At 60.3% G+C, this 57,671-nt stretch carries 49 protein-coding genes, 2 tRNA genes and 1 pseudogene (2 of these 52 cut by a window edge); 31 read left to right on the forward strand and 21 right to left on the reverse strand.

Features of this window, described 5'->3' with window-relative positions; all coding sequences use genetic code 11:
* The 5 genes from ccoP to ccoS all read left to right on the forward strand — a co-directional run.
* Positions 1-155: the final stretch of a cytochrome-c oxidase, cbb3-type subunit III gene (ccoP, locus tag AC1DZU_RS26480; RefSeq protein ID WP_477289622.1), read on the forward strand. It extends 709 nt beyond the left edge of the window; 155 of the gene's 864 nt are visible here — the last part of the coding sequence; the start codon falls outside the window, past its left edge; its stop codon occupies positions 153-155.
* 203 nt (positions 156-358) lie between these two features.
* On the forward strand, positions 359-1,924 hold the full coding sequence (gene ccoG, locus AC1DZU_RS26485; RefSeq protein WP_477289623.1) for a cytochrome c oxidase accessory protein CcoG: 1,566 nt from the start codon (positions 359-361) through the stop codon (positions 1,922-1,924).
* Complete coding sequence (locus tag AC1DZU_RS26490) at positions 1,921-2,418, forward strand: FixH family protein (protein WP_027033465.1); 498 nt, start codon at positions 1,921-1,923, stop codon at positions 2,416-2,418. Before ccoG ends, AC1DZU_RS26490 begins: the two co-directional genes overlap by 4 nt.
* Positions 2,415-4,697 carry a cation-translocating P-type ATPase gene (locus tag AC1DZU_RS26495; protein WP_477289624.1) on the forward strand — a complete coding sequence of 761 codons (2,283 nt, stop codon included), beginning with the start codon at positions 2,415-2,417 and terminating at the stop codon, positions 4,695-4,697. The genes AC1DZU_RS26490 and AC1DZU_RS26495 overlap by 4 nt, the downstream gene beginning before the upstream one ends.
* Entirely contained in the window at positions 4,694-4,843 is a 150-nt protein-coding gene (ccoS, locus tag AC1DZU_RS26500) for a cbb3-type cytochrome oxidase assembly protein CcoS (RefSeq protein ID WP_006329249.1), read from the forward strand. The genes AC1DZU_RS26495 and ccoS overlap by 4 nt, the downstream gene beginning before the upstream one ends.
* A gap of 329 nt (positions 4,844-5,172) precedes the next feature.
* Here the strand turns inward: ccoS and AC1DZU_RS26505 are convergent, their stop codons facing one another.
* Positions 5,173-5,469: a Fic family protein gene (locus tag AC1DZU_RS26505; protein WP_224713086.1), complete on the reverse strand. Its 297-nt coding sequence runs from the start codon at positions 5,467-5,469 to the stop codon at positions 5,173-5,175.
* A gap of 623 nt (positions 5,470-6,092) precedes the next feature.
* Here AC1DZU_RS26505 and AC1DZU_RS26510 point away from each other — a divergent pair.
* Together AC1DZU_RS26510 and AC1DZU_RS26515 are read left to right on the forward strand one after the other, a co-directional pair.
* Positions 6,093-8,024, forward strand: a complete 1,932-nt coding sequence (locus AC1DZU_RS26510) for a hypothetical protein (protein WP_477289625.1) — start codon at positions 6,093-6,095, stop codon at positions 8,022-8,024.
* A 52-nt stretch (positions 8,025-8,076) separates the two neighbouring features.
* Positions 8,077-8,985: a carbohydrate kinase family protein gene (locus tag AC1DZU_RS26515; protein ID WP_080680529.1), complete on the forward strand. Its 909-nt coding sequence runs from the start codon at positions 8,077-8,079 to the stop codon at positions 8,983-8,985.
* A gap of 38 nt (positions 8,986-9,023) precedes the next feature.
* On the opposite strand, the gene AC1DZU_RS26520 is transcribed toward AC1DZU_RS26515, so the two are convergent.
* A complete protein-coding gene (locus tag AC1DZU_RS26520) occupies positions 9,024-9,509 on the reverse strand; it encodes an NADAR family protein (protein ID WP_477289626.1) in 486 nt (161 codons plus the stop codon).
* A 47-nt stretch (positions 9,510-9,556) separates the two neighbouring features.
* Here AC1DZU_RS26520 and AC1DZU_RS26525 point away from each other — a divergent pair, with 47 nt between their 5' ends.
* The 4 genes from AC1DZU_RS26525 to AC1DZU_RS26540 all read left to right on the forward strand — a co-directional run bounded on the left by AC1DZU_RS26525 (position 9,557) and on the right by AC1DZU_RS26540 (position 14,220).
* Entirely contained in the window at positions 9,557-9,916 is a 360-nt protein-coding gene (locus tag AC1DZU_RS26525) for a helix-turn-helix domain-containing protein (RefSeq protein WP_157279971.1), read from the forward strand.
* Positions 9,917-10,019: 103 nt separating this feature from the next.
* Complete coding sequence (locus tag AC1DZU_RS26530; protein WP_477289627.1) at positions 10,020-11,138, forward strand: phosphoribosyltransferase-like protein; 1,119 nt, start codon at positions 10,020-10,022, stop codon at positions 11,136-11,138.
* An 18-nt stretch (positions 11,139-11,156) separates the two neighbouring features.
* Positions 11,157-13,049, forward strand: coding sequence for an ORC-CDC6 family AAA ATPase (locus tag AC1DZU_RS26535; protein ID WP_477289628.1), 1,893 nt, complete (start codon positions 11,157-11,159; stop codon positions 13,047-13,049).
* Positions 13,050-13,125: 76 nt separating this feature from the next.
* The gene (locus AC1DZU_RS26540) at positions 13,126-14,220 is read left to right on the forward strand and encodes a hypothetical protein (protein ID WP_477289629.1); all 1,095 of its coding nucleotides are present in this window, start codon (positions 13,126-13,128) and stop codon (positions 14,218-14,220) included.
* A 387-nt stretch (positions 14,221-14,607) separates the two neighbouring features.
* Here the strand turns inward: AC1DZU_RS26540 and AC1DZU_RS26545 are convergent, their stop codons facing one another.
* The 3 genes from AC1DZU_RS26545 to AC1DZU_RS26555 all read right to left on the reverse strand — a co-directional run bounded on the left by AC1DZU_RS26545 (position 14,608) and on the right by AC1DZU_RS26555 (position 17,361).
* The gene (locus tag AC1DZU_RS26545) at positions 14,608-15,852 is read right to left on the reverse strand and encodes a tyrosine-type recombinase/integrase (protein WP_051371565.1); all 1,245 of its coding nucleotides are present in this window, start codon (positions 15,850-15,852) and stop codon (positions 14,608-14,610) included.
* 212 nt (positions 15,853-16,064) lie between these two features.
* A tRNA-Phe gene (locus AC1DZU_RS26550) sits at positions 16,065-16,140 on the reverse strand.
* A gap of 327 nt (positions 16,141-16,467) precedes the next feature.
* The gene (locus AC1DZU_RS26555) at positions 16,468-17,361 is read right to left on the reverse strand and encodes a helix-turn-helix domain-containing protein (RefSeq protein WP_477289630.1); all 894 of its coding nucleotides are present in this window, start codon (positions 17,359-17,361) and stop codon (positions 16,468-16,470) included.
* Between the two features lie 85 nt (positions 17,362-17,446).
* On the opposite strand from AC1DZU_RS26555, the gene AC1DZU_RS26560 reads away from it, so the two are divergent.
* From AC1DZU_RS26560 to AC1DZU_RS26580, 5 genes are all read left to right on the forward strand, one after another.
* Positions 17,447-18,718, forward strand: coding sequence for an extracellular solute-binding protein (locus tag AC1DZU_RS26560; protein ID WP_095088666.1), 1,272 nt, complete (start codon positions 17,447-17,449; stop codon positions 18,716-18,718).
* Positions 18,719-18,824: 106 nt separating this feature from the next.
* A complete protein-coding gene (locus AC1DZU_RS26565; RefSeq protein ID WP_184872124.1) occupies positions 18,825-19,685 on the forward strand; it encodes a carbohydrate ABC transporter permease in 861 nt (286 codons plus the stop codon).
* Positions 19,682-20,518 carry a carbohydrate ABC transporter permease gene (locus AC1DZU_RS26570; RefSeq protein WP_477289631.1) on the forward strand — a complete coding sequence of 279 codons (837 nt, stop codon included), beginning with the start codon at positions 19,682-19,684 and terminating at the stop codon, positions 20,516-20,518. Before AC1DZU_RS26565 ends, AC1DZU_RS26570 begins: the two co-directional genes overlap by 4 nt.
* An 8-nt stretch (positions 20,519-20,526) precedes the next feature.
* A complete protein-coding gene (locus tag AC1DZU_RS26575) occupies positions 20,527-21,606 on the forward strand; it encodes an ABC transporter ATP-binding protein (RefSeq protein ID WP_477289632.1) in 1,080 nt (359 codons plus the stop codon).
* A gap of 43 nt (positions 21,607-21,649) precedes the next feature.
* Positions 21,650-23,677 carry an aldo/keto reductase gene (locus AC1DZU_RS26580; RefSeq protein WP_477289633.1) on the forward strand — a complete coding sequence of 676 codons (2,028 nt, stop codon included), beginning with the start codon at positions 21,650-21,652 and terminating at the stop codon, positions 23,675-23,677.
* A 26-nt stretch (positions 23,678-23,703) separates the two neighbouring features.
* Here AC1DZU_RS26580 and AC1DZU_RS26585 read toward each other — a convergent pair whose 3' ends face one another.
* Complete coding sequence (locus AC1DZU_RS26585) at positions 23,704-24,609, reverse strand: AraC family ligand binding domain-containing protein (RefSeq protein ID WP_477289634.1); 906 nt, start codon at positions 24,607-24,609, stop codon at positions 23,704-23,706.
* A 211-nt stretch (positions 24,610-24,820) separates the two neighbouring features.
* On the opposite strand from AC1DZU_RS26585, the gene melA (AC1DZU_RS26590) reads away from it, so the two are divergent.
* From melA (AC1DZU_RS26590) to melA (AC1DZU_RS26615), 6 genes are all read left to right on the forward strand, one after another.
* Complete coding sequence (gene melA / locus AC1DZU_RS26590) at positions 24,821-26,287, forward strand: alpha-galactosidase (protein ID WP_477289635.1); 1,467 nt, start codon at positions 24,821-24,823, stop codon at positions 26,285-26,287.
* A gap of 119 nt (positions 26,288-26,406) precedes the next feature.
* Entirely contained in the window at positions 26,407-28,488 is a 2,082-nt protein-coding gene (locus AC1DZU_RS26595; RefSeq protein ID WP_477289636.1) for an ABC transporter substrate-binding protein, read from the forward strand.
* A gap of 11 nt (positions 28,489-28,499) precedes the next feature.
* The gene (locus AC1DZU_RS26600) at positions 28,500-29,507 is read left to right on the forward strand and encodes an ABC transporter permease (protein WP_477289738.1); all 1,008 of its coding nucleotides are present in this window, start codon (positions 28,500-28,502) and stop codon (positions 29,505-29,507) included.
* A complete protein-coding gene (locus AC1DZU_RS26605) occupies positions 29,508-30,647 on the forward strand; it encodes an ABC transporter permease (protein ID WP_477289637.1) in 1,140 nt (379 codons plus the stop codon).
* A gap of 10 nt (positions 30,648-30,657) precedes the next feature.
* Positions 30,658-32,325, forward strand: coding sequence for an ABC transporter ATP-binding protein (locus tag AC1DZU_RS26610; protein ID WP_095088877.1), 1,668 nt, complete (start codon positions 30,658-30,660; stop codon positions 32,323-32,325).
* A 19-nt stretch (positions 32,326-32,344) separates the two neighbouring features.
* Positions 32,345-33,715 carry an alpha-galactosidase gene (gene melA, locus AC1DZU_RS26615; protein WP_477289638.1) on the forward strand — a complete coding sequence of 457 codons (1,371 nt, stop codon included), beginning with the start codon at positions 32,345-32,347 and terminating at the stop codon, positions 33,713-33,715.
* A gap of 24 nt (positions 33,716-33,739) precedes the next feature.
* Here the strand turns inward: melA (AC1DZU_RS26615) and yacG are convergent, their stop codons facing one another.
* The 9 genes from yacG to AC1DZU_RS26660 all read right to left on the reverse strand — a co-directional run bounded on the left by yacG (position 33,740) and on the right by AC1DZU_RS26660 (position 39,472).
* On the reverse strand, positions 33,740-33,937 hold the full coding sequence (gene yacG, locus AC1DZU_RS26620) for a DNA gyrase inhibitor YacG (protein WP_095088647.1): 198 nt from the start codon (positions 33,935-33,937) through the stop codon (positions 33,740-33,742).
* On the reverse strand, positions 33,934-34,563 hold the full coding sequence (locus AC1DZU_RS26625; protein ID WP_457151822.1) for a Maf-like protein: 630 nt from the start codon (positions 34,561-34,563) through the stop codon (positions 33,934-33,936). Before AC1DZU_RS26625 ends, yacG begins: the two co-directional genes overlap by 4 nt.
* Positions 34,564-34,584: 21 nt before the next feature.
* The gene (infA, locus tag AC1DZU_RS26630) at positions 34,585-34,803 is read right to left on the reverse strand and encodes a translation initiation factor IF-1 (RefSeq protein WP_006200926.1); all 219 of its coding nucleotides are present in this window, start codon (positions 34,801-34,803) and stop codon (positions 34,585-34,587) included.
* Positions 34,804-34,890: 87 nt separating this feature from the next.
* Positions 34,891-35,355: an arsenate-mycothiol transferase ArsC gene (locus AC1DZU_RS26635; protein WP_477289739.1), complete on the reverse strand. Its 465-nt coding sequence runs from the start codon at positions 35,353-35,355 to the stop codon at positions 34,891-34,893.
* Positions 35,343-35,828: a UPF0262 family protein gene (locus AC1DZU_RS26640; protein WP_095088641.1), complete on the reverse strand. Its 486-nt coding sequence runs from the start codon at positions 35,826-35,828 to the stop codon at positions 35,343-35,345. The genes AC1DZU_RS26635 and AC1DZU_RS26640 overlap by 13 nt, the downstream gene beginning before the upstream one ends.
* A gap of 6 nt (positions 35,829-35,834) precedes the next feature.
* Complete coding sequence (gene hisD, locus AC1DZU_RS26645; RefSeq protein ID WP_477289639.1) at positions 35,835-37,127, reverse strand: histidinol dehydrogenase; 1,293 nt, start codon at positions 37,125-37,127, stop codon at positions 35,835-35,837.
* A gap of 7 nt (positions 37,128-37,134) precedes the next feature.
* Positions 37,135-37,569, reverse strand: coding sequence for a DUF2948 family protein (locus AC1DZU_RS26650; RefSeq protein ID WP_477289640.1), 435 nt, complete (start codon positions 37,567-37,569; stop codon positions 37,135-37,137).
* Positions 37,570-37,763: 194 nt separating this feature from the next.
* The gene (murA, locus tag AC1DZU_RS26655) at positions 37,764-39,056 is read right to left on the reverse strand and encodes a UDP-N-acetylglucosamine 1-carboxyvinyltransferase (protein ID WP_184872108.1); all 1,293 of its coding nucleotides are present in this window, start codon (positions 39,054-39,056) and stop codon (positions 37,764-37,766) included.
* Between the two features lie 128 nt (positions 39,057-39,184).
* Positions 39,185-39,472: a hypothetical protein gene (locus tag AC1DZU_RS26660; RefSeq protein WP_477289641.1), complete on the reverse strand. Its 288-nt coding sequence runs from the start codon at positions 39,470-39,472 to the stop codon at positions 39,185-39,187.
* Positions 39,473-39,521: 49 nt separating this feature from the next.
* Here AC1DZU_RS26660 and AC1DZU_RS26665 point away from each other — a divergent pair.
* The 3 genes from AC1DZU_RS26665 (at position 39,522) to AC1DZU_RS26675 (ending at position 42,774) form a co-directional block, all read left to right on the forward strand.
* Positions 39,522-39,596: transfer RNA gene (locus AC1DZU_RS26665), tRNA-Thr, on the forward strand.
* A 177-nt stretch (positions 39,597-39,773) separates the two neighbouring features.
* Positions 39,774-41,261, forward strand: coding sequence for a tyrosine-type recombinase/integrase (locus tag AC1DZU_RS26670; RefSeq protein ID WP_477289642.1), 1,488 nt, complete (start codon positions 39,774-39,776; stop codon positions 41,259-41,261).
* Between the two features lie 1,081 nt (positions 41,262-42,342).
* The gene (locus tag AC1DZU_RS26675; RefSeq protein ID WP_477289643.1) at positions 42,343-42,774 is read left to right on the forward strand and encodes an XRE family transcriptional regulator; all 432 of its coding nucleotides are present in this window, start codon (positions 42,343-42,345) and stop codon (positions 42,772-42,774) included.
* A 519-nt stretch (positions 42,775-43,293) separates the two neighbouring features.
* Here AC1DZU_RS26675 and AC1DZU_RS26680 read toward each other — a convergent pair.
* Entirely contained in the window at positions 43,294-43,629 is a 336-nt protein-coding gene (locus AC1DZU_RS26680) for a hypothetical protein (protein WP_477289644.1), read from the reverse strand.
* Positions 43,630-45,073: 1,444 nt separating this feature from the next.
* Between AC1DZU_RS26680 and AC1DZU_RS26685 the strand changes: the two genes are divergently transcribed.
* The 4 genes and pseudogenes from AC1DZU_RS26685 to AC1DZU_RS26700 form a co-directional block, all read left to right on the forward strand.
* The gene (locus AC1DZU_RS26685; protein ID WP_477289645.1) at positions 45,074-45,601 is read left to right on the forward strand and encodes a hypothetical protein; all 528 of its coding nucleotides are present in this window, start codon (positions 45,074-45,076) and stop codon (positions 45,599-45,601) included.
* A gap of 99 nt (positions 45,602-45,700) precedes the next feature.
* On the forward strand, positions 45,701-46,288 hold the full coding sequence (locus tag AC1DZU_RS26690) for a hypothetical protein (RefSeq protein WP_477289646.1): 588 nt from the start codon (positions 45,701-45,703) through the stop codon (positions 46,286-46,288).
* A gap of 329 nt (positions 46,289-46,617) precedes the next feature.
* Entirely contained in the window at positions 46,618-47,892 is a 1,275-nt protein-coding gene (locus AC1DZU_RS26695) for an FAD-dependent oxidoreductase (protein WP_477289647.1), read from the forward strand.
* Between the two features lie 800 nt (positions 47,893-48,692).
* Positions 48,693-48,970 (forward strand): annotated as a pseudogene (locus tag AC1DZU_RS26700) (methyltransferase family protein); the annotation flags it as partial.
* A 26-nt stretch (positions 48,971-48,996) separates the two neighbouring features.
* Here the strand turns inward: AC1DZU_RS26700 and AC1DZU_RS26705 are convergent.
* The gene (locus AC1DZU_RS26705; protein WP_477289648.1) at positions 48,997-49,437 is read right to left on the reverse strand and encodes a hypothetical protein; all 441 of its coding nucleotides are present in this window, start codon (positions 49,435-49,437) and stop codon (positions 48,997-48,999) included.
* Between the two features lie 466 nt (positions 49,438-49,903).
* Between AC1DZU_RS26705 and AC1DZU_RS26710 the strand changes: the two genes are divergently transcribed.
* Positions 49,904-50,335 (forward strand): hypothetical protein, encoded by a 432-nt coding sequence (locus tag AC1DZU_RS26710; RefSeq protein ID WP_477289649.1) that lies wholly within the window; start codon positions 49,904-49,906, stop codon positions 50,333-50,335.
* The gene (locus AC1DZU_RS26715; RefSeq protein ID WP_477289650.1) at positions 50,304-50,693 is read left to right on the forward strand and encodes a DUF2293 domain-containing protein; all 390 of its coding nucleotides are present in this window, start codon (positions 50,304-50,306) and stop codon (positions 50,691-50,693) included. Before AC1DZU_RS26710 ends, AC1DZU_RS26715 begins: the two co-directional genes overlap by 32 nt.
* A 131-nt stretch (positions 50,694-50,824) precedes the next feature.
* Here AC1DZU_RS26715 and drmB read toward each other — a convergent pair whose 3' ends face one another.
* The 4 genes in view from drmB to AC1DZU_RS26735 are tightly spaced (at most 40 nt apart) and all read right to left on the reverse strand, a layout consistent with a single transcriptional unit that may run on beyond the window.
* Positions 50,825-52,675, reverse strand: coding sequence for a DrmB family protein (gene drmB / locus AC1DZU_RS26720; RefSeq protein WP_477289651.1), 1,851 nt, complete (start codon positions 52,673-52,675; stop codon positions 50,825-50,827).
* Positions 52,676-52,687: 12 nt separating this feature from the next.
* Positions 52,688-56,179 carry a DISARM system helicase DrmA gene (gene drmA / locus AC1DZU_RS26725; protein ID WP_477289652.1) on the reverse strand — a complete coding sequence of 1,164 codons (3,492 nt, stop codon included), beginning with the start codon at positions 56,177-56,179 and terminating at the stop codon, positions 52,688-52,690.
* Positions 56,180-56,219: 40 nt separating this feature from the next.
* Positions 56,220-56,729, reverse strand: coding sequence for a hypothetical protein (locus tag AC1DZU_RS26730; RefSeq protein ID WP_477289653.1), 510 nt, complete (start codon positions 56,727-56,729; stop codon positions 56,220-56,222).
* Between the two features lie 7 nt (positions 56,730-56,736).
* On the reverse strand, positions 56,737-57,671 hold the 3' portion of the coding sequence (locus AC1DZU_RS26735; protein WP_477289654.1) for a helix-turn-helix domain-containing protein. It continues 172 nt past the right edge of the window; only the last 935 of its 1,107 coding nucleotides appear in the window; its start codon lies off the right edge, out of view — the gene reads right to left on this strand; its stop codon occupies positions 56,737-56,739.

Here is a 57,671-nt window from a genome sequence, read left to right on the forward strand (position 1 = left end):
ATGCGATCTGGCTCTACGCACCCGGCGAGACAGCCATCGCCGTCCAAGTCCGCGCGCCGAAGCACGGTGTCATGCCGGCCTGGATCGGGCGTCTCGGCGAGACGAAGGTTAAGGAACTTGCGGTTTATGTCCATTCGCTTGGCGGCGGAGAATAGGAACGGAAGCCTATTCTCGGCCCTCCCCGCCAAGCGACGGGGCCCGGCACGAGTCGGGCCCCGACACCATTCCGGCATGCGGCGATTGACCTGCAGCAAGGCGGCGCGGCCCACACGGCGAAGCGGGCTCACTGCAGACCGGACGTCTGTCGAAGCAGACAAGTCCGTCGCACAACGATGTCATAGGCCGCGCGCGAGTGGAGATGCACGTGCTGGATAAAACGCAGATGGAGCGGCTCGAGGCAAAAGCGGTCAACTCCGCCAAGACACGACAGCCGCTCTATGCTCCGCGCAAGAAAATCTTCCCTAAACGCGCCTCGGGCAGCTTTCGCCGCTTCAAATGGCTGGTGATGGCGATCACGCTGGGCATCTATTATCTGATGCCCTGGTTGCGCTGGGATCGAGGTCCGTTTGCTCCTGATCAGGCCGTGCTGATCGATCTTGCCAACCGCCGTTTCTACGTCTTCTTCATCGAGATATGGCCGCAGGAATTCTACTATGTCGCCGGCCTTCTGATGATGGCCGGCATCGGCCTCTTCCTGATCACGTCCACCGTCGCCCGCGCCTGGTGCGGCTATACCTGCCCGCAGACGGTATGGGTCGATCTTTTCCTAGTTGTCGAGCGGGCGATCGAAGGCGATCGCAACGCTCGTATGAAGCTCGACGCCGGCCGCTGGACCGCGCGCAAACTGGTGCTGCGTGTGTCGAAACACGCCATCTGGCTGGTCATAGCGGCAGCTACCGGCGGCGCCTGGATCCTCTATTTCGCCGATGCGCCGACGCTGATCGGCGACGTATTCAACGGCACCGCCGCTTCGGTCGCCTACGTCACCATCGCGGTGCTGACGGCGACCACCTACACGTTCGGCGGGCTGATGCGCGAGCAAGTCTGCACCTACATGTGCCCGTGGCCGCGCATCCAGGCTGCCATGCTCGACGAGAATTCGCTCACTGTGACCTACAATGACTGGCGTGGCGAACCTCGTTCGCGGCACGCCAAGAAGGTCCAGGCTGCCGGGCAGCCGGTCGGTGACTGCGTCGACTGCAATGCCTGTGTCGCAGTCTGCCCGATGGGGATCGACATTCGCGACGGCCAGCAACTCGAATGCATCACTTGCGCGCTGTGCCTTGATGCCTGCGACGGCGTCATGAACAAGCTCGGCAGGGAGCGCGGGTTGATCTCCTACGCGACGCTCTCCGACTACAACGCCAACATGGCGGTGGCGACCGCAGGCGGCTCCGGTCCCGTGAACCCTTCACTCGTCAGAACGGCCGACAGCACATTCTCCGCCAGGTTGGCGCATTTCCATAGTCGCAAGATCTTCCGGCCGAGGACCTTCTTCTACATGGGCGCGTGGACGGCGGTCGGGCTTGCCTTGATCTATTCGCTGCTGACGCGCGACCGACTCGAGATCAACGTCCTGCACGACCGCAATCCGCAATTCGTGACCCTGTCCGACGGCTCGATCCGCAACGGTTACACCGTCAAGCTGCTTAACATGATCCCCGAGCCAAGGACGATCGTCGTCACGCTGCAGGGCTTGCAGGGAGCCGAAATGAGCGTCGTCGGCAGTGATCTGCCGGCAGCTCGCTTCTTCGCCATCGCGGTCGAACCCGACCGGCTGAACATGCTGAAGGTCTTCGTGCGCCAGCCGGTCGATCAGATCCGCGGCATAGCGCAGACCTTCAAGTTCCGCGTCGAGGACAGAGCGAGCTTCGAATCGGACGAATACACCGCCACCTTCAACGCACCGGAGATCGCCAGATGAGCACCAATACGCAAAAGACGCGTGAGTTCACCGGCAGGCACATGCTGCTCACCATTCTCGGCTTTTTCGGCGTGATCATCGCGGTCAATCTCACGATGGCGACACTCGCCAGCACGAGCTGGACCGGCCTTGTCGTCGAGAACACCTATGTGGCCAGCCAGCAATTCAACCGAAAGGCCGAGGAAGGGCGCGCGCAGGCGGCACTCGGCTGGACCGGCAAACTGACGATCGCTCGGGGTGAGGTCCGCTACAGCTTGAGCGATACCACCGGCAAGCCGGTCCCGTTGCATGGCGTCAAGATACTGTTTCGTCATCCCGCTTATGAGGCCGAGGACAAGTCCGTCACTCTTACCCTTGCTTCGGCTCAGGAGTTTGCAGCACGGGACGTGCCCAAGGATGGCGTCTGGATCGTCGAAGTCGATGCCGACGTCGGTCTCGCGGAGCCCTATCGCGACGTTCGCCGGATCATAATTTCGCAAGGAGCGCTGCAATGAGCTGTTGTGCACCCAGCGCGGAACTGGCGCTGGATCTGACCGGTACCACATCGGTCCTGCCGTCTAGCCAGGAGATCAGGTTGGCGAGCCGGTCGCTTGGCGACAATCTTTGGCAGACCGACCTTTCAGTGCCGACGGTTCACTGCGCGGCCTGCATCCAGACGATCGAGACGGCGCTGGCAAAGCTCGACAATGTCGAAGGCGCGCGTGTCAACCTGTCGACGAAACGGGTCGCGATCCGGTGGCGTGGCGACGAGGTGCCACCCTTCGTCGCCGCGCTGGGACGGCTGGGTTACGAGGCGCATCTGTTCGACCCTGAAGTCGATAACAAGGACAAGACGCTTTCGGAACTGATCCGCGCCGTTGCTGTCGCCGGCTTTGCGGCGGGCAATATCATGCTGCTTTCAGTCTCGGTCTGGTCCGGCGCCGAAGGCGCAACGCGGGACCTGTTTCATTGGGTCTCGGCGCTGATCGCGATCCCGGCACTGGCCTTCGCCGGCGGCATCTTCTTCCGCTCGGCCTGGAATGCGCTGCGTCACGGCCGCATGAACATGGATGTGCCGATCGCGGTCGGGGTGTCCCTCGCCTACGCCATGAGTCTCTATGAGACGATCAACCACGGCGATCACGCCTATTTCGACGCGTCGGTATCGCTGCTGTTTTTCCTGTTGATCGGTCGCACGTTGGATCACGTGATGCGCGAACGTGCCCGGACCGCCGTGAAAGGCCTGTCCCAGTTGGCCGCACGTGGCGCCATGGTGCTGCGCAACGACGGCGCACGCGACTATCTGCCGGTTGGCGAGATCGAACCCGGCATGCTGCTGTTGATCGCGGCGGGCGAAAGGATCCCCGTCGACGGCAAGATCATTCAAGGGGCCTCGGATCTGGACTGCTCGTTGGTTTCCGGCGAGAGCACGCCTCGAAACGTGGCGGCAGGCGAAGCCGTGCAGGCCGGTGTCCTCAATCTTACCGGCCCGCTGACGATTGAGGCAGCAGCGGCCGCGAAAGATTCGTTTCTGGCGGAAATGGTTCGGCTCATGGAAGCCGCAGAGGGCGGCCGCGCGCATTATCACCGGATCGCCGATCGCGTTTCGGCGCTCTATGCCCCGGTGGTTCATCTCACAGCCTTCGCGACGTTCCTTGGCTGGATGGCGGCGACTGGCGACTGGCACCGGGCGATAACCATCGCCATTGCCGTTCTCATCATCACATGCCCGTGCGCGCTCGGCCTCGCCGTGCCGATCGTGCAGGTGGTCGCGGCGCGGCGCCTGTTCGAGAACGGCATCATGGTCAAGGACGGTTCGGCCATGGAGCGCCTGGCGACGATTGATACAGCGGTGTTCGACAAGACCGGAACGCTCACGCTTGGACAGCCCCGGCTCATCAATGCGTCAGCGATCGATCCGACCATGCTGGCAATCGCGGCCGACATGGCTGCGCACTCGCGTCACCCGTTTTCAAAGGCCATAGCCGGTTTTGCCCGCCTTGGCGGGCAGCACAAATTCGATGCCGTCACCGAGCATCCAGGGTTTGGAATCGAAGCTACCGACGCCGGAAGCACCTGGCGGCTCGGTCGACGCGGATGGGCTGGATGGAAGGCTCGAACCGGCGGCGAAGGCAAACATGGCTACGGCACGGTTCTGACGAAGAACAGGATGATTGTCGCTTCCTTCGCTTTCGAGGATGCGTTGCAGGCCGATGCCGGGAGCGTCATGGCGCAATTGAACGATGCAGGGGTCGCGGTCGAAATGCTGTCGGGCGATACCGCGGACGCCTGTGGCGATGTCGCAAGAATATTGGGCATCGACCGTTTTGTTCCGGCGCTGCTGCCGTCCGGGAAGGTTGAGCGGATCGAAGTGCTGACCAAAGCCGGCCACAAGGTCCTGATGGTGGGCGACGGGCTCAACGACACGCCAGCGCTGGGCGCTGCGCACGTCTCGATCGCTCCAGCCACCGCCGCCGATATTGGTCGCAACGCGGCTGATTTCGTGTTCCTGCGTGAAAGCCTTTCGGCAGTAACCCTTGCGCTGGACGTCTCGCGGAAGGCAGGGCGGCTTATCCGCCAGAACATAGCCATCGCGATCATCTACAACGCCGTTGCCGTGCCGATCGCCATCTTCGGCAACGTCACGCCGTTGGTCGCGGCGGTCGCGATGTCCGCCTCATCGCTGCTGGTGATCGGAAACGGGCTGCGGCTGCAGGGCTTTATGCTCGCCGAGCTGACGAGGGCTTCTTCGGCAACACATTCCGGCATTCACCCATCAGCGCGGTCATCATGACGATACTCGTCTACCTCATGCCAGTCGCCCTATTTCTTGGCGCACTGGGGCTGACTGGCTTTCTGTGGGCGTTGAAGAGTGGCCAATATGAGGATCTTGACGGAGCCGCTGAGCGCATCCTCCGGGACGACAAGCCGGAACGCTGAGCCAGAGCGCTATTCCCGACGCTGTGCTGACGCCGGCCCTCAGCCGACTCGGAATAACGATCGTGCCGGGTCGATGCCAACCGATAGGTGAGGCGGCATAGGCGGGATCCGGAGGACTGCATCCAAAACTGGAGCCCGCCACCGTCAGAGGCCCAATCCGGTCCAAGAAGATTCTTTGTTTCCAAATAGTTGTGATTTGCGCAGCGGCAGCGCTACCAACATAGATACCAAAATATTTCTGCGGATTGTTTCGGTTCCCAATCTATCCGCGGCTGGACTCGTGGGAGTGACAAGGGCATCGGCAACACTATAGGCGCAGTTATGCGACGCTAAGTTTCCGGAAATAGCTTAGGAAACAGTTCGTCCAACGTGTCGACCGGGAAGCGTAGCGATACCGGTCCTTTCGGGGTATCGGACGCAAGCAGGCCAAGCTCGAGCACCTCGGTAAACACGCGGCGGGCCCTACGTTCCGGCAAGCCAGCGATACGTGAGGCCTCACCGCGATCGAACTCGCCGCGCAGAAGCGCCTCCTCGAGCAGCCGGAAAGCTTCCGGCTTCAGGTCGTAGCGTTGAACAAACCGCTGCAGGCGCCGGGCAAGTTGGTTAAAATCGAAAAGGCTGGACATGAAACTGACCTGGTCGATGCATACGCGTGCGCGGATGCAGCTTGGCGCCGAGAACCGCCGAGCTTGCTGACAGCTCAGCCAGCGCGTCGGAGATAGGCTCCGCAACGTCTGCCAGGCGCGCCGGCTCGATGCGCTGTACGGTCTCTTCCATGATTGGCCGATGTTAGATTGCGCTAAGTACATATGTGTCAACAGAAATTTTAGCTGAGCGCCCATAACTGGCCGATCATTTGGCCGATGTTAGGCGCTACCTCAGCTTCACCGAGACGGTTGATCGATGACGCCAATGTCGATGCCGATGATGGCCGATATTCGCCATGCTCAGCGCATTGATAGCATGTACAAATTTGCGATCGGTAGGCTTGAGAATCATCGCTGAACCGAACATAACAGGAACAAACTGGTGCAGTGGTGTGAGGAAGCTGGTGTTTTTATGCTCTTTATCTGGAAGATGGGTGCCATCATACGTTGGCAGAAAATAGCGTGCGGCCCGGCTCTGGATATGCGATGTTTCTTAGGCACGGGCCGGTGAGATTGCTTGCCCCGCCGCGTTCGCGAACGATCCGTTCTCGTGAACTACAGCGTCCGCTTGCTCCGAGTCCGTTTGAAGTTAGGCGAGCAGAATGACTGTCTTCTCCGAAAAATTGCGCCGGTTGCCTGAGACAATCGAGTTGGCGAGCGCGCACGGAGCTGGCGACATTGCTTTCGCTCTTTCACAAGGGAAAGGACGGCTCGCCGTCGCTATTGCCTCGGGGGGATCCGTAGTTACAGCAGAATTCTTCTCGCGGTGCCGGACAACATTGCAATTGGGTCCGACGATGGTGATGACACCCATGCAGTTCGTCCTATCGATGGAAAATTGGGATGGATGCGATATCTGGCTGTTCAGCGCCGGAGCGAACAATCCTGACATCGCGGCAGCCTTCCGTGTCGCAAATGCATCCAGCTGCAAATCGCTCCAGTTGATGACAGTTCAATCGGAAGGCGCGACAACCATTGTGGCCTCAAATAGTCCTCGCGCCAAAGTGATTGTTACGCCAGTTGCCGATCCCAAGGATGGGTTTCTAGCGACGCATTCAATGATTTCGATGGTGACCGCCTTGTTGATGGCGTCAGATCTCACCACTGAGCAGCCGCAACGCGGGAGATTGGCCGAAGAACTCCGAAAGCGCGCGGAAGAGGTGCTAAGTGCACCTCAAAGCCCAGACTTCGATTTCCAGGTTGGGGATACTCTGTTCGTTCTGCACGATCCGCAAAACGCAGCAGCTGCAACGTTGATTGAAACTTCTCTTTGGGAGACCGGAATAGCGCCAGTACAGAGGACTGATTTCAGAAACTTCGCTCACGGTCGTCATGTTTGGGCGGCGAAGCATCCAGAGACCATGTACGTGCTGGCTTTGACAACCACGGAAAGTGGCGATGTTTGGAAGCCCATCCGTGCAGCACTTCCTTCCCAGACCAGGATTCAAGATGCTGAGTTCGATCACGGTGGCCGATTGGCCAACGCGGTCAGCATTTTGTGGGGTCTATCCTTCGTTCAGCACCTCGGAAACGCTACGAGTATCGATCCGGGACGCCCGGGGAGAGGCGCGTTTGCCGAGGCGATATATGACAATCCCGCGCTCGACACGCTTTCGCGAGATTTGACTTCATCGGTTCGACACAAGACGTCCGCGCGGATGTACTTTGATCCTATCGATGAGCGATCAGCATCACTTTGTTCCGTTGGGCGAGAGAGGCTGCTTAGTTTGGGGGGCGCGAGCTTTGTCGGTCTCGCGCTCGATTATGATGGGACGGTCGTCCCGAACGATCCGCGTGAAGCCCGGCTCGGTCCTCCTCCCAAAGCGATTATGCACGAACTGGTCAGGCTTGTTGATGACGGCATCCAGGTGGGCTTTGCGACAGGACGCGGCGGCTCCGCTGGCGAAAAATTGCGAGACGCCCTTCCGAAGCGGATACATAGAAATGTCCTCATGGGTTATTATAACGGCGCCCACATTCGAACGCTCGACGTCGACATAGCTGAGGACCCCCCGCAACGAAATCCGAACATTGCCGAGGTTACCCGGTGGCTAACGGGCTCAGGCCTGCTTCGCGACGGAGTCGAGATCAAGACGCGTCCAATTCAGGTGTCGATTGACTGTGCCGATGTCATCGACGTCGAGCGTTTTGCGGATGGCTTGGCTGCTTGCCCTCAGATAGTCGAAGGTAGCGTGAAGGTGCTGAGATCTCACCATAGCGTCGATATCGTCTTGGCATCTACGTCAAAGCTCCGCGTTGTAGAGGAGCTCGCCCGTCGATCCGGCGATGCGAGCAAGGCCGTTCTCGGCATCGGAGATAGTGGCTCGCCATTGGGAAATGATCGGGAGCTATTATCCGGACCGCATTGTCTAAGCGTTGGCAGTGTTTGCGGCGCTTCAGGCGGCGCTTGGACGCTGTTTGGATCAAAGTTGCGAGGTCCGGATGCTCTCCTGCGCATTTTGCAGGCCGCTCGTGCGAAGGGATGCGAAATGATGATTGATCTTTCTGCTCTGACCCTCGATCAGCACTCTTGAAATGGTGACCGAGAAAAAACAGAGTGGGCCAGCTTATGACCGGGAGAGTCCGATGAGTGCAGTCGACGTGGTCGGCACAGGATTTACTGTTCTCGACCGCATCTACGCGGACTCGTTGGCGGTGTCGTCCGAGGATCTTGGTGGCTCTTGCGGGAACGTTTTGATTTCGCTCGCCATGCTTCAGCGGAATGTGGCGCCGGTGTTGAGCCTCGGTGAAGACGAGGTTGGCATCCGTCTTGTGGTCGCATTCCGGCACGCGGGAGCCGAGACGCGATACATCCGACAAACAGAACACATCCGCTCGCCGATCCTTGCTCAGCGTCTGCATGGGCCCGGGGTACATACATTCGAATTTAGGTGTCCAGAAACTTCCATCGATCTTCCGCGATATGAGCCGATAGACTGGGAAGATGTGAGCCGGGCTCTGCCGGCGATCAAGAACTGCAATGTCTTCTATACGGATCGATTATCCGGAGCGATCGTCGATGCGATGGAAGCTGCGGCCGACGCAGGGTCCACCGTCTATTTCGAGCCATCCGCGCTTGGCGATAAAGAGCTTTTCAGACGCGCAGTCGCTGCAGCGTCCGTTCTCAAGTTCTCAGCAGAGCGTCTGGCAACACTGGCGGGGCAGGTCGCCCCCCACGACGCCCTTTTCCTAATCGTGACGCACGGAGAAGCTGGTCTGGAGGTACGACGGGGAGCTGAGAAGGCGTGGTGCAAATCCTACCCGGCGCCCGAATTGCGCGACACCTGTGGTTCTGGCGATATGGTAAGCGTTGGCGTGATTGATTGGCTGCTGAGCCGCCGCGACCGCGCGACCCGGAAGATTTCAATTGACGAATTCGTTGTCGGAATCGAAGCTGGACAACGCCTGGCTGCCGAGAACTGCGCCTATGTCGGTGCTCGCGGCATCTTCCGCGAGCGTGGTGCAGAATACGCGCGGTCTGTCTTGCGGGGGTAAACCCGATGTCGGCAGTTTCAGATTTGCATTGGCTCTTCTTACGCCGCCTTCGAGACGTCGTCGTTCTGAAGCTTTGCACGGAGTTCCATCAGTAGCTCTCCAAGCATATTGCGACCCTGACCATTTACCTCTCCCCAGAGCCGATTCACCTCATTGTCGACGGTCGCAGTTTCAATCAGTCGAGCTGAGCCCGTCGATACCAGCAATTCGCGAAGATCTTCATGCTGAGTGAACTTGGCTCGGAGCACGCACCTCATCCTGTCAAACTTTGTCCGTGACCAGCCTGGGCTGACATCCCAGTAATATAGCCCGTGCGCCGCCATCGCCAGAAGCGCGGGAGACGGTGCCGCCATAAGCCATGCTTTGACTTCCGGCTTACGCGCCTTGCCGGCCTGATAGGCGTGCTCGCTCGTCGCAAAGCGCTCGCCTTCGAATTCAATCTCGCGCCGGAATAGATTGCTGAAGGCCCCGTAAGGCTTCTCGCTGGCACGATAGAACCGGATTTCCTGGCCAACATCCGTCACGAAAAACTCCATTGTAAATTTGCATCGTTTAGTGCATGCAAATTTACATGAAGCCGAAGCAAATTGAAAGGGCGGAGTTGGTCCGCCATATCAATGAAAAGCGCTTAGAAGCAGGCCTTTCTTACGCGGAACTGGCTGACATTGCTGATGTCGACGCTAGCCAAGTTTCGCGTATTTGTCGGGGGCAATTCATTACGTTCGGAGCGAGCGTCGTGCGAATTTGCACGACCCTCGGGCTGCAAAATACGCAGGGTGAAGGAACGACATGGAAACGCAGTCGGCACGCATCCGATCCGAACTGGGCAAAGCTGGAGCGCTCAATTCGGCGTGCTTGGGATAATACACCGGCCGGTGCGGAGCGGCTTGCAAAAGTCATAGCTGCGGTTGGCGAAATCACCCGCAAGTGAATCCCGTGAATTAAGGTAAGGACCAGGTTGATTTCGCTGGACGAACGCACTCCTCCCTGCGGTATATCGCTGCGGTCGGGTAGAGGTGTCATGGGGAGTTCTGATGAGGAAGGATTTGGCGGAAAGCCTGCTGGCAAAAATCATGGAATGGTCTGACGAGGAAAAGGCAGCGGAACGCGCTTATCTCGAAAGCTTTGCCAGTTACAAATACGACGAATATCAGCAGTTCTCGCCAGGCAAACGGTTCATCGAGAGTCTGGCGCTCTGGCTTGGGCAGTTCACCGGGGGTGAAGAGCGTCGCGAGGCTTACAACTTCGTGCGAAAGAGGCTGCTTTTCATATCCACAGATGAAATGAATCATCTGGTGGAGCTTACCTTCCCGACGATCATTCGCCCAATCCTAATCGCTGACACTGCGACCGAACTTGGGGTCGATCCACATAAAGTGAAGGCAATCGTCGACACGGTGGAGTATCGAACTCGACTTCGCCAGACACTGGTCCTAGGCCTGAGCGACGGTGCGCGAACAGACTGGTTTCGTCGCGCGAATCCGCAAGAGATGTCCAATGAGCAAGTCTTTCATGCCTATGACGTTTCGGATCCGAAAAGCGAGGGCATGGTCCAAGACCTTCGGAAGCACCTAACGAAGATCTTGGGTCGAGAACCCCACGATCATGAGGCCCGGTTCCGGTACATCGTACTGCTCGATGATTTCACTGGCAGTGGTACGAGTTTCATTCGAGAGGATGGGCAAGGTGGATGGACCGGGAAGATAGCGAAGATCGTTAGCGGCTTAATGAAAGCAGGAAACCTTGGAGACGCGATAGCGAATTCCGGCGTCAAGATAATCATCATTCTCTATGTCGCCGGCGATCAGGCAATCGAGCACATTGAAAGCCGTTTGCCCAAGTTGACCTTCGGCAAGGGCAAAGTCGAGTTCGAGGTGGTTCACAAACTGGGCGAAACGACGCCGCTCGATGATGCAAGCGACAGCCCAATCCTGGGGCTCGTCGCAGATGATCGATATTTTGACGACGATGCCGACGATGAGCATTCTAAAGTAGGCGGTACAAGCAAGCGCTACGGTTTCGCGAATTGCAGGCTCCCGCTCGTGCTAGCTCACAACACTCCCAACAACTCGATCTATCTGCTCTGGGCAGAGGACGACCAATCGGTTCGTGGCCTGTTTCCGAGAGTTAGCCGCCACAGAAAGCTACAGTAGGTGAGAAATCCATTCCGAATGCGCGCATCCCAGCGCTCGACGAGTGACGATGAGTTTGTTCGTCTCTTCGGCGTGGGTGCTTTGGAGGTCATCAAGTCCTTCGATGACCCTTGGAACGGTCTCGTCTTTCTTCGAAGTGCACCTGGTGGCGGAAAGACTACGTTTCTGCGTATTCTTACGCCGCGTCCGCTGAAGCTCACTGACAACCTCGCTGATCAGCACCAGCAGGTGAAGGCGACGCGCGACGCGCTGAGGGAGGTGGGCGCCATCGGTCGCGACGGACCGAAATTGCTTGGTGCGATGGTCGTCTTCACCAGTGAGTACAAGGAACTGAGTGCCTTTGACCGCGGCAATATACTCTTTCGAGAGCTATTGAATTCTCGAATTGTGGTCGCGACACTCAGGTCGGTGCTGGAACGAGCGGAACGTCAATTTCCCGACGATCTTGACCAATACAGCTTCGAATGGGAGCCGGAATCAGACGCGACTATTCCGGGCCGCGCTACAGGAAAGGAGCTTTTTACCTGGGCGTCGCGCATCGAACGAGATTTCTACGATCGAATGGACGATCTCGGTTCGCCTGCGTCGATAAAAGGTGGGCACGCGCGCTTGGACGGGCTCAAGTGGTTTGCGCATGTTCGCATAAGCGACGCGCAGGGTGATATGGACGTCAAGCGCGTCCTTCTCATGGACGAACTCCAGACACTGGCTCCTCCACAGCGTGCAAGCCTGATTGAATTCATAACCAATGCGCGGGAGCAGTGCGGAGTATGGATCGCTGAAAGGCTAGAGGCTCTTACGCATAAGGATCTGCTCTCCGAGGGCGCGCTTCGCAAACGAGATTACGAGAACGTCGTGCAACTGGAAGAACGTTGGTCTGGAACAAGAACCAAGTCCTATACCAAATTTGTGGAAACGATCGCCAATCTTCGGGCGGCCAAGGCTGATGGTTTCGAAGGGCGCGAGCTGTTTCCGCTCATTGGTGAAACCGACGACATACCGAGCTTGGAGACCGCTCTCACTGGCCGTACGGCGGAGATCGAGGCCGAAGTTGTTAAGATGGCCGGCGTTGGCCCTCGTTATTCGAATTGGCTTGCCAATGCTCGCGGGCTAAGCGGCAACCTTCTCGAACGCGCCTTCAAATGGCAGTTGCTCAAAATTCTGGTCATAAGAGATACGAGACGAACCCAGACAAGCTTCGATTTCGATTCATTGACATTGGATGAGTTCGGAGCACGATCAGGCAGCGGCACGGACCGAGCAGCAGAACACTTTCTGCGAACAGATGTGGGAGCGCCAATCTATTTCGGCCGTGAGTCTTTGAGCGCCGTATCATCCTCCAATGTGGACCAGTATCTGGAGGTGGCAGGCGCATTGTTTGAAGAAATCTCTGCGAAAATCCGGTTTCACCGAGATCAGCCGGTGCCACTCACGGCAGCGCGACAGGACGCACTGATCCGGGGCGTTGCGAAGGATCGGTGGGACGGGCTTCCGCGCCGCCTTCCGCGTGGTGTCGAGGCGCGCCGCCTGCTCGAAGCAATCGGCGAATACTGCCGCCAACAGACTTTCAGAAGCAGCGCCCCCTACGCACCCGGCGTCACCGGAATTGCGATCACGATGGAAGATCGAAAACTGATAATTGACAGCGAGGACGCTGAAATCTCGCATTTTATTCGACTTCGAGACGTCATGACGTCTCTCGTGTCGCATAACCTACTGATGCCACGTCTCGACCATAGAAATAATGGTCGGGAATATGTCGTGTTCTATCTGAACCGTCTTCTCTGCGTACATTTTGGCCTGCCACTTGGTTACGGCGGCTGGAGACATCAAACACTGAAGAGCTTGCTTCACTGGCAAGAAGCAGGAGCGAAGGCAATCGCCGTGGCCGAGGAGGCAACTCTTGTCTAGTCCGAGCCCGGCAATGCGATGGGATCCCTACTCCCTCACACTCGACTCCGATTTCACCATGTTCTGGCGACGGCGCTTGTCGGCCAAGAAGCGTAAGGTCCTTCTCGTGATTGGTCGCGGTTTCGACGTCAGAACTCTTGAAACTGCTCGACGCTTGCATGCCCTGGACGCCGATATATCGGTCTGGCAGTTGGTGTTCGACAACGGATTGGGCGACAGCCCGAAGCGATCGGAACTCACGGCGACCAACCACGAAGGACTCTTGAAACTCGTTCCCGCGGAAAAGATCGTTGCAGTGCCGATCGAGATTGGAGGCCCCGTAGGCGCTGCTGTAACTCCACGAAATACCAAAGCTTCATTGGACAGAGCGGGAGATTGTCACGACTTTGACGATGTCATTGTCGACATCAGCGCTATGCCGCGCATGGTGGCACTTACCGCTGTCAGCGTTCTTCTCTTCAAACTTGATAAGCTGGCCGAAGCCAACGGCCCAAGCGTAAATCTTCACGTGACCACATCCGAGAGTGTTTCTGCGGATCTCGGCGCGGCAAAAGGCAGTCTCAGGGACAGCGTAACCTTCGTCCTTGGCTTCTCCGGACATCTTGAAGAGCAGACTACTCAGAATTGGCCGCGGGTGTGGTTTCCTGTTTTGGGTGAGGGTCAGCGTGACCGACTGCATCTCATACAAGACCATGTGAACCCGGATGAGATTTGCCCGGTTATCCCTTTTCCTACGAGAAAGCCACGGCGAGGGGACGAGGTGGTTGGTGAGCACCGTGACACTCTGTTCGACGACTTCAAGGTGGAGCCGGCAAACATCTTGCTAGCAAGCGAATACAATCCGTTCGAGGCTTACCGCCAAATATTTACGGCCATGGAACGATACAAAAAAGCTCTCAAACCTATGGGTGGCTGTAAGCTGTTTGTGTCGCCTCTCTCATCAAAGCTGCTTTCGATTGGCGTGTTGCTCGCGTGTTATGATCATAAGTTTGGAAAGGGCTCTAGCGACCGCTTTGACGTAGGCATCCCCTATGTCGAGACAGCTGTATATGGAGATCCGGAGCAAAATGCTGAAACTGCCGATTTTGAACTTCACTCGTTGTGGATACGCGGGGAATGGGAGGAGCCGATTCCAGCCACCGCGTCGGCAGCAGTGACGGCGGCAACATAACACCGAATGATGATCATGCTGGCCCGTTGGAGGCTGAACCACCGGAATGGCTGGTTACTCGTTTTCGCCTTTCGAAAGTCGCCGTTCCGGTCTCGGCCCCAAACCAGCCACGTTCGTCACGGTTAATCGACCCTTCTTGTGGGCCGACGAGACGCCGCGGAGGGAATACTAGTCCTCCTCCTGGTCCTTAGGTTCGCCGGACCATACGAGAGAATACGAAGGAAATGTGTGGCGAACCAGACGCTAAAATATTGATTTAATGTGGAAAACGATGACCATCCGGTTCTGTCACATTGGTCGCCCACTTTCGGTTTTTCGATGGGGTTCAGTGTGATTTTCGGAGGTTGGAGATTTGTCTCGGCGTTTGGTCGACCGTCGATGTTGGATTCAACGTAGATCTCGCGACGGCGTATGGACGGTGGATTTGCCGTGTCCCCCAATCGAGATTACCCCCGCGTCTTTGCTCTCGAGTTCATCCAGATAATCGGCCCACCATTGCATCATCTTGATGCGCTCTTCCCAGTGCTCCGCCCGGGCGTAGGCCCGACGAACGTCGTTGCTCTCAATGTGGGCCAGCTGCCGTTCTATGGCGTCCGGATGCCACTTTCCACATTCGTTTAGCAGAGTTGATGCCGTTGCTCGAAAACCATGCGCGGTAGCTTCTTCTTTGCCGTAGCCCATACGGCGCAAGGCAGCGTTAAGCGTGTTGTCAGAAATCGGACGCGAACGCGACCGAACACTGGGAAACACCAGTGCTCCACCATCAGAGATTTCTCTAAGTGAGGTCAGGACGCTGACGGCCTGTCTGGAAAGAGGTACGCGGTGCGGCCGTCGCATCTTCATGCGTCCTTCAGGGATGCTCCACACTGCGCTTTCGAAATCGAACTCGTCCCATTCGGCCGCGCGCAGCTCGCCGGGGCGGGGAAACAGCAGGGCCATCAGCTTCAGAGCGGCTCGGGTGGTAGGCTGTCCGTCAAATGCATTAATCGCCCTCAGCAAGCCTCCCAAGGCCTTAGGATCGGTAACTGCGGCACGCGGGGTGACCGTCGGACCGACCAGTGCGCCCCTCAGGGCGATCGTCGGATCTACATCGGCGCGTGCGGTTGCGATTGCATATCGAAACACGCTGCCGATGGTGGAGCGCAGTCGCCTTGCCGACTCGTATCGACCGCGAACCTCCACGCTGCGGAGAGCGACAAGAATTGTGGCCGGATCGATCTCCCGAACGCTTTTGTTCCCAAACGTTGGATAGGCAAAGTCGAGCAACCATTTGACCTTGGTGATGGTCCGGTCGGCACGTCCCTCCTTCTTCAGCTTGTCGACATAGTCCTCCGCGATTGAGCGAAAGGTGTCCTCCGCCGAAGCCTTTTGCGACTTACGCTCCTGTGCGGGGTCGATGCCACGTAGGAGGAGACGTTTGGCGGCATCGCGCGCCTCGCGTGCCTCAGCGAGGGAGATGAGGGGATAGCTGCCCAACGCCAGAAGCTTCTGTTTGCCGCCAAAACGATAGGCGAGGCGCCATAGGCGAGATCCGGTAGGCTGCACCCAAAGCTGGAGCCCGCCACCGTCAGACAATTTTACGAGCTTAGAAATGGGTCGGGCATTTCGGCATTTTACGTCGGAAAGGGCCATTTTCGGGACCTCCATTTGGCTGCAGCGATACCATCAGCATCTCCAATACCACCGAAAATACCAGCCCCCCGCCTCGTTGGACCAACTGCGCCGAAATTCCACAAAACCCGACCATCCGCGCTTTGCGCGCCGAAATCAGTAAGGATTTCAGCTAGTTGCCGAGACAGAAGCGTAGAGGCTTCGGCGAAAGAGACTGTCGGGAGAAGAGGGGATGGTGCCCAGAGGCGGATTCGAACCACCGACACGCGGATTTTCAGTCCGCTGCTCTACCAACTGAGCTATCTGGGCCTGTTCCGGCAAACGAAATCTCGTGCACCGGATCTCATGAAGCGCCATGGGCGCCCCTTGAAAGCGCGTGGGTTATAGCACGGGAATCCGGCCTGTCCAGCGCCCAGATGGCGATTTCAGACAGGAAATGAGACGCCGTGCAATGGCCCGGTTCCGGTGCCGTGGCGATGGCCGGAACGGGGTGCAGCGCGGTCCTATTTCGGTCGGCGGCGCCCTTGTCCGCGTTTGCCGTCACGGGGCGCGACGCCGTGGCTCGTCTTTTAGCCGACGATCAAGATGCGCCAATGCATTCGCGGCGCCGGGCAAGCACCGCCTGGTCGCCGGGCTCTATCTGGCGCCGGACACCCCTCTGCGAAAATCGGAGGGTGACATGCCGGCCAGCTTGCGGAACGATTTGTTGAAGGCGCTGAGCGAGCCGAAGCCCGAATCCATGGCGACGCGCAGCACATTGGCGTCCTGGTGCATCAACAGCGCCTGCGCGTAGCTCAGCCGCAAAAGGTTGACATACTCGTTGAGCGTCATGCCGGTCGATTTCTTGAACAGGCTCATGGCGTATTTCGGGTGGATGTCGGCTGACGCCGCGATGTTCACGCAATCGATGTCGTAGAGGAAGTTCTCGGCGATGAAATCGCACATGCGCCCGACATTGCGCGATGACTGCTGGTCGAAGGCGTTGCCGGTTTCCTGGCCGATCGGGGTTGCGGAAACGAGCCGGTAGGGCTCGAACCGAACACGCTCCAGCCGCAGCAGCAATTCGTTGACGGCGTGTTCCGCCTTGGCCTGGTCGCCGGACCGGGCGTAGCGGTTCCAGCGCTCGAAATTATGGTTGTCGGAGGGGTCGGTGGCACTCGTCACCAGTGTGGCACCCGTCATCAGCCGGTGCCGGATGTCCGTGGGCAGGTGCAGCCGGAAAAAATGCACCAGCGGCAGATGCGCTCCGGCATAGACGGCGTCGTCGGACAAATCGTCCATCTGGTGCGGCAGGCCACCCCAGAACAGGCACATCTCGCCGGCAGACAGCGAAATCTCGTGGTCGTTCATGCGGTAATGCACGCTGCCGCGCACGATGAAATTCACCTCGACCTGGGCGTGCCAATGCGGCTTGAGCATCACCAGAGGACTGGTGTGAAACATTTGCAGCAGCAGCGGCAGGCCTTCCACGCTGCTGGCTCCAGGCTGGTAAAACGGTCGTTCCGGCATCTTACTTTCCGCCAATTTCATATTCCCTTTGACGGCGACAGCCCCTGCCCACTGCATAGTCTAGCCACGCTCACAGTGAGAGAGCAAATGGAATGGGAGGATTTCAATGCGCATCACAATGACCTGCGCCGCGCTCGCGCTCGCCCTGGGCTCTGCCCCGGCCTTTGCGCAATCCGGCGAAATCACGATCTGGAGCTGGAATGTCGCGGCTTCATCGCTGAAGGCGACCGTCGCCGGCTTCAACAAGCAATTTCCCGACGTCAAGGTGACGGTCCAGGATCTCGGCAACCAGCCGACCTACGACAAGTCGATCGCCGGCTGCGCCGCCGGCGGCGTCGGCCTGCCTGATATCGTCACCATCGAGAACGGCGAGGCCGAGAATTACTGGAGCCAGTTCCCCGACTGCTTCGTCGACCTGCATACGCTGGGCTATACCGCCGAGGACCAGAAGAAATTTCCCGACTTCAAGCGCACCGAGCTCGAAGTCGGCGACAAGGCCTATGCGATGCCGTGGGATTCGGGTCCGGTGGCGGCCTTTTACCGCCGCGACTTCTACGAAAAGGCCGGCGTCGATCCGGCATCGATCAAGACCTGGGACGATTTCATCGCCGCCGGCAAGAAGATCCAGGCCGCCAACCCGGGCGTCTCGATGACCAATGCGGATTTCAACGGCGACAGCGAATTCTTCCGCATGATCTCCAACGAGCAGGGCTGCGCCTATTTCGCCGAGGACGGCCAGTCGATCACGATCAACCAGCCCAAATGCGTAGATGCCATGACCAAGGTCAAGGAGATGAAGGACGCCGGCATCGTCTCTTCCGCCGACTGGAGCACCAAGATCACCAACAACACCGCCGGCACCGTCGCCACCCAAGTCTATGGCGGCTGGTATGAAGGCACCATTCGCACCGAATCGGCCGGTGAAAACGGCAAATGGGGCGTCTACCTGATGCCAAGCCTCACCGCCGACGGCCCGCGCGCCGCCAATCTCGGCGGCTCCTCGCTGGCCATCACCTCGGCGTCCAAGAACAAGGAGGCCGCCTACGCCTATCTGAAATACACGCTCGGAACCAATGAAGGCCAGATCACCATGCTGAAGGACTTCGGCCTGGTGCCCTCGCTGGTGTCGGCGCTCAATGACCCCTATGTCGCGCAAGGCCTGCCCTACTGGGGCGGCCAGGCGGTGTGGAAGGACATCCTCGGCACCTTGCCCAAGGTCGTCCCGAGCCGCGGCACGCAATTCCAGAGCGACGCCGAAATCATCGTCCGCGCCGTGCAGACCAAATATCTGGCCGGCGGCTACCCCGACGCCAAGGCAGCACTCGACGATGCCGCAAGCCAGATCGCCGCGGCGACCGGATTGCCCGTCAAATCTTGATCTGGACCGAGACGGTCCCGGGCGGCATTGATGCTGTCCGGGGCCGAACGCGCCACGTGTCTCGGCACGGGCGCGCCACCCCCTTGAACGCGGAAAGGAGGCTACAATGCGCTATCAGAATGCCACGGCGTATCGCTTCCTCGCGCCGTATCTGCTGATCTTTGCAATCTTCTGGGTGTGGCCGATCATCGATTCCTTCATGATCTCCTTCCAGGCGACACGCACCGTGCCATGGCGGTTCGCGCCCACCTTCAACTGGGGCCGGTTGATCGGCGACCCCGCCTTCTTCAACGCCCTGAAGAACACGCTGCTCATCCTCGTCATTCAGGTGCCGGTGATGATCACGCTGGCGCTGGTGATGGCGGTGCTGTTGAACTCGCCGCTGCTCAAGGCGCGCGGCCTGTATCGCTTTGCTTTCTTCGCCCCGGTCGTGGTCGGCGAAGTTGCCTACTCGGCGGTCTTCCGGCTGATGTTCAACCTCAATTTCGGCATCATCAACAAGCTCTTGAACAGCGTCGGCCTGCCCAGCGTCGACTGGTTTTCCAACGTCACGCCGGCGATGGCGCTTATCATGATCGCGGTCACCTGGCGCTGGGCCGGCTACAACGCCATCATCCTGCTCGCCGGCATGCAGTCCATCCCCGAAGATGTCTACGAGGCGGCGACGCTTGACCGGGTCAGCAAGCTCAAGCAGTTCTTCTTCATCACTCTGCCGCTCCTGAAGCCGGTCATCGTGTTCTGCCTTGTGCTGTCGATCATCGGCACCATGCAGCTGTTCACCGAACCCTTCCTGATCACAGAGCGCGGCGGGCCCGGCGGCGGCACCGAGACGCTTGGCCTGTTGCTCTACCGTCAGGGCTTTCGATCGCTCAATTTCGGCTACGCGTCGGCCGTCGCATACACCATGGCCGGGCTGGCGATCGCGATCACGCTGGTGCAACTGTGGCTGACGAGGGAACCGAAATGAGTTCACTCTCCTCCGCAAGGCTCGGGCGCAGCATCGCGCTGCATCTGTTCCTGACGCCGCTGGCGCTGATCTGGCTGTTTCCGCTGTGGATGATGGTGGTGTTCTCGACCATGCCGGACAACGGCATCTTCAGCCCCGGCATCGAGCTTTTGCCGCATGGCAACTTCATGGACAATTTCAACAATCTGCAGCGTGACACCGACTTCGTCGGCGCCATCGGCATTTCGGTCTCCGTGGCGGTGACCTACACCTTCCTGTCGGTGCTGCTGACGTCGATGGCCGGCTGGGCGCTGGCCCGCTACCGGTTCGTCGGCAAGGGCCTGGTTGTCGCCATCATCCTCGGCACCATCACGCTGCCCTATGCGGTGGTGCTGATCCCGCAATTCATCATGGTGGCGCGCGATTTCAAGCTCGCCAACACCTGGGTGGCGCTGATCGTGCCGCCGCTGTTCAATTCGCTCGGCGTGCTGTTCATGCGGCAGAGCTTCTCGATGATGCCGGACGATCTTTTCGATGCGGCGCGCGTCGAGGGGGTGAAGGAATGGCGCATCTTCCTGTTCGTCGCGCTGCCGCTGGCGCGGCCGATGCTGGCGGCGCTCGCCATCATCCTGTTCCTCGCTTCCTGGAACAACTATTTGTGGCCGCTCCTGATCAACAGCCAGCCCGGTTCGATGACGGCGCCGGTGGCGCTCGGCACGCTGATCGGCCTCACCAAGGTGTCGTGGGGCGGCATCATGGCGGGCGCGGTGATGCTGACGGTGCCGATGCTTGTCGTCTTCGTGCTGCTGCAGCGCCATTTCATCGCCGGCATCGCCGCCGGCGCGATCAAGTAAGGGACAGCATGGCGACAGTCACGCTCAACAATGTCATCAAGCGCTTCGGCGTCTTCGAGGTTGTCCATGGCGCCAACATCGATGTCAAGGACGGCGAGTTCGTCGTCTTCGTCGGCCCCTCCGGCTGTGGAAAATCGACGCTGCTCAGGATGATCGCCGGGCTCGAGGACATCAGCGGCGGCGAGATCGCCATCGGCGGCAAGCTCGTCAACGATGTCGAGCCGGCCGACCGCGGCATCGCCATGGTCTTCCAGTCCTACGCGCTCTATCCGCACATGAGTGTCGAACAGAATCTGAGTTTCGGGCTCAGGATGACCGGCAATCCGAAGGCCGACACCGACCGGCGCGTCAAGCGAGCCGCCGAAATCCTGCGCATAAACGAGCTGATGAAGCGACGTCCCAAGCAATTGTCGGGCGGCCAGCGCCAGCGCGTTGCCATCGGCCGTGCCATCGTGCGCGAACCGCATGTGTTCCTGTTCGACGAGCCGCTTTCCAATCTCGACGCCGAATTGCGCGTCCAGATGCGGGTCGAGATATCGCGGCTGCACAAGGAACTCGGCACCACCATGATCTACGTCACGCACGACCAGACCGAGGCGATGACACTCGCCGACAGGATCGTCGTGATGCGCGCCGGCCATATCGAGCAGATCGGCCGCCCGCTCGATCTTTATGACAATCCCGACAATCAGTTCGTGGCGGGCTTTGTCGGCTCGCCGAAGATGAACTTCATCAACGGCCGCATTGTCGGTCGCGATGCACATGGTGTCGTGGTCGAACTGGCGGGTCAGGAGAAGACCCGTATCACGCAACCGCTGACGGGTGCTGCACCCGAAGCAGGGAGCAAGGTCATGGTCGGTGTGCGTCCCGAACATTTCGGCAGCGCCGGGGAGGGCGACACCGACCTTATGGTACGCATCGACGTGGTCGAGCACCTGGGCGGCACAAGTTTTCTCTATGCCAGAACGACGAACGGTGAAGACGTGGTGATCCAGCGCGACGCGGCAAAGGTTCCCGATACGTCCGAGGTCACTGTTTCCATCCGTAAATCCTACCTGTTCGATGAAAAAGGGCTGCGGCTGCGCTGACGGTTTCCAGCCTTCAAGGACCCAGCCTTCAAGGAGAATGACAATGACTTCAACAACGCCCATTCGCTGGGGCATTCTCGGCCCGGGCAGCATCGCCCAGGCCTTTGCCGGTGGCGCGGCCGCTTCGCGCACCGGCAAGCTCGTTGCCATCGGCGCGCGCAATCCCGCCAAGCCAGGTCTCGCCGAGAGTTTCCCCGGCGCCCGCATCCTCGACGGCTACGATGCCTTGCTCGCCGATCCCGACATCGACGCCATCTACATTTCGATACCGCATCCCGGCCACGCGCAATGGGCGATCAGGGCGGCGGAAGCCGGCAAACACGTGCTGTGCGAAAAGCCGCTGGCGCTGACCGCATTCGAAGCCGACGCCATGATCCATGCGGCGCGCAAGGCCGGCACCTTTCTCGGCGAAGCCTTCATGTACCGGCTGCATCCGCAGACGCTGAAGCTGGTGGAACTGATCAGATCGGGCGTCATCGGCGATATCAGGATGATCAAGTCGAGTTTCGGCTTTGCCATGCCGGGCTTCATGCCGGAGCACCGGCTCTATGCCAACGATCTTGCCGGCGGCGGCATTCTGGATGTCGGCGGCTATCCAGTCTCGATGGTGCGGCTGATTGCCGGGGCGGCGGCGGGCCTCCCCTTCGCCGAGCCGGACAAGGTGGTTGGTACGGCCCACCTTGGCCAGTCCGGCGTCGACGAATGGGCCTCGGCGCTGCTGCATTTCCCGGGCGGCATCATCGCCGAAGTTTCCTGCAGCATCTCGCTCAACCAGGACAATGTGCTCAAAATCTTCGGCACCAGGGGCCGCATCGAGGTGCCGGACTTCTGGTTCGCCGGCGGCAACCGCGACGTCGGGCTCGGACGGATCGACGTGATCGGATCCGATGGCGCGCGCGAGACCATCAGCGTCGACGAAAAGCGCCATGTCTATTCCTTCGAGGTCGACGCCGCCGGTGAGGCCATCCTCGCCGGCGCCCAAGAATTCGCCTGGCCGGGCATGGACTGGGCCGACAGCCTCGGCACCTTGCGCGTCCTCGACAGATGGCGGGCGGCGGCGGGCCTGGAATACGGGATCGAGAAGGCCCCGCAGCGCACCAACACCATCTCCGGCCGGCCCTTGCGCTCCAGCGGAACGGCGATCTCCAAGCGCACCATTCCGGGCCTGTCGAAGCCGGCGTCGGTGGTGGCGCTCGGCTTCGAGGATTTCCGCACCTTTTCTTCCGGGTCGATCCTGCTCGATGCCTTTTTCGAGGCCGGCGGCAATCTCTTCGACACCGGCTATGTCTACGGCGGCGGTTACACCGAGGCGCTGCTTGGCGAGTGGTTGAAAAACCGTGGCGTGCGCGCGCAATCGGTGGTCATCGCCAAGGGCGCGCATTCGCCGCTCTGCTATCCCGATGTGATCGGCAAGCAGCTTGACCAGTCACTCGACCGGCTGCAAACCGACCATGTCGATGTCTATTTCATGCATCGCGACAATCCCGATGTGCCGGTCGGCGAATTCGTCGATGCGATGGATCGCGAGGTGAAAGCAGGCCGCATCCGCGGCCCGTTCGGCGGCTCGAACTGGACGATGGAACGCATGGACGAGGCTATTGCCTATGCCGAGCGGACCGGCAAACAGAAGCCTGGCGCGCTTTCCAACAATTTTTCGCTGGCCGAAATGCTGGAGCCGATCTGGGCCGGCTGCGTGGCGTCCTCGACCGATGCGTGGAAGACGTGGCTGGCCGCCCGGCAGATGCCGAATTTCGCTTGGTCGAGCCAGGGGCGCGGCTTCTTCACCGATCGCGCCGGGCGCGACAGGCACGACAATGAGGAACTGGTGCGCGTCTGGTACTCGGAACGGAATTTCGGCCGCCGCGACCGAGCGATCGAACTTGCCGCGCGGCTGGGCAAGAGCCCGATCCATATTGCGCTGGCCTATGTGCTCAATCAGCCCTTCCCATCCATTCCGCTGATCGGGCCCCGCACGCTGTGCGAATTGGACGACAGCCTGCGCGCACTCGACGTCACGCTTTCGCCGGCCGATCTCGAATGGCTGGATGGCGGCAGCCGGCACGCCGCCTGATGCATGTTGAGAACCCCAGGGCGGTGTCAGGTCTCGTCCGAGAGCCTGGCGCCGTGTCTGGCCGGGGTTCTCATGCTGGCATACATGCCGGTGGTGCGGAATTGGCTGGGCGTGATGCCGTAGCAGCGGCGGAAGACCTTCGAAAAATAATTCGCGTCCTCGAAACCGCACAGGATGGCGACTTCCTTCACCGGCAGGAAGTCCACCTTGGTCAGCAGCTTCGCCGCGCGTTGCAGGCGCTGCTGCAGCACGAACTCGGCGGGCGGCAGGCCTTCGCTCTCGGCGAAACAGCGCGAGAAATGGGCCCGGCTGAGGCCACTGATCTGGACCAGGTCGGCCACCGGTAGCGGCCTGTCGAGATTGGCGCTGATGTGATCGATGACCGGCTGCATGGCACTCTGTTTTTCGGCAAAGGCATGTGAGCCGAAGACATCGTCATAGAGCGCCATCGCGGCTTCGTAGGCGACGGCGGAAGCGGCACCCGGCGAAGCGGCTCCCTTGATGAGACGCAGGCTGCAATCGGCGAGATGGTCCACCGTCGCTGGCTGCAGCCGAAACACCGGACCCGAGGTACCGAGGATGGATTTGTGGATGCGCAGCGCCTCCTCGCCATTCATCGAAATCCAGAAATATTCCCAACGCTCATCCTTGGCCAGCCAGTAACGGTGGTTGTGCGGCACCAGCACCAGCAATGTGTCGTTCTTTTGCAGGCGATAATTACGGTTCTCATAGCGCAGCCGGCCGGTCCCGCTAATCGTGTGCTGGAGCACGGTGAACGGTGTCTGGCCGCGCCTGCGCCCATCCCAGTCGTAGATTTCGTCCTCGCGCACTTCATAGCCCGTGCTCGTCGGCATGGCGTGCAGGCGCTGGCGACCGCGCGGCAGCGAGATCGTCCGCATCGACTGTCCGTTGGCTATCAGATCCTGCAGCACAAAATTACCCTTGAAAGCATAATCCTTCTCTGGTCGCGCTCGCGAATAAGCGCATACTCCCCCTCGAAAAGCGAGAGAGATCCGCAGTCGAGGAGCGGACAGGGAGGTTGGCAGGCTGGTTTCCGGCTTGTCCTGTGCGCATGCCACCGCATGTGGCGAAACCTTCCTTGTCGTTCCTTGCCTGCCATTCGAACGAAATGAGGTCCGGCTGATGAGTTTCAAAATCGCTATCATTGGTGCCGGCAGCGTTGGATTCACCAAGAAGCTGTTCACCGACATCCTGTGCGTGTCCGAATTCAAGGACATCGAATTCGCGCTGACCGACGTCAGTGCGCACAATCTTGAGATGATCAAGGCGATCCTCGACCGGATTGTCGAGGCAAACAAATTGCCGACCAAGGTGACGGCGACTACCGACCGCCGCAAGGCGCTCGAAGGCGCGCGCTACGTCATCAGCTGCGTGCGGGTCGGGGGCCTCGAAGCCTATGCCGACGATATCAGGATTCCCCTGAAATACGGCATCGATCAATGCGTCGGCGACACGATCTGCGCCGGCGGCATTCTCTATGGCCAGCGCAACATTCCGGTGATCCTGGATTTCTGCAAGGACATACGCGAGGTCGCCGAGACGAACGCCAAATTCCTGAATTACGCCAACCCGATGGCGATGAACACCTGGGCTGCGATCGAGTACGGTAAGGTCGACACCGTCGGGCTCTGCCACGGTGTTCAGCACGGCGCCGAGCAGATCGCCGAGGTGCTGGGCGCGAAGTCCAGGCAGGAGCTCGACTATGTCTGTTCCGGCATCAACCACCAGACCTGGTTCATCGATTTGCGCCTGAACGGCCGCGAGATCGGCAAAGACGAACTGGTCGCCGCCTTCGAGGCGCACCCGGTCTATTCCAGGCAGGAGAAGCTGCGCATCGATGTCTTGAAGCGCTTCGGTGTCTATTCGACCGAAAGCAACGGCCATCTCTCCGAATATCTGCCTTGGTACCGCAAACGGCCTGACGAGATCACGCGCTGGATCGACATGTCCGACTGGATCCATGGCGAAACGGGCGGCTATCTCCGCCACTCGACCGAAACCCGCAACTGGTTCGAAACGGAATATCCGCAGTTCCTCGAAGCGGCGTCACAGCCGATCGATTCCAAGAAGCGCTCCAACGAGCATGCGAGCCACATCCTGGAGGCGCTGGAGACCAATCGCGTTTATCGCGGCCACTTCAACGTCAAGAACAATGGCGTGATCACCAATCTGCCGCAGGACGCCATCATCGAGTCGCCCGGTTTCGTCGACCGCTTCGGCATCAACATGGCCGCCGGCATCACCTTGCCGGAAGCCTGTGCGGCCACCTGCATCGCCTCGATCAACGTCCAGCGCATGTCGGTCCATGCCGCTATCGCCGGCGACATCGATCTGCTCAAGCTCGCCGTATTGCATGACCCGCTGGTTGGCGCGGTTTCAACCCCGGAGGAGGTCTGGCAGATGGTCGACGAAATGGTCGTCGCCCAGGCAGCCTGGCTGCCGCAATATGCCCATGCGGTTCCGGCCGCCCGGGCGCGGCTGTCGACATCCGGGGTCAAGACCCGCGAATGGGCGGGCGCGGCGCGGCGCAGTGTGCGCTCGATAGAGGAATTGCGCGCCGAAAAAGCCGCGGTGAAACAGGCCGGCTGAATTTTCATGCGGTGATGGTGGATCTACGGGAGGCGGATCCACTGCCACGAAGCCGTTTGGATTCGAGGAGAAGCGGAGCAGGTACAAAAGCTCCGGAACAAACAAGAGGGAGAGAGACAGTGAGGAATTTACGCAATATCGGTCTTGCTGCCGGACTGGCGCTGAGCGTCTCGGTCTCGGCACTCAATGCATACGCTTCCGAGCCGACGGTTCCGCCGGCGCCGACACCGTTCCCCGCCGAGGGCAAGATCAAATATGTGGCGCGCGACTCCATTCTGGAGTTCAAGGCGCTGCCGCAATATCACGAGCCCGACTGGGTCACCGAAAAATACGTCAAGACCGGCAAGCTGCCGCCGGTGAAGGACAGGCTGCCGAAGGAGCCGCTGGTCTTCAAGACGGCCAACATGCCTGACGGCGTCGGCGTCTATGGCGATACGATGCGCCATGTCATCGGCGGCCGGCCGGAAGGCTGGAACTATGGTGCCGGCCAGACGCAAGGCTGGGGCGGCATCGATATTGGCCTCTCCGAATGCCTGACGCGCACGGCGCCACTATTCCAGGTCGAAGCCAAGGACACCGAGCCGCTGCCGAACCTTGCCAAAAGCTGGGACTGGTCGAAGGACGGCCACAAGCTGACCATGCATCTGATCGAGGGCGCCAAATGGTCTGATGGCGTGGCCTTCAACGCCGACGACGTCATGTTCTATTGGGATGACGAGGTGGTCGACCCGAACGTCTCGCCGCTCAATGGCGCGACGCCGGAAACCTTCGGCGTCGGCACGACGTTGAAGAAGATCGACGACTACACTGTCGAGTGGACCTTCAAGGACGCCTTCCCGAAACAGTACCTCTACGCCATGGCCTACGGCACCTTCTGTCCCGGCCCCGCGCACATATTGAAGCCGCAGCATCCGAAATATTCGAAGAACACCTACGACCAGTTCAAGAACGCCTTCCCGCCGGAATTCATGAACATGCCGGTGATGGGCGCGTGGGTGCCGGTCGAATACCGGCCGGACGACATCATCGTCATGCGCCGCAACCCCTACTACTGGAAGGTCGACGAAAAGGGCAACCAGCTGCCCTATCTCAACGAACTGCAGTACAAGCTGTCGACCTGGGCCGACCGCGACGTCCAGGCGGTCGCCGGCTCGGGCGACTTCTCCAACCTCGAGCAGCCGGAAAACTTTGTCGCCTCGCTGAAGCGCGCCGCTGAAGCCAACGCGCCGGCACGGCTCGCCTTTGGTCCACGCCTCATCGGCTACAATCTGCGCCTGAACTATTCCGCCAATGGCTGGGGCAACCCGGACGAGCGAAGCCAGGCAGTCCGTGAGCTGAACCGCAATGAGGACTTCCGCAAGGCTGTCACCATGGCACTCGACCGCAAGGCGCTGGGCGACTCGCTGGTCAAGGGGCCGTTCACCGCCATCTATCCCGGCGGCTTCTCCTCGGGCACAAGCTTCTATGACCGCAAGTCCACCGTCTACTATCCATTCGACCTCGCGGGCGCCAAGGCCGAGCTCGCCAAGGCCGGCCTCAAGGATACCGACGGCGACGGTTTCGTGAACTTCCCGGCGGGCACTGCCGGCGGTAAGAACGTCGAGATCGTGATGCTGGTCAACAACGACTACGGCACCGACAAAAGCCTTGCCGAAGGTGTCGTCGCGCAAATGGAAAAGCTGGGCTTGAGGGTCGTGCTGAACGGCCTCAACGGTACCCAGCGCGACGCCTCGCAGTATTCCGGCCGTTTCGACTGGTTGATCCGGCGCAACGACCAAGAACTGACCTCGGTTGTGCAGAACACAGAACAGCTTGCGCCTGTCGGCCCGAAAACCAGCTGGAATCACCGTGCGCCGGAAAGCGGCGAGGTCGACCTGATGCCTTTCGAAAAAGACCTCGTCGACATCGTCAACAAGTTCGTCGCGTCAGAGGACAACGACAAGCGCGCCAGCCTGATGAAAGAGTTCCAGAAGATCTCGACCGAACACGTCTACAATATCGGCCTGACGGAATATCCCGGCGCGCTGATCGTCAACAAGCGCTTCTCGAACATTCCGCAGGGCACGCCGATCTTCATGTTCAACTGGGCCGAGGATTCGATCGTCCGAGAACGCGTCTTCGTCGCGGCCGACAAGCAGGCGAAATACGAATTGTTCCCGCAGGAGCTCCCGGGCAAGCCCGGAGACAAGGGTCCGATGTAAGTTTACCTCCCCTGACCAAGAGAGACCCGGCCGCGCCGCTGGCGCGGCCACCGGTCCTCGCAATCTTGAGCCTCGTCACCTTCGCCATCATCCAGGCGCCACCTGGTGACTATGCCGACTACATCCGTTCGCAGCTGATCAACCAGGGCGGCGCGTCCTTCGCCGAGGCCGATGCGCAGGCCCAGGCCTACCGCGTCGAACACGGCCTCGATAAGCCGCTGCCCGTCCAGTATCTCAACTGGATCGGCGGAATCATTACTCGCGGCGATTTCGGCTACAGCCTCTACTACAACAAGCCGGTGGCCGATGTTGTCGGCGAGCGCCTGCCGAGAACGCTGCTCCTTGCGCTGGTCTGCCATCTGCTCGCCTCGGTGCTGGGCATCACGTTCGGCATATGGGCGGCGACAAGGCAATACACGTGGATCGACTCGACGCTCTCCGCCATCGCCTTCCTCGGCATGACCGTGCCGCGCTTCCTGATGGCGCTGATCATCGTCTATCTCCTCGTCTTCCAGTTCAACCTGTCGGAGATCGGCTCATTCTTCTCGCCGCAATATGGCGGCGCGCCATGGTCTTGGGCGAAGTTCGTCGACCTGGTCAAGCATGTCTGGCCGGTGGTGGCGATCGCCACTTTCGGCGGCCTCGCCTACAATATGCGCGTCATGCGCGGCAATCTGCTGGATACGCTTAACGCGCAATATGTCGAGACGGCGAGAGCCAAGGGCCTGACCGGTAGCGCCGTCGTCATGCGGCACGCCGTGCCCAATGCGCTGCATCCACTCGTCATGTATCAGGGTGTGGTGTTGCCCTACATGCTCACCGGCGAGATCGAGACGGCGATCATCTTCGCGCTGCCGACCGTCGGCCCGGCGATCGTCGGTTCGATGGCGGTCGGTGATGTCTATGTCACTGCCACCTTCATGATGGTGCTGTCGGCGACACTGATCGTCGGCAACATCATCGCCGACATGCTGCTCGTCCTGCTCGACCCGCGCATCCGCCAATACGGAGAGAGCTAGATGCTGGCCCGCGATCCATCACCTCCACCGCTGCCGGCGGAAGGACCCATCGTCGCCAAACCGGCGCGCGGCAATGAGAGCTATCTCGCGCTCGTCTGGCGTCGGTTGAAGCGTTCCTGGACCGGCATGGCCGGGCTTGGGCTCGTCGTTCTGTTGCTGGTGATGGCCGTATTCGCCGAATTCCTGGCGCCGATGGACCCGAAGGCGACCGATGTCGGCTTCGCTCCGCCGCAACTGCCCTCCTTCCACGACAAGGACGGCAATTTTGTCGCGCGGCCACGGGTCTATGCGCTGGCCGATTCGGCCGACCTCGATCCGGTCACCTTCCAGCCCGTCGTCGGCCCCGACTACGACCATCCGAGACTGCTTGGCTTCTTTGTCGAAGGCGCGCCCTACAAGCTCTTCGGGCTGGTCCCGGCGGACCGGCATTTCTTCGCCTCGATGGACGGCCAGCCGGTGCATTTCCTCGGTACCGACAAGTTCGGCCGCGATATCCTGTCGCGCGCCATACATGGTTCGCGCGTCTCGCTGATGATCGCGCTGACGGTCGTCTTCATCATAACCGTCATCGGCACCACCGTCGGCATGGTTTCCGGCTATTTCGGCGGCCGGTTCGATATCTGGATGCAGCGCTTCGTCGAACTGGTGCTCGCCTTCCCGCAGCTGCCGCTCTATCTTGCGCTGACGACGCTGATCCCCGTCACCGCGCCGACCAATGTCTTCCTCGGCTTTGTCATCGTCGTCATGTCGGCGCTGGGCTGGGCGCAGATGTCGCGCGAGGTGCGCGGCAAGACGTTGGCGCTGGCGCGCATCGAGTATGTGCGCGCCGCAATGGCGGTCGGCGCCACCGACCGGCGCATCATCCTGCAGCACATCTTGCCCAATGTGATGAGCCACGTGATTGTCGCCGTCACCTTGGCGATCCCGACGGTGGTGCTGCTCGAATGCTTCCTCGGGTTCCTCGGCTTCGCGGTCAAGCCTCCGCTGATCTCGTGGGGCCTGATGCTGCAGGACACCGCGACCTATTCCGTCATCGGCACCTATCCCTGGATCCTGTCGCCGGTCGGTTTCGTGCTCGCCACCGTTTTTGCCTTCAACGCGCTGGGCGACGGCCTGCGCGATGCCGTCGATCCGTATTGAGGTGGCTGGGATGACCGTCGCACTCGCCGAATCCTTCGCCCCTACCGTCCGTCATGACCATGACGGGCGCCAGGACCAGCCCATCATCGACGCCCGCAACATCGAGGTCGCCTTCAAGGTCGAGCACGGCGTTGTCGAAGCGGTCAAGGACATCTCGTTCCAGCTCTATCGCGGCGAGACGATCGCCATCGTCGGCGAATCCGGTTCCGGCAAGTCGGTGACGGCGCGCGCCGTCATGGGGCTGCTGTCGCGCCGGGCCACCGTGTCGCCGAAATCGAGCATCTGTTACGACGGCCAGGACATCCTGAAATTCCCCGAGAGCGAGCGGCGCAAGCTGCGCGGCAACCGCATCTCGATGATCTTCCAGGAGCCGATGAGCTCGCTCAACCCGATCTATACGGTCGGCAGCCAGATCGTCGAGGCGATCCGGGTGCACCGCAAGGTGAGCCGCAGGCAGGCCTGGGCACGGGCGCTCGAACTCTTGCGGCACGTCCAGATCCCCGAGCCGGAGGCGCGGCTCAAACAGTATCCGCACCAGCTTTCGGGCGGTCAGCGGCAGCGCGTAATGATCGCCATGGCGCTGGCCAACGATCCTGACGTGTTGATTGCCGATGAGCCGACCACCGCGCTCGACGTCACCGTCCAGGCGCAAATCCTGAACCTGATCCGCAATCTGCAAAAAGAACTGCGGATGGCGGTGATCCTGATCACCCACGATCTTACCGTGGTGCGCAAATTCTCCGACTATGTCTACGTCATGCAGCATGGCGCGATGTGCGAGCACAACGTCACCGAACGGCTGTTTGCGGACCCACAGCATCCCTACACGCAGCGGCTGCTCGCCGCGGAGCCGCGCGGGCGTCCGCAACCGCTTCCCGAGGGCAGCGGCGCCATCCTCGAAGCGAATGATGTGCGCGTCTGCTTCATGCTGCGTCACGGCAGTTTCCTGAGGCCGGACTGGCGCGAGCTGGTCGCCGTCGACGATCTCGGCCTCAAGCTTTGCCGCCATGAGACGCTGGGCCTGGTCGGCGAATCCGGTTCCGGCAAGACCACATTCGGCCAGGCGCTGCTGAGATTGATCGACACCAAGCGCGGCGAAATCCGTTTCGACGGCCAACCGATCCAGGGCCTGTCACGCAACGAGATGCGGCCACTGCGCGCGCGCATGCAGATCGTTTTCCAGGATCCTTTCTCTTCGCTCAATCCGCGCATGACGATCGGCCAGATCATCGAGGAAGGGCTGGTCGTCAACAGCATAGGCGCGACGCGGGCCGAGCGGGTCGACCGGGTGCGCGAGGCGCTGGTCAGTGCCGGCATGCCGGGCGATATCCTGTCGCGTTTCCCGCACGAATTCTCGGGCGGTCAGCGCCAGCGCGTCGCGATCGCCCGCGCCATCGCGCTCGAGCCCGAATTCATCCTGCTCGACGAGCCGACATCGGCGCTGGACCTCTCCGTCCAGGCGCAGATCATCGACCTCCTGCGCAAGCTGCAGGACGAGCGTGGCTTGAGCTACCTGTTCATCTCGCACGACCTCAAGGTGGTGCGCGCGCTGTGCCACCGCGTCATCGTCATGCAGCACGGCAAGATCGTCGAACAGGGCCCCGTCGACGAGGTCCTCACCAATCCCAAGACCGCCTACACCGAACGGCTCGTCAGGGCCGCCTTCGATGTGGCTTGAACATATGCCGGAGGTTAGCGTGGCAAGAAATCCCAAGATCACATTCATCGGCGCCGGCTCGACGGTGTTCATGAAGAACATTGTCGGCGACGTGCTGCAGCGGCCGTCGCTTTCGGGCGCGACGATCGCGCTGATGGACATCAATCCGCAGCGGCTTGAAGAGAGCGCCATTGTCGTCAACAAGCTGATCGCGACGCTCGGCGTCAAGGCGAAGGCCGAGACGCATTCCGACCAGCGCAAGGCGCTGGCGGGCGCCGACTTCGTCGTCGTCGCCTTCCAGATCGGCGGCTATGAGCCCTGCACGGTCACCGACTTCGAGGTGCCGAAGAAATACGGCCTGCGCCAGACGATCGCCGACACGCTTGGTGTCGGCGGCATCATGCGCGGTCTGAGGACCGTGCCGCATCTGTGGAAGATCTGCGAGGACATGCTCGCCGTCTGCCCGCAGGCAATCATGCTGCAATACGTCAACCCGATGGCGATCAACACCTGGGCGATATCAGAGAAATACCCCGAGATCAGGCAGGTCGGGCTCTGTCATTCGGTGCAGGGCACTGCAATGGAGCTGGCGCATGATCTCGACCTTCCCTACGAAGAGATCCGCTATCGCTCGGCCGGCATCAACCACATGGCCTTTTACCTGAAATTCGAGCATCGCCAGCCGGACGGTTCCTATCGCGACCTCTATCCTGATCTCGTGCGCGCCTATCGCGAAGGCCGCGCGCCCAAGCCCGGCTGGAACCCGCGCTGCCCCAACAAGGTGCGCTACGAGATGCTGACGCGGCTGGGCTATTTCGTCACCGAAAGCTCGGAGCATTTCGCCGAATACACGCCCTATTTCATCAAGGAAGGCCGCCCCGATTTGATCGAGAAATACGGCATTCCGCTCGACGAATATCCCAAACGCTGCATCGAGCAGATCGAGCGCTGGAAAGACCAGGCGCAGGCCTACCGCTCGGCCCAACGCATCGAGGTCGAGGAGTCGAAGGAGTATGCCTCGTCGATCATGAATTCGGTGTGGACGGGCGAACCCTCGGTGATCTACGGCAATGTCCGCAACAATGGCTGCATCACTTCGCTGCCCCGCGATTGCGCCGCCGAAGTGCCGTGCCTGGTCGACGCCTCCGGCATCCAGCCGACTTACATCGGCGACCTGCCGCCGCAATTGACGGCGCTGATCCGCACCAACATCAACGTGCAGGAACTGACCGTGCGGGCGCTGATGAGCGAGAACCGCGAGCACATCTACCATGCGGCGATGATGGATCCGCACACATCAGCCGAACTCGATCTCGACCAGATCTGGTCACTGGTCGACGATCTCCTCGCCACTCACGGCGACTGGCTGCCGGCCTGGGCAAGTGTGGGGCGCAAGACCGAGGCGGCTTGATGAGCCGCTCCCGGCAGTCTGGCCTCACTTAGGCTCGTCGGCGTCCGTTTCTTCCTCGTCGTCGCGGGCGGAGATGACATAGGCGCCCTTCAGCCAGCGGTTGAGGTCGATGTCCTTGCATCGCGTCGAGCAGAACGGATAGGTCTCGCGCGCCGAGGGCTTGCCGCATTCGGGGCAGGGGCGCTTCGGCCGCAGCGGCGTGACCTTGTCGTCCAGGCTCACAGTCGGGCTCCCACCTGCCAGCCGCGATGCACCTTGAAGCCTTCGCCGGAAAGCAGCGCCACGGTCTCATAGAGCGGCAGGCCGACGATGTTGGTGTAGGAGCCGACCAGCTTGACGACGAAGGCGCCAGCGAGACCCTGGACGGCATAGCCGCCCGCCTTGCCGCGCCATTCACCGGAGGCCACGTAGGCGTCGATTTCCTCGCGCGGCAGCCGCTTGAAGCGCACCCGCGTCTCGACCAGTCGCTGGCGCAATTTGCCGCCCGGCGTGATCAGGCAGATGCCGGAATAGACCCGGTGCGAACGGCCCGACAGCAGCCCGAGGCAATTGGCGGCGTCGTCGAGGGTTTCAGCCTTGGGCAGGATGCGCCGCCCGACGGCGACCACCGTATCGGCGGCCAGCACGAAGCCAGGCGCATAGTCGGCCTCGGCCGTCAGCGAGGCGAACGCCTTCTCGGCCTTTTCCTTCGACAGCCGCTTGGCCAGAGAGCGCGGATGCTCGGCGCGCAGCGGCGTCTCGTCGACATCGGCCGGCAGCACGCGGTCCGGCTCGATGCCGGCCTGCTGCAAGAGCTCGATCCGGCGCGGCGAACCCGAGGCAAGCACCAGCTTCTGCAAAATGCTCATCGCGGACCAGTCGGGCTTTGCTTACTTGAAACGATAGGTGATGCGGCCCTTGGTCAGGTCGTATGGCGTCATCTCGACCAGAACCTTGTCGCCGGTCAGCACGCGGATGCGGTTCTTGCGCATGCGGCCGGCTGTATGGGCGATGATCTCGTGTTCGTTTTCGAGTTTCACCCTGAACATCGCGTTGGGCAACAATTCCGTTACGACACCCGGAAACTCGAGGACTTCTTCCTTCGGCATTCGATACCTTTGCTTGGATGGTAGTTCCAGCGCCCTGGCCGGAATTTCGGCGGAACCTATATGATAAACGCCCGCTTGTGAACACGCTTAATCCGTCTCGGTTTTTGCTTCTGGAAGCAAAAAACGCCGACCTATGCGCGCTTTCAGCCGCTCGCGCACGTCGCGATAGCTGGCCATGATCTGTTCGCGCGTGCCGGCGGCGTCGGTCGGGTCCGGCGTCGGCCAGTATTCGACCTCGACCGCGAGCGAGCGGGTGAGTTCGAGCGCCGCGTGGTGTGCTTCCGGCGCCAGCGTGACGATGAGGTCGAAATAGTCGTCCTCGAGATCGTGCATCGTCCTTGGGTGACGCTCGCCCAGCGACAGCCCTTCCTCGGCCAGCACCGCATCGACGAACGGATCGCGCTCGCCGGCGCGAACGCCGGCCGAGGCGACGAAGACAGTGGCCGGCAGCGCCCGCCGCGCCAGCTGTTCGGCCATTGGCGAGCGCACGGCGTTCATGCCGCACAGGAACAGGATCGAGCGGGGCAGGGCAGCCAGGGCTAGCCCCGCCAGTGCAGCACGCAGACCAGCGTGAACAGCCGGCGCGCCGTATCGAAATCGATGTCGATCTTGCCGGCCAGCCGGTCCATCAGTGTTTGCGAACCCTCATTGTGCAGGCCGCGGCGGCCCATGTCGATCGCCTCGATGTGGCTCGGCGTCGAGGAGCGGATGGCGTCGTAGTAGCTTTCGCAGATCATGTAGTAGTCCTTGACGATGCGCCTGAGCGGCGTCAGCGACAGGATATGGGTGACGACGGCATCCCCGTCCTCGCGCGCCACGGCAAAAACCAGGCGCTGCTCGGCCAGTGACAGTTTCAGCCGGTAGGGCCCTGGGCCGCTGTCATTGACGGGTTGAAAACTGTTCTCCTCGATCAGGTCGAAGATCGCCACCGCACGCTCATGCTCGACATCGGGCGTCGAACGGCCGATCGATTCATCGAGTTCGACATCGATCAGCCTGGCGCGGGTTTGATCGGAGTCCGACATGGCGGCCTACATGTTCAGCCGTATGGCGACGGAGCGGCCGTGCGCATCGAGGCCTTCCGCCTTGGCGAGCGCAATCGCGGCCGGCGCCAAAGTCCGCAGCTGTTCCGGTCCAAGCTTCAGGATTGAGGTGCGCTTGACGAAGTCGAGCACGGACAGGCCCGACGAGAACCGCGCCGAGCGTGCCGTCGGCAGCACGTGGTTGGAGCCGCCGACATAGTCGCCGATGGCTTCCGGCGTGTGGCGGCCGAGAAACACGGCACCGGCATTACGCATCCGCGCCAGAAACCCTTCAGCATCGTCGATGGCAAGTTCGACATGTTCGGCGGCGATGCGGTCGACCAGCGGCAGCGCGGCGTCAATCGTGGCGACCTCGACCACCGCGCCGAAATCGCGCCAGCTCGCTGCTGCCGTCTCGGCTCGCGGCAGGCTCTGCAACTGGCGTTCCACGGCCTGTTCGACGGCACGACCGAAAGCCGGATCGTCGGTGACCAGGATCGACTGCGCCGACGCATCGTGCTCGGCCTGGGCCAGCAGGTCGGCGGCGATCCAGTCCGGATCGTTGCTGCCGTCGGCCACGACGAGCACTTCCGAGGGCCCGGCGATCATGTCGATGCCGACGGTGCCGAACACCTGGCGCTTGGCCGCAGCGACATAGGCATTGCCGGGTCCGACGATCTTGGCCACCGGCTTGATCGTTTCGGTTCCGTAGGCAAGGGCGGCGATCGCCTGCGCGCCGCCGATGCGATAAATCTCCGACACGCCAGCGATATCGGCCGCCACCAGCACCAGCGGATTGATGATGCCGCCTGGCGCCGGCACGACCATGACGATGCGCTCGACGCCGGCCACCCCAGCCGGTATGGCGTTCATCAGCACCGAGCTTGGATAGCTCGCCGTGCCGCCCGGTACATAGAGCCCGACTGCCTCGATCGCCGTCCAGCGCCAGCCGAGCTCGACGCCGGCGGCGTCCGTATAGCGATCATCCCTGGGCCGCTGCCGCTCATGATGCGAGCGGATACGGTCGCGCGCGAATTCCAGCGCCTCGATCGTCTTAGGGTCGGCGGCCTTGTAGGCCCGGGCGATGTCGTCCTTGGATACGGCAATGCCGAGGCTTCCGAGGTCGGCATGGTCGAATTTCCTGGTGTAGTCGATCAGCGCTGCGTCGCCCTCGGCGCGAACGCGCGCAATGATGTCGCGCACCGCGGCATCGACATCGGCCGACACTTCTCGCTTGGTCAAAAGGAAGGCGGCGAAACGCTGCTCGAAATCGGCATCGGACTGACGAAGCGTGATGGCCATCGGACGCTCAAGCCTTGTGGACGGGACGCGAGGTGGCTTCCCACGCGCCGCCGATGTCGGCAAGGCGGGCCTCGATGCATTCGACATCGAGCATGATGGTGCCGCCGCCAGAAAAGATCAGCTCGACGATACCGGCCGGCTTGCTGATCTCGATAAAACTGACGGCCAGCAGCGACAGGATCTCGGCCGGCTTGTCGCGGGCAATGCCGTTGGTCTTGGCGCCGAGCACGCGGTCGAAATGCAGCACGGCCTGCCGCCGCTCATTGTGCTGGCGAAACAGGCCGGATTTGGCCTCCCAGACAAAGCGGTTCATGGTCAGCACGAAACGCTTTGCCGAAGGCAGAAACTCGAGGTCCGAGACCTTCATCACGGCATCCTGGACATGGGCCGAAACGATGCTCAGATCCTGGTCGTCGAGTGCGATAAGCTTAAGGGCGGTCATGCGGATTTCGCACCTGAAGGTTGATTGTTCAGCCTTCTGTTAGAGCATGATCCCGAAAAGTGGAAACCGGTTTTCGCAAAAGATCATGCTCAGACAGGAATCTGGAGCCTCATCTCGACCTTAATCGAGATGAAACAGGCTCCAGGCGGGTCTTTCCCGTCCGCGCAACCGCGCTGCGAGGCCTGGCGATTGGCCTACGCCGAAATCCGCTCGATCACCGCGCCGCAATTGGAAAGCTTTTCCTCCAGCCGCTCGAAGCCGCGGTCGAGATGGTAGACGCGGTTGACCGTGGTCTCGCCTTCGGCTGCCAGGCCGGCGATGACCAGCGACACGGAGGCGCGAAGATCGGTCGCCATGACCGGCGCTCCCTTCAGCTTAGGCACGCCGTCGACGATCGCCGTCTGGCCCGAAAGCGTGATGTGGGCGCCGAGCCGGGCCAGCTCCTGCACATGCATGAAGCGGTTTTCGAAGATCGTCTCGGTGATGCGCGACTTGCCCTTGGCCATGGTCATAAGGCCCATGAACTGCGCCTGCAGATCGGTCGGGAAGGCCGGGAATGGCGCCGTCGTCACATCGACCGGCGAAATGCCGGCTCCGTTGCGCCTGACGCGGATGCCGGAATTGGTCGGTGTGATCTCGGCGCCGGTCTGGGCGATCACGTCGAGCGCGGTCTGCAGCAGCTCGGGGCGTGCGCCTTCGAGCACGACGTCGCCGCCGGTCATGGCGACAGCCATGGCATAGGTGCCGGTCTCGATACGGTCGGGGATGACGCGCACGCGGGCGCCCGACAGCGATTCGACGCCATCGATGGTGATGGTTGGCGTGCCGGCGCCGGAAATCTTCGCGCCCATGGCATTGAGGCACTCGGCGAGGTTGACGATCTCGGGCTCGCAGGCGGCGTTTTCAAGCACCGTCTCGCCCTTGGCCAGCGACGCCGCCATCATCAGGACATGGGTGGCGCCGACCGAGACCTTCGGGAAGACGTAGCGGTTGCCGACAAGTCGGCCATTCCGGGTCTTGGCGATGACATAGCCGGTGTCGACGTCGATATCGGCGCCCAGCACCTGCAGGCCTTCGAGGAAAAGATCGACCGGGCGCGTGCCGATGGCGCAACCGCCCGGCAGCGACACCTTGGCCTCGCCCATGCGAGCCAGCAGCGGGCCGATCACCCAGAACGACGCCCGCATCTTCGACACGAGCTCGTAAGGGGCCGTAGTGTCGACGATGTTGCGGGCCGAGAAATTGATGGTACGCGAATAGCCCTCGTTCTGCTTTTCGCGGCGGCCGTTGACCGAATAGTCGACGCCGTGATTGCCGAGGATGCGGATCAGCTGCTCGACATCGGCCAGATGTGGCACGTTTTCCAGCGTCAGCGTGTCGTCGGTCAGGAGCGAGGCGATCATCAAGGGAAGTGCGGCGTTTTTGGCGCCCGAGATCGGAATGCTTCCGGCAAGCTTGTTGCCGCCGACAATTCTGATGCGATCCATGGAAGAACGTCCCTCTCGGCCAAAAAAGCCGGTTCAATCGGTTGAGTATCGGCCCCTCTAGACCATTGGCCGGTCTGGTTCAAGAAATAGGATTTCCTGATATCTGAACCAAGAGTGGCCGATTTGAGTTAATCTTTTTGCATTTCCTTCGCCGAGCCGAGCCCGTCCGGTCGTTGGTCGGCTTCGCCGATACGCCGCGAGCGCGACTGCGCCTTGCGTTTCTGCAGATTGGCGCGCAATTGCTCCGCGAGCCTGTCCTTGCGGTTTGTGCTGCCCTTTTTCACTGGAATTGTCTTGTCGTTCATTGTCCCGCCCCGGCCGGCGACCAGCCAGCCGCTATTCAGGGATAGCCAACATTGTGGCGCCGCCATGTCATCAAAAGCGATCCGGCAAAGGCTTTCACAGAAGCGTTGCACTTGGCCTTGCGCTTGCCGGTTCGATATGGCAGAAGCCCCGCCATCGGCGGCTGCGGTAGCTCAGTGGTAGAGCACTCCCTTGGTAAGGGAGAGGTCGAGAGTTCAATCCTCTCTCGCAGCACCAGTCTATCTCCTTGAAATCATTCAAGTCATTGACACGCAACGGTTTCTGTCCATTCTGGTGTTACAAAACGGTGTAACAAAATGGATGGACCCAATGCCCGGGCGAGTTCGAAATCTCCTAAATCGAAATGGTCGCTACTATGCCCGGCTTGTGATCCCGAAGGACCTCCGGCCCTTTATGGAGAACAAGTCAGAGCTCCGAAAGCCGCTCGGCCCTGATTATCGCACGGCGCTAATAAACCTTCCCAGAGCTATTGCGGGCTTTCAGCACGACATAGCACTTGGCGAGCAGCGCGCTGCTGCAGGGGGCAGTCGACCGGTCACTATCGGCCGCTATCCACTTTCTCCACCTCAAATCGCCAACCGAGATTATCAAGCTCTTCTCGCCTTTGATGCAGAGATCCGGGCGCATTATCATCAGTATGCGGGATTTGAGGTCGACTACGAGGGAGCTCGGCGCTTTCGCGATGGCTATTCGGGAAAGCTATCCGATGATGAGCTTGAACGGCTCGTCGGCGAGCGCCTCGAAGAGTTCAAGTCTCTCGGCAATCACACCGCCACCAAAGGCAGTGTCGAATGGCGGCTGATCGCTCAGGCTCTTTGTGTCTCCGCCTATGAGGCCATGTCCCGGCAGCACGAACGAAACGACGGTGACTTCCAGGGCGAGCCCTCGCACCCTTTGCTAACGACCGCTCAGCCCGCCGAGGACGACCGCCAGCCGGTTTCCCTGAAAGGTCTGCTAAGTGACTACCTGGACGAGCGCGCCGCCGACGGCAAGGGCAGGGAAGCACGCAAACGCTGGACGCCTGTTTTCGCAAACCTGTCCAAGTTCATCCGCCATGACGACGCCCGTAGGCTCACCAAACAGAATCTCCTCGATTGGAAAGATGCGAGCCTGAAAACGCTCGCCAGCAAGACCGTCTCTGACGTGTATTTGGCCTCGGTGCGGACGGTCTTAAAATGGGCGGTCAACAACGATCGGCTCGAAACCAACGTGGCGGAAAACGTTCGCATCAAGGTTTCGAAAAAGCAGCGTTCGCGCGAACAGGGCTTTACCCTGGACGAGGCGATTGAGGTTTTGAAGGTTGCTCGCGATCATCGGCCAAAACACTCTGCGAATCCCCAGACGCGAGAAGCACCACAGACGACTGCCGCGAAGCGATGGTCGCCGATCCTGTGCGCGCATACCGGGTCGCGGATTGCCGAGATCACTCAACTTCGCAAGCAGGATTTTCGCTATGAAAAGGGTGTGCCGGTGGTTCGGATTGCTCCCGAAGCCGGTTCCGTAAAGGCAGGCAATTATCGCGATGTCCCCTTGCATCAGCAGTTGATCGATCTGGGCTTTATGGATTTCGTGAACGACGCTGCCGACGGCCCTCTGTTTTATCCCGTTTCTAAAAAGAAGGACGGGACACTTCCAGCGCGAACCGTGGCCGGCCGGGTGAGTCAGTGGTTGCAGGCAGCGAAGGTTGTCCCTGAAGGTGTAAGCCCCAGCCATGGTTGGCGCCATAGGTTCAAGACGGTCGGCCGTGAAGCCGGCGTTCCGGATCGAACGCTTGACGCAATCCAAGGGCATGCGGGTAGAACTGCAGGCGACGACTATGGGGACGTGACGATCGCAGCTAAGGCGGCGGCGATTGCCAAGCTGCCGGGTTACGAACTCTAGCAACCATGTCCGGCGGAAGGTTACCAGTTGAGAGTTCGGGCAGACATCAGCGACCAAGGAATCGAGGAAGGTCAAAAGGCGCTTGCTAGAAAATAAGCGCCCGCTTATCATGTCCATAGAAGCGGCCTGAACCCCGCGACCTGTCCAGCTGCCAGGCATCCCAGCTACGCCCTAAAGGCACCTACGCGCTCACAAAAGCTACTCAACCTGCCAACCTATCCAGCCTCCAAGTAGCAAACCTGCCAGCTTTAAAGTGGTCACGCGACTGCTGGTGCAGCGCATCGTCACTTCCGAAATCCACCCGTCAATCAAGTGTATCCGCACGCATTTCAGATGTGGTTGCGAGGAGAATGTCGTGTTGAAATACGATACATCGTTTTGCATACGTGCTGAATGCTTAACGCCGGACGAGTTGTCCGCTGCCCTCGAGGCGCTCGATACCTCGGCCCGGCTTTCACCCTGCCCGCCCGCAGGTCATGGAGTTGCGCCATCAGAGAATGACGATACGGAGTTGTCCGCCATTGATCTTACGAGCGCGCGCGCAGGCCGAGTGCAGATTGCGTATTGTTCCAACGGCGAAAACTCCCAGCATGTGGTTGCTCCCCAAGGCCTCGGTGCTAAGTCGGGAGCACTTTGTCCAGTAGCTACTACCCAAGGCACCAGGGGGCTTTTGTCAGCTAGCGACAAGTCGCCCTGGCCGCGACCACTATCACTGGGTGAGCGGTTCAGAGCCGTGAGAAAGGCGACAAAGTCGCAACCTCTCCCGGACAAGGGGTGGAGAAAGACAACGACGGCCGAGAAAGTCGTCATTGCGATGGAGGCCTCTTCCGAGCGCTCCGGCTGCGCCTATCTCCACCCCTTCAAAAGGCCGGCTGCCACTCCGTGGAGTCTTTCACCGCGTCGAGTTCTGTGTGCCGCCGGAAGATTTCCCGGCCGGAAGGTCGGATGCAATAAATAAAAATAGCTTACTCGTAGGTCAATAAGACAGTTGTCCAAGAGAAATGATATATGATGTAAAAAGATGCCCATGAATATTTCGCTATATATGACATATATAAACTCTATCGTAGCGAGAAATAAGATGAATAAACCTTCAGGTCGGCCAAATGCGCATACTAAAATCGCGAAATTCATAGATGGTCGCATCGATCAGCTAAAGGGCAAGAAAACCCAGAAAGACGTCGCGGTTGAAGCTGGGTTCACTAACGTCAACGTCCTCTCTATGATGAAATCTGGAACTATTAAGGTTCCGTTCGACCGCGTTCCCGGTCTAGCGAAGGCGCTGGATTGCGACCCTGCGAGACTTTTCCTCCTGGCGCTCGAGCAATACTTTGAGAGCAGCGCGTTGGTCGCGATCAAGCAGATTTTCGGAACTGTAGTGAGCGAGAACGAGGTGTCTTGGATCGAGGCGCTCCGCAAAGCGTCCGACAACACTGATCCTCCCTTAACCGCGAAGCGGGCAAAGATCTTGCGTGCAATTTTTGGGAAAATCGGACCCTACCAGGGTCAATGACAGCTGTTGGCTGAGCGACCCATGGTCGCAACGGTCGAACCTCGCCCACTGGCGGTCGCTCGCGCACGGTTGGTCGATGTTTAGGGAGAGGGGGGATATTTGCCCTTGTCTATCGCATGCGAACAAATGCGAACCGTGGTGCCAATGATTAGAGGTGCCACGGGACCCCGATCACTGTGACCGATCGAGTTCGCCACACTCAGCGGAAAGCTCGTTCGCCCTCGGCCGAAATCACACCATGACCCAAGGCCGACCTGCGGGCGCAGGCGACCGGCGCAAGCAGCTGGTGCCTATTTATCGCCGCCGCAAAAGGTAAGATCGCCGAACAGAGTGAACTGGCCGAAGGCCTGATGCCCACGCACGACCGCAGCATGGGCGCGGATTGATCCAATCGGCCGGAAGCTCGGCATAGCTTCGAGGAGCCGGTAGGACGCACCCGTCGCCGAACCAGCGCATGCTGAACGACGCCCAGGCGCCCGCATGGGCTTCAGCCTTGCGAGCGCTCCGCGGTTCTTAATCCTAGGTCTTGTGAACGCTCTGAACTTCGAACGCTGTCTCCTGGGGCGGTGAGGTGAAGCCGCCCTTGATCCCCTTGCTCATCGTGGGCATCAGGATCCCGTCTCGAAACTTCTCCCAGCTTTCCTTGGAGTCATGGATGGCAACGATCGTCCAGCCCCCCGCAGACGGTCCGGCGGCATGGAAGGTCTGGCCCTTCGGCAAACCACCGCCTGCTGGATGCACCGCAGCGACCGATGCCTCATATTGTGACTTCGTTCCCCCTGCAAAGTGATGAACTATCCCATAAGGCATCTCTTCCTCCGTTGTGACGTTTATCGGCTTCCTTTTGTAAGCCATCGCAAATGCATTAGCGATTCCTCATATAACGAAATAGGCGCGAGTTCCTCGAGGGCGATGGGCGTCATTTGCAAACTGACTTGGTGGGATTTCACGGGGGCGCGCGGAAAGCACAGAAGTAGCGAAGAGCTTCGCCTGGGTCCTCTGACTTGCCGCGGGCAACGTTCCATCCATCTGAGCGATCGGCGGCAGCTCAGCTGACTTCGACCCTACTGCATCGAGCTCGAGTGCGGACCCGAGCGTGGCGCATGTTCGGTCAGTCCCGCTAATCCAATGCGGTCGACGGTCGGCGATGTATGCGCATATTGGCGAGCGCACCACCACGGCGATCGGGTGTCGGTTCTGGATGCCATGAGAGGAAGCTGACGATGATCACCTTGGTTTCGGGGAACCGATCGAATTTATTCGCGAGACTGGATGAACCCCACAGATGGAAGTCCTAGGTTTTCCATGGTGAGATCTAGGGGATGCGTTTTGTTGCCGGAGCAATATTTCGGCCAATGCTCCGCTTTGTGTGGGGTGTCGCGCCGGAATGTCCGAAGGGAGGCGTGACCAGACCCAGGTTGACAAATGTCAACCGAATGGCCCTGCCACCCCTTAAAACGGAGCAATCTGTCAACCAGAATACATGCGTTCTCTTAGGCCGGTAAGAGAACGCTTTACACTAAGTTTACCCTAAGTTGACAGAACCGGCCGAAATCCGATTTTTTGGAATTTTGTCAACCACGGCGGGATCCAAGAGCTGCGCCCTGCTGGGGAAGGCTGCGCTGTGAACGCCGAAGGTAAGATGCTCGGACGCTACAAGTCTCGATACCCCAAGGAACCTATTTTAGGTCCTGCCCAGTTTCGAGGTCGCTGATCCGCTAAGGCTCTGACAGGCCACACCTAAATAGATGTATCTACGCGGGCCGTATGAACGTGGTCGAGAGACAGGCGGGACCTCGGCGCAGCGACTTCACCGCTTCATTTCCCCCATTGGAAGTGCCGGGTGCTGCGATCTATGCCCGGAGGTTCTCTCATCCCGATCTCGTTCTCGATGACCATTCATTCACGACACATCGTCTTTGAGTATCGCCTGAAATCCATGAACCATCCGATGTCTTGGAGGTCAGCGAGGTGTCGCATGAGGGCACCGGTTGCAGGGCGCCGAATTCACTCACCATGCTGTCAGGGGTGACTGCCAGAGCGCGCCGTAGCGTGCAGCGGTCCCCCAAGCACCAGTCCAGTGCTGAAGGTCTCCTGTGAGCTCGCCTGCCAACCTAGCTCAGAAGCCGGCAGACGCCTCCAGATAGCGATTTAGTCAAAAAGCTAGTTACTGATTCACCTGGTGCCGAAGCGCGCTTCAAGCACATCGGACCAAAGCGGAGCCTTCGCCGAATTTCCATTGACACGGTCACGGTCACTGTGTTACCAAAACCGTGACTGCCGCCGGAGAGATTCGATCATGGTCCTGACACCCGCCGAAAAACAGAAGCGCTACCGCGAACGCCAGAAGGCTGCCGAACTAGCGGCGGCGAAGGCTACGCCAAAGAAGCCAGCCTACCTGAAGCGTCCTTTCTCTGAATTTGTCGGTGATCGAACATTCATCTTTGACGAAAGCCTCGACGCGTTTGGCGTTCATATCTCCGGACCAAATCTTCTGACAACGGAGATTCAGACCTTCAAATCTGAGTATGAGCGCGACGAGCCGGTCACGGCGCTTGAACGTGCCATAGGCATATTGGGCGCTTGCCTCGACGCTGCCGATGAACTGTCGGTGCTGATCAATCAATACAAGCTTGCCGAGATCGGCAGGGCAATTGACGACGCCCTGGAGGCAAGTGCGAACCTGCCAAGGGGCGACGTGGAAGCGCTGAAGGAGTCGTTCGCCGAGATCGATCGTCTGAAGCTGATTCAAACCCAATTGAGGGCGCCAGCTCGCTACGTGTTCCCGTCAACACAGGTAAAGGCCGAGCGTCTCGACCAAGAATAGAAATTTCGCCGGAGTGATCTTCGATTGCAGCCGATCTCACTCCGGCGACGTAGCCAACGGCAGGGGCTTATTCCTACCGATCACAAGGAAAACCTTAACATGACCGAGATCATTGATCAATTTTGTGATGAGCGCGAATTCATCGAAACTCAACTTAACAGCGCCGAGGCTCTGCTGGGGCAGGTCAGTGCTCTGCTCGGGGGTGTCGAACGGAAAAAGGAGGTCCTGCAATCACTAGTAGAGTCGTTGCAAGACCAGTCGCCCCTTATTAACCGTGATGCGATTGAGCACTTGATTGCGCATGCCAACAGCCAGCCTCAGGATGATGACTACTACCATCCCCCTGTCACACTAATCGACGTGATGACAGCACTCATCTACGGCGGCGATTACGATGTCGAAGCAGTGGTCAAGGACATTCACCACACGATCCTTCACAACATGAGGCTCGATGATCCTTGGCCCGAGCTCACTCGCGAAACTCTCATCCTGCTAATCGGCGAGCGGAAAAAGAAAGCTGATTCGCTCGGCTTCTATGAATTGCGGCGGCATAGCGGTCAAAACGAGCCGTTTCTTGCGGGGATGCCTTTAACTCATTTTGACGGGACGCCTCTGCCGCCGCTCAACCTTGCAGAGAAGCTTTTGTCGGCGAGGTGGCGGGGATGGTTGATCTCAGGCAATTCATAACCGGCGCTTCCAGTGAAGTCGCTGGACAGCGGGTGCCTCAAATGCGGTCGCCTTGAGCGAAGCGAGCACTCCTGATCTTCTTGGAAGGCTTCATTAATGGCGTCACCGGCAACATCGCGCCGGTTTCCCCTACCTGATCGATTGCGGAACATAGATGACAAGGGCGGGGGTCAAACCGCGCCCTTGTTTACTCGAGACACCGTCAGCGTGACCGCCAGAGCCTCTGCTGCGAGCTTGCCAGCGAACGCCACGGCCCGTCGCCGTTTGACTCAAAGGTGGCGCAAGTTCAGTATTTTAGCTGGTTAGAATATTTCCCGTGGGCGTAGGCCATGGCGGATAGGAAAAACGGCGAAACATCGTTGTCCGGCCGCGGTGGGGCTGACTACGACCTGATCATCGTTGGTGGTGGTCTTGCGGGTTCTTCGCTGGCCATCGCCCTTGCAGGTCGTGGGGCCCGGATACTCATTGTTGAACAGCAGGACCCGTTCAGGGATCGCATCCGTGGCGAAGTTCTTATGCCATGGGGAAGTCTTGAGGCGCAGCGGCTGGGCATCTATGATTTGCTTGTAAAAAGCTGCGCCATCGAGGCAGGCTATTATACCAGGTTCAGGACTGGCTCACCGGCTGCAGTGCGGGATTTGTTCGCCACAACACCAGGTAAGACCTGCTGCGTGACGTTCCCCCATCCGGAGATGCAAACGGTTCTCTTGAATCATGCTGAGATCCTGGGAAGCGAGGTCAGGCGCGGAAGCGCCGTCTCTGCGGTGACATTTGGAAATATGCCACGCGTTCATATCGGGAGCGATAAAAAAGGTGTCTCAGCCCGCTTGGTCGTCCTGGCGGACGGTCGGGATTCACGGCTGCGTTCGCTCCTTGGCTTTGAGGTCAGGCACGACCCGGAGCAACTCACTACGGCCGGTATGATACTGGAGGGCGACGTCGATTGCTCGGAGCTACTCAGTGGCAATGCTCAGCAACCGGCAAATACGATCAACCTCTTCTACGATCCCAGGGCCGCACGGATGGTCATCGCCATGCGAATTGCGCCCGGGCGTAACCGCATCTACCTGATCTACCACAAAGATGTCCTGCCGAAGCGTTTGTCCGGTCCCCGTTCGGTCACTGAAATGGTGCGCCAGCTTCAAGCGGTAGGCGCGCCGGGGCACTGGTTTGACCGGGGAAGGCAGGCAGGTCCTTTCGCCAGCTTCGATGGATCGCACCGATGGGTCGACAGGCCCTATCGTGATGGAGTTGTGTTGATCGGCGATGCGGCCGCTGCCACCGATCCCGCCTGGGGCAGGGGGCTTTCGAGGACATTGCGCGACGTCCGGCTACTGAGGGACCGATTGCGGAAGAACTTCGACTGGCGATCGGCGGCGGAGGCGTATGGCCGCGACCATGATGATTTCTACGGTCGGATGCGACAGTTGGAAGCGATGGAAACAACCCTGCTGTTCGAACGCGGAGAAGCGGCTGACCAGCGACGTGAGCATGCGTTCACGCTTTTTGCTACCGATCCAACACGTGTTCCCGATGTAATCGGCCTTGGACCCGAGGCGCCGTCGGATGAGCGGGCTCGTGCCCGTTATTTCGGAGAAGTTTGAGCTCGCCAAGCTGCTGACAGCGCCGTTTTTTGGTCAGGAACAAACGACTCAAGCGCCTCGCCGGATCGAACTTAGACGAGCAGCGTCCGACGGATCATTCCTCAAAAAATCGAACTGGGCTTGGTGAGATCCCTTGGCCGGTCGACTGTCCTCAAAGCCAACCCGGAGCGCGAGTCCCGCCGTGACAACGCCTTGACTGCCCGCCGCCAGCGCCATATCGGCGTCCCGTGGGATCCCGGCACATGGCATGGAGGTCACTAGATCACGCGTTCGGGGCGGCGATTTTTCGGCCTGACTTCGCCACTCGCATTCTGACGCGCCCAGCAGCGACGTCTACGACTTTGACCGAATGATGGTTGATTGGGCGTGGATGCCGAAAATATCGGAGGGTGTGGTGCCGGCCGAATAAATCCTCACCACCTGGCGTCAGTCAAAAGCGAAAGTGGTTTGCCCTTAAGCATGAGGATATCAGGTCTTCGTCGTTCCCCTCAGAGTCGTCAGGCTCTGGCGTCTCAGTCTATGCAACACGGATGCAACATCGGGGCGCCGTAGCAACCTTTGCGTAGGCCGGTAGCACCTTTGCGTATGACGGCAATACCCTTGTGCAATTGTTGAATGGCCTCGCCGTCGGTAGGTTTCTAGGTGTCGGCTATCTACTTGCACGGTATGGCCGGCGCCAAGCTAGCCACGCATCCTCCCTGTCTGAGGTTAGCTTCAAAAGAAACCCGCTGCCCTTACCTCTCCTCCGGCAGCGGGTTTTCTTGTCATCTGAAACATGAAAAACCCGCCGAAGCGGGGCGTTCTCGGCTCTGATGTTCGGTCAGTCGACCTTCCCGCCAGAAGGCCCGGTGCACGAGGCGATCGAAATAGTCGGCGTGGTGTTGATCTCTCTCGGCATTGTCGGGCGCCTTTGGTCGACGCTCCCTATCGGCGGACGCAAATCCTCCGAGGTGGTTACTGTCGGACCCTATTCGATCACCCGCAACCCGCTCTATGTCTCTCCAGCGTGGCCGCCGCAGGCGTTGGCGCGCAGATCGCCTGTATCACCGCCACGATCCGCTTTGCGGTGCTGTGCGCGCTCCAAACGCGAAGTCAGAGCCTTCCTTATCTGCGCGATTGCCAGGTTGCCGCAGTCTTCGCTACGGAACCGGCTGGCATGTCGGCACGACCGACAATTTCGTATCCTAGGTGTCGCATGACTGCGCCAACGATTGAGCCCGCATCGACTGTTCCAAGATCGTGCGGGTGATACTGGACTCCGAGATCCGCGACGATCAGTGGTTCGACACCCGCCAAGGCCGGCAAGCCTGCCTCTGTCGCCTCAACCAGAAGCTTCTTGCCCTCCGACGACCAAATGATTTCCTCCATGCGGATGTGAATCGGATCGGTGACAGTGACGCCGCCAGCCCGGAGCGGAAGACCGGACGAGTTGATCAGGTCGATGATCTCTTGGCCGCCCTGCGTGATACGCTTCCTGGAATTTTCAAATAGCGTCGCCCGATCCTGAGCCGACATCGCATTAAGCTTTTCGATCGTCATTTGCATCGAGGCCGAAACTCCGCCGTTTGCCACGCGAACGACAAGAGACATGGACTTATAGATCAGGTCAAGCTAGCGCTTGACAGCTGATTGGCTCGCGAGGGTTTGGGGACATTGTTGGCCGCGATCAGCCGGCGGAGTGAGCACTTGATCTCACCGCGCATCCAGCCCGCTTCCAACATGCGGTCTACTATCACCTGAAAGCCGGGCTTCATTGCCTCCCGGGAGCAATCTCTCGATCGGCGTATTCACGCGCACCTTCCAGCGGCAGTTTCACGAAAGTGCCTGTTGTCCGAATGCTACTGGTGCTGCGGCCGATCAGGGGGTGAGCTCCAACGTTTGGCGGCGTCCACGGCCAACGAGCCAGTCAGCAGTCGAGCTCCAGACGGCCCATAAAATAAAGCTGTTAAGAGGAAGTCATCGATTACTTGCGTATGCGCACAAACCGTCCCCAATATGGCATAATACTTCTATGATGAATACGATTCTGGAATCCGAAACGCTTAGGCCACCAAAGCTTCTACTGGAGAAGTGTTTTGGTAAAAAATGGCAGTGGAGGCCCGAGGTTTCGGCCTATCTCAGGGCGCTTGAGCGTGATCTTGTCAGTGGTATTGCGCGCCACGTGGCGTTAATTGTTGACTACCACGAGGTAAGCGCGCTTTACGAGCGCGCCATCTCCGATCTGAAAGAGAGCGAGGAGCGCGCAACCAAACTCCAGGCCAGCTTAGATGTGATCGCCAGAGTCGCAATGCGCGTAGAGCTTGACGAGGAGATACTGATCACCAAGGGCCATCGGCGCCCTCTAGGCCATGATGTCAGAACGAATGCGGATCCGGACAGTGATGTGAACGCCGAGCGGGGGCTCGGTTGCGATGCTGGTGCTCGGCCAGCCAATCGTGATTGATACGATGTCAGATAGCGACGGGTCGACACCCCACTCTACGAACGCATTTTCCTTCGATGCTGTGATGCAACATATGCGCATCCATCATCCCGGTTGCCCCAAGAAGAGCTGCCTCACGATAGCTGCACGTGTCAGCGCCAGAAATTGGAAAGGCCCAAAACTGGGCGCCGCAGTCGGTATCGAATTGCAGAAATATATCCGGCATTCTCTTACTGACTACGACGAACTGCTTCGATCCAAGATGATGACGCGCGAGGAGGCGCGGACTTTCATTGCGCCGCAAGTCCAGGGGGTTCTTCGCTCGTGGCGCAGGCCTGGTGTGAAACTTCGCTTGGCGCGACCGAAGCGGGAAGCTTGAAGGCGGAAAGAAGCATCACGGTAGGGAGGAAGCTATTGTCGTAATCAGCAGGCTGCGATCAGTTCAGCCCACTAAGTTCAATCATGCGCCCGGTAGGCACATCATCGCGGGAGCGACAACGTGCACCACCCTTAGGGGAACATTGCGGACTTGGACCCTACCAACGTGGACACCAGAAGCCCTCGGTCCAGCCTGGTGTTCCGAGCCTCACACGATGTCTCGGGAACGAGGACGCATGCGTGGCAGGCGGCTCCGTGGAGCGGCCGTTCATCAAGGTCCGTTCCAGCGTGATGATCGGCGCAAATGGGGTCGTTCGAGCACAGCTCCAGTCCGTGCACGGCCTTCACCAAGATTTTGGGCAGGTGCTCGGCCATGCCGCTCAGGCCGCCAAGCGTGCCTTGCGCGCCTGCAGTCGAGGTGTAGATAAGGATCCCGAACCGGTCCGACTGCCCGGCTCCACTTGCATATATCCGCTCTTTCAGTGACGAAATCGGGTATCCGCACTCCATGGCCAGCTCGGCCATGAGCGCATGCGAAAGTGAATGCAATGCCCAATAGGCAACGCCAAGGTGCTTCGGAGGCCGATTGAAGTGCGCGGCTTCATGTGCCTCGCCGCGCTGTAGCTCACCAGCACGGACAACGACGTCAGCACCATCCCGCCACTGACGGATGTAGTCGGGGTTTACGTGAAGGAAAATGCCTTCACCAAATTGCTCAATGGCCGGCAGCCACCTTACTTCCCGGCTCAACGGAGCTCCGTCGACGTTGAGCTGGATTTCGTCGAGCTCGCTCTCGGCCGACGTTGGCGGCGGCTCCAAGCGCGTGAAGCCGTAGAGGCACGTGACTTCGCGCAAACGGCTGACCTTCACAATCCCAGTCAGGAACTGGTCCCAGGGCGGCGATAGGTTCAACGTAGCCCGATCAAGCGTCTCCGCGAAAAGGAAGGCTGCTGCGTCGTCATAACCAATTACCGGTGCGCCTGACGCCAGCGCGTCGAACTCTGCAACACGGGGATTGGTTGACAGGCCATCGCTGTCCTCAGCCATGGTCGCCAGGGCGTTGATGATTTCCTCGTCCGAGAAAGGAGCAAATGGCTCTTTAGTCTGTGGCAAAGACCTCAACACCTGGACGAAATTCGGCAAGTTTCGGAGCGACTCAACGGTTTGCCGATGCTCCTCGATCGTCTGCCTGACACGATCATCGGTGCGGGTCAGCGAGATCACTGTCACCGTCTGTGCAAAATAAGTGTTGGTCGCCGATCGGGGGAGCAGTCGAAGATCCTCGTCGCAACTCTCACCTGAACTATACCTCGGCATCAGCCACGGGCTGAAGGCAGCGCATGTGCCGAGGAACTTGGGCTTGTAGAGGTCGGCCATCGTAACGCGGGCGCCACACGTGCATTGCACCGAAATGTCCGATGGATCTGAGCTGACTCCGCGTTCGACCCAGAACATCGGCTTGCGACAAGCCCTGTCGCCTCCGCGATGCGCCAACCCCCGCCAGTCGACATCCTCAAGATGTCCCTTCGCGCACGCTCCGACAAAACGGATCGGGTTCACACCCAATCGCCTACCACTGACCGGGTCAGGATAACTCAGCCTGTCCCCGCGAGTTTGGAGATGCTCGAACTCGACCATGCGCCGCCGCGTCTCGGAGGTGGCAGGCGTCTCCCCAGCAGCTTGCTGTGGCTCCTCGACCGTGAACCACGTCGGAAACACCATGACGTCCACGCCGGGTCGGCGATCATCGTGCCGGTCCTCGTCTTGCTTCGGCGGCGGGCGCAGCCCCTCAAATTCCGGCCCCAGTGCAAGTTGTTGGCGCAGTAGCGGGACTAGCCGCTGCTCCTCTATCGGCAGCCACTGGCCGCCGTAGTGCCAGCCCTGCAGCCCGGCAACGACCACCGCGTGATCAGGCAGATCCAGCATCGCGCCAGGACCGTAGGTCAGCAACAGTTGCGAGAAGCTCTGTGTTGTGTCGGGCATCGTGCCTCGCCGCTAAAAGGATTGTCCGGTCGGTGTCTTGAGGCGTAGAAGTGCCACAGGCTCTGTATCCCGCATCGAGCGTCCCGCGATGAAAAGCCGGCGCTCCGGAGCCATGTTTACCTGCTGGCTCTGGGGGTCCTGCAGCAGACGTCTGACTGGCTGCTCGTTCGCATATTTGAACGGATCGCCGCCACTGGTTTGCGCGTCGACAATGGCGATCCAGGCGTCCTTCAGCGTGTCGAGGCGCTGTAGGCAGCGATCGATCTCGGGTTGCGTGGCGCCGCTGACGATCATCTTGCTGCGCACGGTGGCAACAACCGCGACAAACGCTTGGTCGAACTGCGCGAACTTGCTGGCTGCGTCGTTCGGCGTGAGCCCCGGTTCGAAATGCCGAACGCCAGCGACCATGGTGGCCGCAAGCGCTCGGTCGAGAGCACGCGTCGAGAATGGCGTTACGCTGGTCGCTTCCACTGCCCGGTAGAAGCTCTTGTGGAACGAACGGAACTGTTCATAGTGCATGCGGTCGCGCGGCTTGTGCACATTCAGCAGCGTGACGACCAGGCCCGGCTTGAGCGCCTCGCGGCCGACCCGGGAAGTCGCCTGGATATACTCGGCGGCAGTCTTGGGCTGGCCTTGGACGACCATGAGACCGAGCCGCCCGATATCGAGACCCACCGAGATCATGTTGGTGGCGAGGGCGACGTCTACTGCGCTCTTCTCGCTGGCTTGGCGCCCAAGTCGCGTGCGGGCCTCGGAGACCTTGTCAGTGCTGTAACGCGAAGTTAGCTCCTGGATTTCCCTTAGCTGGCGATTGGCGAAAACCTGTCCGGCAGGCTGCAGCCGCACACGGCTCGACCCGTAGCTGCCCAGATGTGCCCTCACCTCGTCGTCGACGATACGCCGCGCCCCGCCGAGTTCGCGGAGGGCGTTGAAGTAGCAGAGCGCCGTCAGATATGGATCGGCGGGATCGCTCGCGCCTCCGCTTGCCAGCGCCTCAGCCCCGGCCAGAAGTGTTTGAAGTGTCCTAAGGAATACGAGCTTGGGTCCTCTTCCCGGCGAGGCGACACCGACATAGAGCCGCGAGGGCGACGACGTGTCCGCCTCGGCGAAGAAGGAGTCGTGGCGGCTAATTCCCGGCGGGGGGAATATCGCCGTGCTCGTGCGCCCGAACAGGTTCCTGATCTGCGCGCTGGCTCGCCGCACCGTCGCCGTGGATGCTACGATCTTGGGGCCGCGTGGAAGATCATTGATGTTACGGGAAGCCAAAAGATCGAAGGCGGTTTCATACAGGCCAGCGATCGTTCCAAGAGGTCCAGAGATCAGATGGAGTTCGTCCTGGATCACAAGATCGATGGGCGGCAACGGTGCCGGAAGTCGCGTGCCGGCATTCGGTTCGGCGGCGCCATAGAAGCCTGAACCGTCATGACGGGTGACATTGCCGAAAAAGGCGCCAGCGCCTCCTACCCAGGGGACGTTAGCAAACTTGTCGATGGTAGCGATCATGAATGCCGGCAACCGCCGATAGATTTCTTCGTCGACCACGACTATCGGCAGTCTCTCGGCGCTGGAGAAGTCGCAATCGATATTGTCGCAGCGAATATCAAGGCGCTTCGGGTCTTGCCGGCTGGGGTGGAGGTGGAACGCATCCGGCTTGAGTTCGCCGCCGCACCACGGACAATTCTTGAGCGGTGCCGGTGCAGGACCATGGCCGCTTCGATAGCTTTGGACCCACTGAATTGCAGAACCCTGTGCCGGGCTCCTGGAGTTGCCGAAGCTATTCGGCGTCGCACCACCGCCGACCCACAAGCCGATCTCGATGGGCCATTGACCAAGGCGGCCATGATCTCGCCGTTCGAGTTCGAGTGCGCAAATCAGGCCTGCTGCACGCTGCAGTTGGTCCAGTGTCAACAGCCGAAGCGTATACCGCATCACGACTGATAGGCCCGCGCCGCCCAGGCCAGAATTGGACAATCGCCGCCGCGCAATCGCAAAGGCGCCGAGGCCAAGGTAAGCCTCCGTCTTGCCGCCACCGGTCGGGAAGAACAGCAAGTCTACTGTCGCGCGATCCTGGTGGAGCGGGTCGACGAGACCGTCGAGGTTGAGGAGGACAAAGGCCAGCTGAAACAGGCGCCAACTGGGCGCGGTCTGCTGGCCCGGCTTCTTCCCGTTCATGGTGGAGCTACGTTGCCGGTTTGCGCGCGCCATAGTGCGATTCATGATCGCGAAGGCTTCGCGGCTCACCGGGTCGGCGGTCAGGCGGCTGATACCGCTCGCGATACGGCCCCTCGCGACCTCGATGTCCTTGAGAAGCTGGCGCGCAACCTCCTGTCGCTTCTGGCCGTCTATCTTGCCGACCATCGTGGCTTGCTGCGCGGCCCAAGCTGCGTAGGCGGCGGGCAACTGCTCGAGCGCGGCGTGCAGGCTGTCGGCGCCTTCGGCCGCCTTGGCCAGTGCCTCCATGCCTCGCTCTACGCCAAGGAGGTCGATGTCGGCGCCGAGTTTTTCGACGTCCTGACACGGGATGGGAGTGGTGAACACGGTTGTGACCAGACCATGACCACCCGCTGCATCCCAGTCGCCTGAGCTGTTGTGACCGGTCGCGTAGGAAGCAACGTCGCCGTAGTGCAGGTCAGACAGTCGCTCGTCGAACTCTTCGGCATCATAGGAGGCGCGGTCGTCATTTGGCTCGAACCCGAGCGAGGACTTTAGCTCAAGACGTGCCTGGAAGCAGAAAGCCAGGTCGCCATAGCGCCTGAGGGCTTCGGACCGCCTGTTGACAAGGAAGACCGAGACGGCAAGGAGGTCGCGTCGGCGGCCATCAATCCCTGCGGTGTGCGTCGGCCGAACGGAAACCGCAAGCTCAAGTCCGCCCCCAGGATAGGCGGGCGCTGCACTTTCCGGAACGAGATACCGGTGGAGGCCGTGCTTGAGCGGGATCGACACCCCACGCTCCCGCGGGAGGCGGCGCCACTGCAGGCTGCTGCGAGCGGGCTCGTCGAGCTTGCGCTTCTCCTTGGCAGCCGCCTCGCGCTCCTCTGGATTCACAAGGGCTGAGGCCAAAGGCGGCTCGGTAACGTAGTCGCCCCAGGTGACCCGCGCCTCGATTGACGTGGCCTCGCGCGACAAAAGCACTGTAAGCCCGATCGACGACGGCTCAAACGAACGGCGTGGCGGCGGTTCGGCAGGGCCGGCGTCTTCGCCGGCTCCAGGTTGAGGTGCTCCTTGCTCGAGCCCTTCGGTCTCACGCTGCGTTTCGAGGGCGAACTCGGCTTGCTGCTCCTCGGCAAGCTCGGCGCGCTTTTCGATGGCCGTCTTGCGATGAGGTGCAAGGAACCCGGTCAAATACCAGGTCGACGGGGCCGTTCCCTCCAGCACCTCATACGCGAGATCTGGATCGAAGTCAGGGTGCGGGCCGACCAGATCACGGCGAAGCATTTCGACCAGTCTCTCACGCACCTCAACGGGAGTGGCTGGCTTGGGAAGGATGCTGAGCCGATCCAGCACCGCTGCTGCGACGCCACTCGGTGGATTCGTGTTCGTCACCTTACTTCCCCTCCCGCTGCGCCAGTTGTGCCAGGGCCTGTTCCAGCCACTTTTGGGTGTATGCAGGCTTGAGGTCGATCCTCGGCCGGAGACCGACGTCACGGAGCAGGCGCTCGAGCGACACTAGGCGATCCTTCAAGCCCAGCCGGATGCCGATGCGGAGGCTCGCCTTGTCTGGGCCGCACAGAACCCAGGTATCCGTTCGGCTGGCCGCATGAGCCCAAAGCGCCTGTTCTCCCGCATCCAGGAAGCCGATCTCCGGGTCCCGCGTCAGCGCTTTGGCGAATTCGGCGTCCTCGACTGGGTGGACCGCTTTGAGCGTAGCCGTCAACACCTTGCTGTCGATCTGCTCCTCCGGCCGGCGCCGCTGAAAGCCAGTCTGCGTCTCGACAAAGCACACGCCTACCGTTTCCAACGCGTAGCCTCCAGCCAACGCCTTCCACGCGCTGACCCGCCAGCATTCGATGATGACGTTGGTGTCAACGAGGACTGGACCGGTGTGGCGTGGCATGTCGACATCACAACTCGTATGGCGCTTCCACGCCGTGGGCGGCGAAGAGCTCTGTGAAATCGTCGATCGCGATATTGAGGATCGAGGCAATCCGGCGCATCGAGGTCTTGCCCTCGTCCAGTGCTGTTGCAACGATCTGCACGAACGGCTTCGAGAAAAGTGGCGGCGTCACCTGCTTTCCTGGCCTGCTCTTGCCGTTGTTCCTGACGCTGTCGTCGGAAATGGTTTCGTTCTGAGCGCGGCTCAGGCGCCCCATGCCGACGAGTCTCCAGCGCAGGGCTTGCGAGGTCACTAGCAACTCTTCCGCAACTTCATTGAGGCGGTCGGTCAATGCCTTCTCGGCCAGCTGACCCCAGTTGCCGAACCGATCCAGCACCGCCGACGGCATCAGCAGCGCCGAGGCGAAATTGTCTGCCAATTGCTCGACGCGGTTGCGCTTTATCGGCCTTGCCTCCTCGATGTGCTCGGGTGGCATCTTATCCCAGGTGAGTATGTGGAAGAGTTCGTGAGCGAGGTCGAAATGCCGGCGGCCCGCGACCTCATTGCGATTGATGAGCACGACGTCCAGTTCAGGCAGTTGGCAGGCCGCGCCCGAGACACCCGCGATCGGATCGACCATAAGAACCAGCATGCCGAGCCTCGCTGCCATGATCTCGGCAAGCTGGCGCGCCGGAACGTCTCCCAGGTCGAACTCCGCTGCGAAGCGCTCGCCGGCAGCGATCGCATCATCATAGCTCGACTGCTTGGTCAGGCTCAGCGTCGGCCGGATCAGCGGCGGCTGGTGACCCACCTGGCGTCCGAGCACGCGGAAGGCCGCGATGAATCGGCCGGCCGCCTCTTCGTAGCCACGGAGCCTGTCGCCATCGACGCCGGTCTGGCGCCAGGAAAAGCGCCCCTCGCCAGCGAGCATGAACGGGTCAGTGAAGTAGTCGAGCGGCACGC

It is taken from the genome of Mesorhizobium sp. P2_A12 (assembly GCF_056405075.1).

Excerpts from the sequence above, each read along its gene's own strand:
- ccoG (WP_477289623.1), top strand. The coding sequence starts at position 359 with ATGCACGTGCTGGATAAAACGCAGATGGAGCGGCTCGAGGCAAAAGCG.
- AC1DZU_RS26490 (WP_027033465.1), top strand. The coding sequence starts at position 1,921 with ATGAGCACCAATACGCAAAAGACGCGTGAGTTCACCGGCAGGCACATG.
- AC1DZU_RS26495 (WP_477289624.1), top strand. The coding sequence starts at position 2,415 with ATGAGCTGTTGTGCACCCAGCGCGGAACTGGCGCTGGATCTGACCGGT.
- ccoS (WP_006329249.1), top strand. The coding sequence starts at position 4,694 with ATGACGATACTCGTCTACCTCATGCCAGTCGCCCTATTTCTTGGCGCA.
- AC1DZU_RS26505 (WP_224713086.1), bottom strand. The coding sequence starts at position 5,469 with ATGTCCAGCCTTTTCGATTTTAACCAACTTGCCCGGCGCCTGCAGCGG.
- AC1DZU_RS26510 (WP_477289625.1), top strand. The coding sequence starts at position 6,093 with ATGACTGTCTTCTCCGAAAAATTGCGCCGGTTGCCTGAGACAATCGAG.
- AC1DZU_RS26515 (WP_080680529.1), top strand. The coding sequence starts at position 8,077 with ATGAGTGCAGTCGACGTGGTCGGCACAGGATTTACTGTTCTCGACCGC.
- AC1DZU_RS26525 (WP_157279971.1), top strand. The coding sequence starts at position 9,557 with ATGAAGCCGAAGCAAATTGAAAGGGCGGAGTTGGTCCGCCATATCAAT.
- AC1DZU_RS26530 (WP_477289627.1), top strand. The coding sequence starts at position 10,020 with ATGAGGAAGGATTTGGCGGAAAGCCTGCTGGCAAAAATCATGGAATGG.
- AC1DZU_RS26535 (WP_477289628.1), top strand. The coding sequence starts at position 11,157 with ATGCGCGCATCCCAGCGCTCGACGAGTGACGATGAGTTTGTTCGTCTC.
- AC1DZU_RS26545 (WP_051371565.1), bottom strand. The coding sequence starts at position 15,852 with ATGGCCCTTTCCGACGTAAAATGCCGAAATGCCCGACCCATTTCTAAG.
- AC1DZU_RS26555 (WP_477289630.1), bottom strand. The coding sequence starts at position 17,361 with ATGAAATTGGCGGAAAGTAAGATGCCGGAACGACCGTTTTACCAGCCT.
- AC1DZU_RS26560 (WP_095088666.1), top strand. The coding sequence starts at position 17,447 with ATGCGCATCACAATGACCTGCGCCGCGCTCGCGCTCGCCCTGGGCTCT.
- AC1DZU_RS26565 (WP_184872124.1), top strand. The coding sequence starts at position 18,825 with ATGCGCTATCAGAATGCCACGGCGTATCGCTTCCTCGCGCCGTATCTG.
- AC1DZU_RS26570 (WP_477289631.1), top strand. The coding sequence starts at position 19,682 with ATGAGTTCACTCTCCTCCGCAAGGCTCGGGCGCAGCATCGCGCTGCAT.
- AC1DZU_RS26575 (WP_477289632.1), top strand. The coding sequence starts at position 20,527 with ATGGCGACAGTCACGCTCAACAATGTCATCAAGCGCTTCGGCGTCTTC.
- AC1DZU_RS26580 (WP_477289633.1), top strand. The coding sequence starts at position 21,650 with ATGACTTCAACAACGCCCATTCGCTGGGGCATTCTCGGCCCGGGCAGC.
- melA (WP_477289635.1), top strand. The coding sequence starts at position 24,821 with ATGAGTTTCAAAATCGCTATCATTGGTGCCGGCAGCGTTGGATTCACC.
- AC1DZU_RS26605 (WP_477289637.1), top strand. The coding sequence starts at position 29,508 with ATGCTGGCCCGCGATCCATCACCTCCACCGCTGCCGGCGGAAGGACCC.
- AC1DZU_RS26610 (WP_095088877.1), top strand. The coding sequence starts at position 30,658 with ATGACCGTCGCACTCGCCGAATCCTTCGCCCCTACCGTCCGTCATGAC.
- AC1DZU_RS26625 (WP_457151822.1), bottom strand. The coding sequence starts at position 34,563 with ATGAGCATTTTGCAGAAGCTGGTGCTTGCCTCGGGTTCGCCGCGCCGG.
- infA (WP_006200926.1), bottom strand. The coding sequence starts at position 34,803 with ATGCCGAAGGAAGAAGTCCTCGAGTTTCCGGGTGTCGTAACGGAATTG.
- AC1DZU_RS26640 (WP_095088641.1), bottom strand. The coding sequence starts at position 35,828 with ATGTCGGACTCCGATCAAACCCGCGCCAGGCTGATCGATGTCGAACTC.
- hisD (WP_477289639.1), bottom strand. The coding sequence starts at position 37,127 with ATGGCCATCACGCTTCGTCAGTCCGATGCCGATTTCGAGCAGCGTTTC.
- AC1DZU_RS26650 (WP_477289640.1), bottom strand. The coding sequence starts at position 37,569 with ATGACCGCCCTTAAGCTTATCGCACTCGACGACCAGGATCTGAGCATC.
- murA (WP_184872108.1), bottom strand. The coding sequence starts at position 39,056 with ATGGATCGCATCAGAATTGTCGGCGGCAACAAGCTTGCCGGAAGCATT.
- AC1DZU_RS26670 (WP_477289642.1), top strand. The coding sequence starts at position 39,774 with ATGGAGAACAAGTCAGAGCTCCGAAAGCCGCTCGGCCCTGATTATCGC.
- AC1DZU_RS26675 (WP_477289643.1), top strand. The coding sequence starts at position 42,343 with ATGAATAAACCTTCAGGTCGGCCAAATGCGCATACTAAAATCGCGAAA.
- AC1DZU_RS26680 (WP_477289644.1), bottom strand. The coding sequence starts at position 43,629 with ATGGCTTACAAAAGGAAGCCGATAAACGTCACAACGGAGGAAGAGATG.
- AC1DZU_RS26685 (WP_477289645.1), top strand. The coding sequence starts at position 45,074 with ATGGTCCTGACACCCGCCGAAAAACAGAAGCGCTACCGCGAACGCCAG.
- AC1DZU_RS26690 (WP_477289646.1), top strand. The coding sequence starts at position 45,701 with ATGACCGAGATCATTGATCAATTTTGTGATGAGCGCGAATTCATCGAA.
- AC1DZU_RS26695 (WP_477289647.1), top strand. The coding sequence starts at position 46,618 with ATGGCGGATAGGAAAAACGGCGAAACATCGTTGTCCGGCCGCGGTGGG.
- AC1DZU_RS26705 (WP_477289648.1), bottom strand. The coding sequence starts at position 49,437 with ATGCAAATGACGATCGAAAAGCTTAATGCGATGTCGGCTCAGGATCGG.
- AC1DZU_RS26710 (WP_477289649.1), top strand. The coding sequence starts at position 49,904 with ATGATGAATACGATTCTGGAATCCGAAACGCTTAGGCCACCAAAGCTT.
- AC1DZU_RS26715 (WP_477289650.1), top strand. The coding sequence starts at position 50,304 with ATGCTGGTGCTCGGCCAGCCAATCGTGATTGATACGATGTCAGATAGC.
- drmB (WP_477289651.1), bottom strand. The coding sequence starts at position 52,675 with ATGCCCGACACAACACAGAGCTTCTCGCAACTGTTGCTGACCTACGGT.
- AC1DZU_RS26730 (WP_477289653.1), bottom strand. The coding sequence starts at position 56,729 with ATGCCACGCCACACCGGTCCAGTCCTCGTTGACACCAACGTCATCATC.